General features: G+C 73.0%; 56 protein-coding genes and 1 pseudogene (1 of these 57 running past the window's edge). 34 read left to right on the top strand and 23 right to left on the bottom strand.

Annotated elements, in window-relative coordinates; genetic code table 11:
* Positions 1-89: 89 nt before the first annotated feature.
* From hisD to hisF, 8 genes are read left to right on the top strand one after another with little or no spacing between them, the layout of a single operon-like run.
* Positions 90-1,430 carry a histidinol dehydrogenase gene (gene hisD / locus ACZ6JS_RS26255; protein WP_469301452.1) on the top strand — a complete coding sequence of 447 codons (1,341 nt, stop codon included), beginning with the start codon at positions 90-92 and terminating at the stop codon, positions 1,428-1,430.
* On the top strand, positions 1,427-2,536 hold the full coding sequence (locus tag ACZ6JS_RS26250) for a histidinol-phosphate transaminase (protein ID WP_469301451.1): 1,110 nt from the start codon (positions 1,427-1,429) through the stop codon (positions 2,534-2,536). The genes hisD and ACZ6JS_RS26250 overlap by 4 nt, the downstream gene beginning before the upstream one ends.
* Positions 2,533-3,126: an imidazoleglycerol-phosphate dehydratase HisB gene (gene hisB, locus ACZ6JS_RS26245; RefSeq protein WP_030665603.1), complete on the top strand. Its 594-nt coding sequence runs from the start codon at positions 2,533-2,535 to the stop codon at positions 3,124-3,126. The genes ACZ6JS_RS26250 and hisB overlap by 4 nt, the downstream gene beginning before the upstream one ends.
* A 2-nt stretch (positions 3,127-3,128) precedes the next feature.
* A complete protein-coding gene (locus tag ACZ6JS_RS26240; RefSeq protein WP_030855494.1) occupies positions 3,129-3,296 on the top strand; it encodes a hypothetical protein in 168 nt (55 codons plus the stop codon).
* A complete protein-coding gene (gene hisH / locus ACZ6JS_RS26235; protein ID WP_469301450.1) occupies positions 3,293-3,943 on the top strand; it encodes an imidazole glycerol phosphate synthase subunit HisH in 651 nt (216 codons plus the stop codon). Before ACZ6JS_RS26240 ends, hisH begins: the two co-directional genes overlap by 4 nt.
* Positions 3,943-4,671, top strand: a complete 729-nt coding sequence (gene priA / locus ACZ6JS_RS26230) for a bifunctional 1-(5-phosphoribosyl)-5-((5-phosphoribosylamino)methylideneamino)imidazole-4-carboxamide isomerase/phosphoribosylanthranilate isomerase PriA (RefSeq protein WP_469301448.1) — start codon at positions 3,943-3,945, stop codon at positions 4,669-4,671. The genes hisH and priA overlap by 1 nt, the downstream gene beginning before the upstream one ends.
* Positions 4,668-5,066 (top strand): RidA family protein, encoded by a 399-nt coding sequence (locus tag ACZ6JS_RS26225; RefSeq protein ID WP_469301447.1) that lies wholly within the window; start codon positions 4,668-4,670, stop codon positions 5,064-5,066. Before priA ends, ACZ6JS_RS26225 begins: the two co-directional genes overlap by 4 nt.
* Positions 5,063-5,818: an imidazole glycerol phosphate synthase subunit HisF gene (gene hisF, locus ACZ6JS_RS26220; RefSeq protein WP_469301446.1), complete on the top strand. Its 756-nt coding sequence runs from the start codon at positions 5,063-5,065 to the stop codon at positions 5,816-5,818. Before ACZ6JS_RS26225 ends, hisF begins: the two co-directional genes overlap by 4 nt.
* A gap of 733 nt (positions 5,819-6,551) precedes the next feature.
* On the opposite strand, the gene ACZ6JS_RS26215 is transcribed toward hisF, so the two are convergent.
* The gene (locus tag ACZ6JS_RS26215) at positions 6,552-7,184 is read right to left on the bottom strand and encodes a TIGR03085 family metal-binding protein (protein WP_469301444.1); all 633 of its coding nucleotides are present in this window, start codon (positions 7,182-7,184) and stop codon (positions 6,552-6,554) included.
* A 91-nt stretch (positions 7,185-7,275) separates the two neighbouring features.
* On the opposite strand from ACZ6JS_RS26215, the gene hisI reads away from it, so the two are divergent.
* From hisI to lgt, 11 genes are all read left to right on the top strand, one after another.
* On the top strand, positions 7,276-7,644 hold the full coding sequence (gene hisI, locus ACZ6JS_RS26210; RefSeq protein WP_030850960.1) for a phosphoribosyl-AMP cyclohydrolase: 369 nt from the start codon (positions 7,276-7,278) through the stop codon (positions 7,642-7,644).
* A 17-nt stretch (positions 7,645-7,661) separates the two neighbouring features.
* Complete coding sequence (locus ACZ6JS_RS26205) at positions 7,662-9,152, top strand: anthranilate synthase component I (RefSeq protein WP_469301443.1); 1,491 nt, start codon at positions 7,662-7,664, stop codon at positions 9,150-9,152.
* A gap of 14 nt (positions 9,153-9,166) precedes the next feature.
* Positions 9,167-9,841 (top strand): TIGR02234 family membrane protein, encoded by a 675-nt coding sequence (locus ACZ6JS_RS26200; RefSeq protein WP_469301442.1) that lies wholly within the window; start codon positions 9,167-9,169, stop codon positions 9,839-9,841.
* Positions 9,842-9,963: 122 nt separating this feature from the next.
* On the top strand, positions 9,964-10,215 hold the full coding sequence (locus ACZ6JS_RS26195) for an HGxxPAAW family protein (RefSeq protein WP_469301440.1): 252 nt from the start codon (positions 9,964-9,966) through the stop codon (positions 10,213-10,215).
* Positions 10,216-10,304: 89 nt separating this feature from the next.
* On the top strand, positions 10,305-10,784 hold the full coding sequence (locus ACZ6JS_RS26190; RefSeq protein WP_469301439.1) for a DUF2752 domain-containing protein: 480 nt from the start codon (positions 10,305-10,307) through the stop codon (positions 10,782-10,784).
* A gap of 172 nt (positions 10,785-10,956) precedes the next feature.
* The gene (gene trpC / locus ACZ6JS_RS26185; protein ID WP_030850944.1) at positions 10,957-11,766 is read left to right on the top strand and encodes an indole-3-glycerol phosphate synthase TrpC; all 810 of its coding nucleotides are present in this window, start codon (positions 10,957-10,959) and stop codon (positions 11,764-11,766) included.
* An 8-nt stretch (positions 11,767-11,774) separates the two neighbouring features.
* Positions 11,775-11,966, top strand: coding sequence for a tryptophan biosynthesis modulator TrpM (gene trpM / locus ACZ6JS_RS26180; RefSeq protein WP_469301437.1), 192 nt, complete (start codon positions 11,775-11,777; stop codon positions 11,964-11,966).
* A 202-nt stretch (positions 11,967-12,168) separates the two neighbouring features.
* Positions 12,169-13,419: a tryptophan synthase subunit beta gene (gene trpB, locus ACZ6JS_RS26175; RefSeq protein ID WP_469301435.1), complete on the top strand. Its 1,251-nt coding sequence runs from the start codon at positions 12,169-12,171 to the stop codon at positions 13,417-13,419.
* A complete protein-coding gene (gene trpA, locus ACZ6JS_RS26170; RefSeq protein ID WP_469301434.1) occupies positions 13,416-14,231 on the top strand; it encodes a tryptophan synthase subunit alpha in 816 nt (271 codons plus the stop codon). Before trpB ends, trpA begins: the two co-directional genes overlap by 4 nt.
* Before the next feature lie 95 nt (positions 14,232-14,326).
* Positions 14,327-15,298 (top strand): DsbA family protein, encoded by a 972-nt coding sequence (locus ACZ6JS_RS26165; protein ID WP_469301432.1) that lies wholly within the window; start codon positions 14,327-14,329, stop codon positions 15,296-15,298.
* Between the two features lie 88 nt (positions 15,299-15,386).
* Positions 15,387-16,421 carry a prolipoprotein diacylglyceryl transferase gene (gene lgt, locus ACZ6JS_RS26160; RefSeq protein WP_469301430.1) on the top strand — a complete coding sequence of 345 codons (1,035 nt, stop codon included), beginning with the start codon at positions 15,387-15,389 and terminating at the stop codon, positions 16,419-16,421.
* A gap of 367 nt (positions 16,422-16,788) precedes the next feature.
* Here the strand turns inward: lgt and ACZ6JS_RS26155 are convergent, their stop codons facing one another.
* The 7 genes and pseudogenes from ACZ6JS_RS26155 to ACZ6JS_RS26125 form a co-directional block, all read right to left on the bottom strand.
* Positions 16,789-17,604 (bottom strand): HpcH/HpaI aldolase/citrate lyase family protein, encoded by an 816-nt coding sequence (locus tag ACZ6JS_RS26155; RefSeq protein WP_469301429.1) that lies wholly within the window; start codon positions 17,602-17,604, stop codon positions 16,789-16,791.
* Positions 17,601-18,803 (bottom strand): CaiB/BaiF CoA transferase family protein, encoded by a 1,203-nt coding sequence (locus ACZ6JS_RS26150; protein WP_469301427.1) that lies wholly within the window; start codon positions 18,801-18,803, stop codon positions 17,601-17,603. Before ACZ6JS_RS26150 ends, ACZ6JS_RS26155 begins: the two co-directional genes overlap by 4 nt.
* 614 nt (positions 18,804-19,417) lie before the next feature.
* A pseudogene (gene rbsK / locus ACZ6JS_RS26145) lies at positions 19,418-20,296 on the bottom strand (ribokinase); the annotation flags it as partial.
* On the bottom strand, positions 20,293-21,594 hold the full coding sequence (locus tag ACZ6JS_RS26140) for an ADP-ribosylglycohydrolase family protein (protein WP_469301601.1): 1,302 nt from the start codon (positions 21,592-21,594) through the stop codon (positions 20,293-20,295). The pseudogene rbsK and the gene ACZ6JS_RS26140, both read right to left, overlap by 4 nt.
* 929 nt (positions 21,595-22,523) lie before the next feature.
* Positions 22,524-23,666 carry an ADP-ribosylglycohydrolase family protein gene (locus ACZ6JS_RS26135; RefSeq protein ID WP_469301426.1) on the bottom strand — a complete coding sequence of 381 codons (1,143 nt, stop codon included), beginning with the start codon at positions 23,664-23,666 and terminating at the stop codon, positions 22,524-22,526.
* A gap of 7 nt (positions 23,667-23,673) precedes the next feature.
* Positions 23,674-24,945, bottom strand: a complete 1,272-nt coding sequence (locus tag ACZ6JS_RS26130) for an ADP-ribosylglycohydrolase family protein (RefSeq protein ID WP_469301425.1) — start codon at positions 24,943-24,945, stop codon at positions 23,674-23,676.
* Positions 24,946-25,535: 590 nt separating this feature from the next.
* A complete protein-coding gene (locus tag ACZ6JS_RS26125) occupies positions 25,536-26,531 on the bottom strand; it encodes an ADP-ribosylglycohydrolase family protein (protein ID WP_469301423.1) in 996 nt (331 codons plus the stop codon).
* Between the two features lie 251 nt (positions 26,532-26,782).
* Here ACZ6JS_RS26125 and ACZ6JS_RS26120 point away from each other — a divergent pair, with 251 nt between their 5' ends.
* From ACZ6JS_RS26120 to ACZ6JS_RS26100, 5 genes are all read left to right on the top strand, one after another.
* Positions 26,783-27,514, top strand: coding sequence for a VIT1/CCC1 transporter family protein (locus ACZ6JS_RS26120; protein ID WP_469301421.1), 732 nt, complete (start codon positions 26,783-26,785; stop codon positions 27,512-27,514).
* A gap of 422 nt (positions 27,515-27,936) precedes the next feature.
* Positions 27,937-32,475, top strand: coding sequence for a glutamate synthase large subunit (gltB, locus tag ACZ6JS_RS26115; RefSeq protein WP_469301599.1), 4,539 nt, complete (start codon positions 27,937-27,939; stop codon positions 32,473-32,475).
* The gene (locus ACZ6JS_RS26110) at positions 32,468-33,928 is read left to right on the top strand and encodes a glutamate synthase subunit beta (protein ID WP_469301420.1); all 1,461 of its coding nucleotides are present in this window, start codon (positions 32,468-32,470) and stop codon (positions 33,926-33,928) included. Before gltB ends, ACZ6JS_RS26110 begins: the two co-directional genes overlap by 8 nt.
* A gap of 217 nt (positions 33,929-34,145) precedes the next feature.
* Complete coding sequence (locus ACZ6JS_RS26105; RefSeq protein ID WP_469301419.1) at positions 34,146-34,985, top strand: helix-turn-helix domain-containing protein; 840 nt, start codon at positions 34,146-34,148, stop codon at positions 34,983-34,985.
* Positions 34,970-35,170, top strand: coding sequence for a DUF397 domain-containing protein (locus ACZ6JS_RS26100; RefSeq protein ID WP_469301417.1), 201 nt, complete (start codon positions 34,970-34,972; stop codon positions 35,168-35,170). The genes ACZ6JS_RS26105 and ACZ6JS_RS26100 overlap by 16 nt, the downstream gene beginning before the upstream one ends.
* A 41-nt stretch (positions 35,171-35,211) precedes the next feature.
* On the opposite strand, the gene ACZ6JS_RS26095 is transcribed toward ACZ6JS_RS26100, so the two are convergent.
* From ACZ6JS_RS26095 to ACZ6JS_RS26075, 5 genes are all read right to left on the bottom strand, one after another.
* Positions 35,212-35,628 carry a hypothetical protein gene (locus ACZ6JS_RS26095; RefSeq protein ID WP_469301415.1) on the bottom strand — a complete coding sequence of 139 codons (417 nt, stop codon included), beginning with the start codon at positions 35,626-35,628 and terminating at the stop codon, positions 35,212-35,214.
* A 111-nt stretch (positions 35,629-35,739) separates the two neighbouring features.
* The gene (locus ACZ6JS_RS26090) at positions 35,740-36,423 is read right to left on the bottom strand and encodes a DUF4232 domain-containing protein (protein WP_469301413.1); all 684 of its coding nucleotides are present in this window, start codon (positions 36,421-36,423) and stop codon (positions 35,740-35,742) included.
* Positions 36,424-36,581: 158 nt separating this feature from the next.
* Complete coding sequence (locus tag ACZ6JS_RS26085; RefSeq protein ID WP_469301411.1) at positions 36,582-37,100, bottom strand: pyridoxamine 5'-phosphate oxidase family protein; 519 nt, start codon at positions 37,098-37,100, stop codon at positions 36,582-36,584.
* A gap of 35 nt (positions 37,101-37,135) precedes the next feature.
* Positions 37,136-37,864 carry a VWA domain-containing protein gene (locus ACZ6JS_RS26080; RefSeq protein WP_469301409.1) on the bottom strand — a complete coding sequence of 243 codons (729 nt, stop codon included), beginning with the start codon at positions 37,862-37,864 and terminating at the stop codon, positions 37,136-37,138.
* Positions 37,865-37,899: 35 nt separating this feature from the next.
* Positions 37,900-39,303: a hypothetical protein gene (locus ACZ6JS_RS26075; RefSeq protein ID WP_469301407.1), complete on the bottom strand. Its 1,404-nt coding sequence runs from the start codon at positions 39,301-39,303 to the stop codon at positions 37,900-37,902.
* Positions 39,304-39,479: 176 nt separating this feature from the next.
* On the opposite strand from ACZ6JS_RS26075, the gene ACZ6JS_RS26070 reads away from it, so the two are divergent.
* Positions 39,480-39,677 carry a hypothetical protein gene (locus tag ACZ6JS_RS26070; protein WP_469301405.1) on the top strand — a complete coding sequence of 66 codons (198 nt, stop codon included), beginning with the start codon at positions 39,480-39,482 and terminating at the stop codon, positions 39,675-39,677.
* 94 nt (positions 39,678-39,771) lie between these two features.
* On the opposite strand, the gene ACZ6JS_RS26065 is transcribed toward ACZ6JS_RS26070, so the two are convergent.
* Entirely contained in the window at positions 39,772-39,951 is a 180-nt protein-coding gene (locus ACZ6JS_RS26065; RefSeq protein WP_469301404.1) for a hypothetical protein, read from the bottom strand.
* An 81-nt stretch (positions 39,952-40,032) separates the two neighbouring features.
* Here ACZ6JS_RS26065 and ACZ6JS_RS26060 point away from each other — a divergent pair, with 81 nt between their 5' ends.
* The gene (locus ACZ6JS_RS26060) at positions 40,033-40,584 is read left to right on the top strand and encodes a hypothetical protein (protein ID WP_469301402.1); all 552 of its coding nucleotides are present in this window, start codon (positions 40,033-40,035) and stop codon (positions 40,582-40,584) included.
* Positions 40,585-40,627: 43 nt separating this feature from the next.
* Here ACZ6JS_RS26060 and ACZ6JS_RS26055 read toward each other — a convergent pair whose 3' ends face one another.
* Positions 40,628-41,098, bottom strand: a complete 471-nt coding sequence (locus ACZ6JS_RS26055; RefSeq protein WP_469301401.1) for a hypothetical protein — start codon at positions 41,096-41,098, stop codon at positions 40,628-40,630.
* 68 nt (positions 41,099-41,166) lie between these two features.
* Between ACZ6JS_RS26055 and ACZ6JS_RS26050 the strand changes: the two genes are divergently transcribed.
* Complete coding sequence (locus ACZ6JS_RS26050) at positions 41,167-41,895, top strand: class I SAM-dependent methyltransferase (protein WP_469301399.1); 729 nt, start codon at positions 41,167-41,169, stop codon at positions 41,893-41,895.
* Here the strand turns inward: ACZ6JS_RS26050 and ACZ6JS_RS26045 are convergent.
* Positions 41,882-42,877 carry an acyl-CoA dehydrogenase family protein gene (locus tag ACZ6JS_RS26045; protein ID WP_469301398.1) on the bottom strand — a complete coding sequence of 332 codons (996 nt, stop codon included), beginning with the start codon at positions 42,875-42,877 and terminating at the stop codon, positions 41,882-41,884. The genes ACZ6JS_RS26050 and ACZ6JS_RS26045 overlap by 14 nt on opposite strands.
* Complete coding sequence (locus tag ACZ6JS_RS26040; RefSeq protein WP_469301397.1) at positions 42,877-44,022, bottom strand: acyl-CoA dehydrogenase family protein; 1,146 nt, start codon at positions 44,020-44,022, stop codon at positions 42,877-42,879. Before ACZ6JS_RS26040 ends, ACZ6JS_RS26045 begins: the two co-directional genes overlap by 1 nt.
* Positions 44,023-44,108: 86 nt before the next feature.
* Between ACZ6JS_RS26040 and ACZ6JS_RS26035 the strand changes: the two genes are divergently transcribed.
* The 5 genes from ACZ6JS_RS26035 (at position 44,109) to ACZ6JS_RS26015 (ending at position 49,143) form a co-directional block, all read left to right on the top strand.
* Positions 44,109-44,891, top strand: a complete 783-nt coding sequence (locus ACZ6JS_RS26035) for an SDR family oxidoreductase (protein ID WP_469301395.1) — start codon at positions 44,109-44,111, stop codon at positions 44,889-44,891.
* Positions 44,892-45,011: 120 nt separating this feature from the next.
* The gene (locus tag ACZ6JS_RS26030; protein ID WP_469301597.1) at positions 45,012-45,602 is read left to right on the top strand and encodes a TetR/AcrR family transcriptional regulator; all 591 of its coding nucleotides are present in this window, start codon (positions 45,012-45,014) and stop codon (positions 45,600-45,602) included.
* Between the two features lie 24 nt (positions 45,603-45,626).
* Entirely contained in the window at positions 45,627-46,784 is a 1,158-nt protein-coding gene (locus ACZ6JS_RS26025; RefSeq protein ID WP_469301394.1) for an acetyl-CoA C-acetyltransferase, read from the top strand.
* Between the two features lie 356 nt (positions 46,785-47,140).
* Positions 47,141-47,344, top strand: a complete 204-nt coding sequence (locus tag ACZ6JS_RS26020) for a cold-shock protein (protein ID WP_008743912.1) — start codon at positions 47,141-47,143, stop codon at positions 47,342-47,344.
* A 101-nt stretch (positions 47,345-47,445) separates the two neighbouring features.
* Complete coding sequence (locus ACZ6JS_RS26015) at positions 47,446-49,143, top strand: DEAD/DEAH box helicase (protein ID WP_469301392.1); 1,698 nt, start codon at positions 47,446-47,448, stop codon at positions 49,141-49,143.
* 61 nt (positions 49,144-49,204) lie between these two features.
* Here the strand turns inward: ACZ6JS_RS26015 and ACZ6JS_RS26010 are convergent, their stop codons facing one another.
* The 6 genes from ACZ6JS_RS26010 to ACZ6JS_RS25985 are packed head-to-tail and all read right to left on the bottom strand — an operon-like array spanning position 49,205 to position 53,582.
* On the bottom strand, positions 49,205-49,672 hold the full coding sequence (locus ACZ6JS_RS26010) for a tyrosine-protein phosphatase (RefSeq protein ID WP_469301391.1): 468 nt from the start codon (positions 49,670-49,672) through the stop codon (positions 49,205-49,207).
* A 41-nt stretch (positions 49,673-49,713) separates the two neighbouring features.
* Positions 49,714-50,127: a tyrosine-protein phosphatase gene (locus tag ACZ6JS_RS26005; RefSeq protein ID WP_469301390.1), complete on the bottom strand. Its 414-nt coding sequence runs from the start codon at positions 50,125-50,127 to the stop codon at positions 49,714-49,716.
* 30 nt (positions 50,128-50,157) lie between these two features.
* Positions 50,158-51,249, bottom strand: coding sequence for an NAD(P)H-dependent flavin oxidoreductase (locus ACZ6JS_RS26000; RefSeq protein WP_469301388.1), 1,092 nt, complete (start codon positions 51,247-51,249; stop codon positions 50,158-50,160).
* A gap of 4 nt (positions 51,250-51,253) precedes the next feature.
* Entirely contained in the window at positions 51,254-51,988 is a 735-nt protein-coding gene (locus tag ACZ6JS_RS25995; RefSeq protein ID WP_469301387.1) for a CoA-transferase subunit beta, read from the bottom strand.
* Positions 51,985-52,836 carry a CoA transferase subunit A gene (locus tag ACZ6JS_RS25990; RefSeq protein ID WP_469301386.1) on the bottom strand — a complete coding sequence of 284 codons (852 nt, stop codon included), beginning with the start codon at positions 52,834-52,836 and terminating at the stop codon, positions 51,985-51,987. Before ACZ6JS_RS25990 ends, ACZ6JS_RS25995 begins: the two co-directional genes overlap by 4 nt.
* Positions 52,833-53,582: an enoyl-CoA hydratase family protein gene (locus ACZ6JS_RS25985; RefSeq protein WP_469301384.1), complete on the bottom strand. Its 750-nt coding sequence runs from the start codon at positions 53,580-53,582 to the stop codon at positions 52,833-52,835. The genes ACZ6JS_RS25990 and ACZ6JS_RS25985 overlap by 4 nt, the downstream gene beginning before the upstream one ends.
* Before the next feature lie 56 nt (positions 53,583-53,638).
* Between ACZ6JS_RS25985 and ACZ6JS_RS25980 the strand changes: the two genes are divergently transcribed.
* Entirely contained in the window at positions 53,639-54,403 is a 765-nt protein-coding gene (locus ACZ6JS_RS25980; protein WP_469301382.1) for an SDR family oxidoreductase, read from the top strand.
* 1 nt (position 54,404) lies between these two features.
* Positions 54,405-54,918 carry the 5' portion of an SDR family oxidoreductase gene (locus tag ACZ6JS_RS25975; RefSeq protein ID WP_469301381.1) on the top strand. It continues 404 nt past the right edge of the window, so the window shows 514 of its 918 coding nt (coding positions 1-514); the start codon lies at positions 54,405-54,407; the stop codon falls past the right edge of the window.

Raw genomic sequence — 54,918 nt, 5'->3', positions numbered from 1 at the left:
ACGCTAACGGCCGCCTGTGACGTCCGGGGCGTGTATCAGCCAGTGATACGGGCGGACGGGGGCGCCAGGCGGTCTGAGAGAATTGTGGGGTGATCTCTCGTATCGACCTGCGCGGTGACGCCCTCCCCGAGGGCGGCGCCCTGCGCGACCTGCTGCCCCGTGCCGAGTTCGACGTAGAAGCTGCCCTGGAGAAGGTGCGGCCCATCTGCGAGGACGTCCATCATCGTGGCACGGCGGCGCTGATCGAGTACGCGCAGAAGTTCGACGGAGTGACGCTCGAGCAGGTCAGGGTGCCCGTGGAGGCCCTCAAGACCGCCCTCGCCGAGCTCGACCCGGCCGTCCGCGCAGCCCTCGAGGAGTCGATCCGGCGCGCCCGGACCGTGCACCGCGAACAGCGCCGCACCGAACACACCACCCAGGTGGTCCCCGGCGGCACGGTGACCGAGAAGTGGGTTCCCGTGGAGCGCGTGGGCCTGTACGCCCCGGGCGGCCGCTCGGTGTACCCGTCCTCCGTCGTCATGAACGTGGTGCCGGCCCAGGAGGCGGGCGTCGAGTCGATCGCGCTCGCGTCCCCGCCGCAGAAGCCCGCTTTCGAAGGTGACCCAGCCGGCGGCCTGCCGCACCCGACGATCCTCGCCGCTTGCGCCCTGCTCGGCGTGGACGAGGTGTACGCGGTCGGCGGAGCCCAGGCTGTCGCGATGTTCGCGTACGGGACCGAGGACTGCCTTCCCGCGAACATGGTCACCGGCCCCGGCAACATCTGGGTCGCCGCCGCCAAGCGCTACTTCACCGGCCGCATCGGCATCGACACCGAGGCCGGCCCGACCGAGATCGCCGTCCTTGCCGACTCCACGGCCGACCCGGTCCACGTCGCAGCCGACCTGATCAGCCAGGCCGAGCACGACCCCCTGGCCGCGGCCGTCCTCGTCACCGACTCCGCCGAGCTCGCGGACGCCGTCGAGAAGGAGCTGGAGCCGCAGGTCGCCGCGACCAAGCACGTCGAGGACCGGATCAGGCCGGCCCTCGCCGGCAAGCAGTCGGCGATCGTGCTCGTCGACAGCCTGGAGGACGGCCTCAAGGTCGTGGACGCCTACGGTGCCGAGCACCTGGAGATCCAGACCGCCGACGCCGCCGCCTGGGCCGCCCGGGTCCGCAACGCCGGCGCGATCTTCGTCGGCCCGTGGGCCCCGGTCTCCCTCGGCGACTACTGCGCCGGCTCCAACCACGTGCTGCCCACCGGCGGCTGCGCCTGCCACTCCTCGGGCCTGTCCGTGCAGTCCTTCCTGCGCGGCATCCACATCGTCGACTACACCCGCGACGCCCTCGCCGAGGTCACCCACCACGTGGTCACCCTGGCCGAGGCCGAGGACCTGCCCGCCCACGGCGCCGCGCTCAAGGCTCGCTTCGGATGGAAGGTCCCCACCCCGTGAGCATCGGAATCGACGACCTCCCCATCCGGGACGAACTGCGCGGCAAGAGCCCGTACGGCGCCCCGCAGCTCGAGGTGCCCGTCCAGCTGAACACCAACGAGAACCCCTACGAGCTGCCCGCGGAACTCGTCGCGCGCATCGCCGAGCGCGTCGCCGACGCCGCCCGCACCCTCAACCGCTACCCGGACCGGGACGCGGTCGAGCTGCGCACCGAGCTGGCCGCCTACCTCACCCGTACCGGCAAGCACCCGGTCGCACGGGAGAACGTATGGGCCGCCAACGGCTCCAACGAGGTCATCCAGCAACTGCTGCAGGCCTTCGGGGGGCCCGGCCGCACCGCGATCGGCTTCGAGCCCTCCTACTCCATGCACGCGCTGATCTGCCGCGGCACCGGCACGGGCTGGATCTCCGGCCCGCGCCGCGAGGATTTCACCATCGACGTGGAGGCCGCCGAGCGGGCGATCGCCGAGCACACCCCCGACGTCGTCTTCATCACCTCGCCCAACAACCCCACGGGCACCGCCGTCGAGGCGGAGACCGTCCTGGCCCTCTACGAGGCGGCCCAGGCGGCCAAGCCCTCCCTCGTCATCGTCGACGAGGCCTACGTGGAGTTCAGCCACCGGGACTCGCTGCTGCCCCTCATCGAGGGCCGGCCGAACATGGTGATCTCCCGGACCATGTCCAAGGCCTTCGGCGCCGCCGGCCTGCGCCTGGGCTACCTGGCCGCACACCCCGCCGTCGTCGACGCCGTGCAGCTGGTGCGCCTGCCGTACCACCTGTCCGCCGTCACCCAGGCGACGGCCCTGGCCGCCCTGGAGCACACCGACACCCTGCTGGGCTACGTCGAGCAGCTCAAGTCCGAGCGGGACCGACTCGTCACCGAGCTGCGGGCCATCGGCTACGAGGTCACCGAGTCCGACGCGAACTTCATCCAGTTCGGGAAGTTCGAGGACTCGCACACCGCCTGGCAGAAGATCCTCGACCACGGGGTCCTGGTCCGGGACAACGGCGTACCCGGCCGGCTGCGGGTCACCGCCGGCACCCCGGCAGAGAACGACGCGTTCCTGGAAGCGGTTCGCGCACTGAAGAAGGAGCAGCACGCATGAGCCGCATCGGACGGGTCGAACGGACCACCAAGGAGACCTCCGTCGTCGTCGAGATAAACCTCGACGGAACCGGCCGGGTCGACGTCTCGACGGGCGTGGGCTTCTACGACCACATGCTCGACCAGCTCGGCCGCCACGGCCTCTTCGACCTCACCGTCAAGACCGACGGCGACCTGCACATCGACTCACACCACACCATCGAGGACACCGCCCTCGCGCTCGGCGCCGCCTTCAAGCAGGCCCTCGGCGACAAGGTGGGCATCTACCGCTTCGGCAACTGCACCGTGCCGCTCGACGAGTCCCTCGCCCAGGTCACCGTCGACCTGTCCGGCCGCCCCTACCTCGTGCACACCGAGCCCGAGAACATGGCGCCGATGATCGGCTCCTACGACACGACGATGACCCGGCACATCCTGGAGTCCTTCGTCGCCCAGGCCCAGATCGCCCTGCACGTCCACGTCCCGTACGGACGCAACGCCCACCACATCGTGGAGTGCCAGTTCAAGGCCCTCGCCCGCGCGCTGCGCTACGCCGCCGAGTTCGACCCGCGCGCCGCCGGCATCCTGCCCTCCACGAAGGGCGCCCTCTAGCAGTGAACGGGCTGAACACCATCCTGATCGTCCTCGGCCTCTTCCTGGCCGGGGGCGTCTACTCCTTCCAGAAGCAGCAGATGCCCAAGTCGGTCATCATCCTGCTCGCCCTCGCCTCCGCGATGTGTCTGGCAGCCGGAGTCCTGCGAATCCAAGGAATCTGGGAATGAGCACAGCACGCCCCACCAAGAAGGTCGTCGTCTTCGACTACGGCTTCGGCAACGTCCGCTCCGCCGAGCGCGCCCTCGCCCGCGTCGGCGCGGACGTCGAGATCACCCGCGACTACGACAAGGCCATGGACGCCGACGGACTCCTCGTCCCAGGCGTCGGCGCCTTCTCCGCATGCATGCAGGGCCTCAAGGACGTCCGCGGCGACTGGATCATCGGCCGCCGGCTCTCCGGCGGCCGCCCGGTCATGGGCATCTGCGTCGGCATGCAGATCCTCTTCGAGCGCGGCATCGAGCACGGCGTGGAGACTTCAGGTCTCGACGAGTGGCCGGGCACGGTCGGCCCGCTCAAGGCCCCGATCGTCCCCCACATGGGCTGGAACACCGTCGAGGCTCCGGCCGACAGCCAGGCCTTCGCCGGCCTGGACGCCGACGCCCGGTTCTACTTCGTGCACTCCTACGCGGCGCGCGACTGGACCCTCGAGACCACCAACCCGCTGATCCGCGCACCCAAGGTCACCTGGGCCACCCACGGCGAACGCTTCGTCGCGGCGGTGGAGAACGGGGCCCTGTGGGCCACCCAGTTCCACCCCGAGAAGTCCGGCGACGCCGGCGCCCAGCTCCTCACCAACTGGATCGAGACCCTCTGATGCCGAACACGCTCGAACTCCTTCCCGCGGTCGACGTCCGCGACGGCCAGGCCGTCCGCCTCGTCCACGGCGTCTCCGGCAGCGAGACCTCCTACGGCTCCCCGCTGCAGGCGGCCCTCGCCTGGCAGGCCGCCGGCGCCGAGTGGCTCCACCTGGTCGACCTGGACGCCGCCTTCGGCACCGGCGACAACCGAGCCCTGGTCGCCGAGATCACCCGCGCCATGGACATCAAGGTCGAGCTGTCCGGCGGCATCCGCGACGACGCCTCGCTCGCCGCGGCCCTCGCCACCGGCTGCACCCGCGTCAACCTCGGCACCGCCGCCCTGGAGACCCCCGAGTGGGCCGCCAAGGCCATCGCAGAGCACGGCGACAGGATCGCCATCGGCCTCGACGTACGCGGCACGACCCTCAAGGGCCGCGGCTGGACCAGCGAGGGCGGCGACCTCTACGAGACCCTCGCCCGCCTCGACTCCGAGGGCTGCGCCCGCTACGTCGTCACCGACATCGGCAAGGACGGCACGCTCACCGGTCCCAACCTGGAGCTGCTGAAGAACGTCTGCGCCGCCACCGACCGGCCCGTCGTCGCCTCCGGCGGCGTCTCCTCCCTGGACGACCTGCGGGCCCTGTCCGAGCTGGTGCCCCTGGGCGTCGAGGGCGCGATCGTCGGCAAGGCCCTGTACGCCAAGGCCTTCACCCTGGAAGAAGCCCTGAAGGTGGTCTCCGCATGAGCAGCTCCCCCGACGCCGGCGCCGTGCGCCGCATCTCCTCCGGCGGCCCCTACGAGGACGTCATCGCCTACTCCCGCGCCGTGCAGCTGCCGAACGGCCTCGTCCTGGTCTCCGGCTGCACCGCGGCCGACGCGGGCGGCCCGTACGACCAGACCATCGCCGCGTTCGGCGTCGCCTTCAAGGCCCTCGCCCAGGCCGGCCTCGGCCCCGAGGACGTCGTCCGCACCCGCATGTACCTCACGCACGCCCGCGACGTGGACGACGTGGGCCGCGCCCACAAGGAGCTCTTCGACGCGGTCCGCCCGGCCGCGACGATGCTCATCGTCTCCGGCTTCGTCGACCCGTCGATGGTCGTCGAGGTGGAGGTCGAGGCGTACAAGGCGGTGCCCGCATGAGCCTCGCCGTACGAGTGATCCCCTGCCTGGACGTGGACAACGGCCGCGTCGTCAAGGGCGTCAACTTCCAGAACCTGCGCGACGCGGGCGACCCGGTGGAGATGGCCAAGCTGTACGACGCCGAAGGCGCCGACGAGCTGACCTTCCTCGACATCACCGCGTCCTCCGGGAACCGCGAGACCACCTACGACGTGGTGCGCCGCACCGCCGAGCAGGTCTTCATCCCGCTGACCGTGGGCGGCGGCGTCCGCACGGCCGACGACGTCGACAAACTGCTGCGCGCGGGGGCGGACAAGGTGGGCGTGAACACGGCCGCCATCGCCCGCCCCGAGCTGATCCAGGAGATCGCGGAGCGGTTCGGCCGGCAGGTCCTCGTCCTGTCGGTCGACGCCCGCCGCACCGAGTCGGGCACGTTCGAGGTCACCACGCACGGCGGCCGCCGGGGCACAGGCATCGACGCCGTCGAGTGGGCCCACCGGGCCGCGGAGCTGGGTGCCGGGGAGATCCTGCTGAACTCGATGGACGCCGACGGCACCAAGGACGGCTACGACACGGAGATGATCGCGGCGGTACGCAAGCACGTCACCGTGCCGGTGATCGCCTCGGGCGGCGCGGGCCGCCTCGCGGACTTCGCCCCGGCGATCGCCGCGGGAGCGGACGCGGTGCTCGCGGCGTCGGTCTTCCACTTCGGCGACCTCCGCATCTCCGAGGTCAAAGCGGCCCTCCGCGAAGCGGGCCACCCCGTCCGCTGATCGCCCCCGGCCCGGCCGGGCGGTACGGGTCCCCCGTCTGCGGGCCGGTGGCCGCGCCCCAAATCGCCGGCGGGGCTGCGTCTCGCCGGCCGGGGCCGGTGGTGGTGCCCGGGGCTGTGCCGGGTGGGGGTGTGGGGACGGTGGGGGTGTCCCCGCAGGACGAGCGCGCACCGCCGGGTACGGCCGTGACTTCCGGTGACCGCGCGAGCCGAGGGGACACCCCCCGGCGGCACCGCGCCCCCACCACTCCCAGCCCCGCCGGCGCTTGAGGCGCGGCCACCGGCCCGCAGCCGGGAAACTCACCGCACCAGGGCAAGGACGGCCACCGGCCCGCAGCCGAGGCGCCGCCCGGCCAGGGCAAGGACGGCCCACCGGCCCGCAGCCGGGTAAACGCCCCCGCACCGCCCGGCCAGGGCAAGGACGGCCACCGGCCCGCAGCCGAGGCGCCGCCCGGCCAGGGCAAAGACGGCCCACCGGCCCGCAGCCGGGTAAACGCCCCCGCACCGCCCGGCCAGGGCAAGGACGGCCACCGGCCCGCAGCCCAGGCACCGCCCGGCCAGGGCAAGGACGGCCCACCGGCCCGCAGCCGGGTAAACGCACCCGCACCGCCCGGCCAGGGCAAGGACGGCCACCGGCCCGCAGCCGGGAAACTCACCGCACCGCCCGGCCAGGGCAAGGACGGCCACCGGCCCGCAGCCGGGAAACTCACCGCACCGCCCGGCCAGGGCAAGGGCTAGAGGCCCAGCTCCGCCACCGTCAGCTTGGCGACGGCCTCCTTCTCGCCGTCCAGCGTCACCGCGGCAGCCGCCTGCCGGCCGAAGCAGAACAGCGTCAGTTCCCCCGGCTCGCCGGTCACCGTCACCACCGGCGCACCCTTGTGCGCCACCGCCGTCTGCCCGTTCGGGCGCCTCAGCACCAGGCCCACCGGCGAGCGGCGCCCCGTCAGCCGGGCCATCCTCTCCAGGCGGGACCACAGCGCGTCCGAGAACACCCGGTCCAGCTCCCGCGGGGACCAGTCCGGCTGCGCACGGCGGACGTCCTCGGCGTGGACGTAGAACTCCACGGCGTTCGCAGCCTCGTCGATCTGCTTCAGCGCGTACGGCGACAACCGCGGCGGCCCCGTCCGGATCAGCTGGATGAGCTCCTCGTACGGCTTGGCCGCGTACTCGGCCATCGCTGCGTCCAGCCGCCCCTTCAGCACGTTCAGCAGCAGGCCGCCCGCCGCGTCCGGCCGCCGCTCCCGCACCACCACGTGCGCGGCCAGGTCGCGGCACCTCCAGCCGGTGCACAGCGTGGGGGCCTCGGGACCGGCCGCCTCCAACAGGTCCGCCAGCAGCAGGCGTTCACGCTTCGCATGGGTAGACATGCGAGCCAGCCTACGGCCGGATCGCGCCGTACGCCCGCCCATCAGACGGACATGGATCACCACCCCCACCCGGGCCCGGCACAATGGCTCCATGAGTACGACCCCCCGCCCCGGCAACCTCGACCCCGCCATCGCCGCGCGCCTCAAGCGCTCCGCCGACGGCCTGGTACCGGCCATCGCCCAGCAGTACGACACCGGTGAGGTGCTCATGCTCGGGTGGATGGACGACGAGGCACTGCACCGCACCCTGACCACCGGCCGCTGCACGTACTGGTCCCGCAGCCGCCAGGAGTACTGGGTGAAGGGGGATACGTCCGGCCACTTCCAGCACGTCAAGTCCGTCGCCCTCGACTGCGACGCCGACACCGTGCTCGTCCGGGTCGACCAGGTCGGAGCCGCCTGCCACACCGGATCCCGCACCTGCTTCGACGACGACGTCCTCCTCCGCGCAGCCGACTAGGTAGGGGTCCCCACGCAATGGATCTTGAGACGTTCCGCAAGCTCGCGGCCGACCGCCGCGTCATCCCCGTGAGCCGCAAGCTGCTCGCCGACGGGGACACGCCCGTCGGGCTCTACCGCAAGCTGGCCGCCGAACGCCCCGGCACCTTCCTCCTGGAGTCCGCGGAGAACGGCCGGTCCTGGTCCCGGTACTCCTTCGTCGGGGTCCGCAGTGACGCGACCCTCACCGTCCGGGACGGCCGCGCGCACTGGATCGGCACCCCGCCCGTGGGCGTACCCACCGACGGCGACCCCCTCGACGCCCTGCGCGCGACCGTCGAGGCCCTGCACACCCCCCGCGACCTCGCGGGCGGCATGCCCCCCTTCACCGGCGGCATGGTCGGCTACCTCGGCTACGACATCGTGCGCCGCCTGGAGCGCATCGGCGAGCACGGCAGCGACGACCTGGAGCTGCCCGAGCTGACGATGCTGCTCACCTCCGACCTCGCGGTGCTGGACCACTGGGACGGCACCGTCCAGCTCATCGCCAACGCCATCAACCACAACGACCTCGACTCCGGGGTCGACGAGGCCCACGCGGACGCCGTGGCCCGCCTCGACGCCATGGAGGCGGACCTGGCCCGGCCCGCGCCCTACGTCCCGGCCCCGCTGCCCGCCTCCGAGCTGCCCGAGTTCTCCGCCCTGTGGGGCGGCGAGAAGTACCGGGCGGCCGTCGAGGACATCAAGGAGCGCATCCGGGCCGGCGAGGCCTTCCAGGTGGTGCCCTCGCAGCGGTTCGAGACCTCCTGCAAGGCCTCGGCGCTGGACGTCTACCGCGTGCTGCGCGCCACCAACCCGTCCCCGTACATGTACCTCTTCCGCTTCGAGAACGGCTTCGACGTGGTCGGGTCGAGCCCTGAGGCGCTGGTCAAGGTCGAGGACGGCCGGGCCATGGTCCACCCCATCGCCGGCACCCGCCACCGGGGCGCGACCCCGCAGGAGGACAACGACCTCGCCGAGGAGCTGCTGGCCGACCCCAAGGAGCGCGCCGAGCACCTGATGCTCGTCGACCTGGGCCGCAACGACCTCGGCCGGGTGTGCGAGCCGGGATCGGTGGAGGTCGTCGACTTCATGTCGATCGAGCGGTACTCCCACGTCATGCACATCGTCTCCACCGTGACGGGGCGCGTGGCCGAGGGGAAGACCGCCTTCGACGTGCTCACCGCCTGCTTCCCGGCCGGCACCCTCTCCGGGGCGCCCAAGCCGCGGGCCATGCAGATCATCGAGGAGCTGGAGCCCTCCCGCCGCGGCCTCTACGGCGGCTGCGTGGGCTACCTGGACTTCGCCGGCGACTCCGACACCGCCATCGCCATCCGTACGGCGCTGCTGCGCGACGGCACGGCGTACGTGCAGGCCGGCGCAGGCGTCGTCGCCGACTCGGTGCCCGAGCTGGAGGACAACGAGTGCCGCAACAAGGCCGCCGCCGTGCTGCGCGCGGTGGCAGCGGCGAACCGCCTGAGCGGCTCCTGAGGGCGTAGGGGATAGTGGGGTACGTGAGTGCCGTACCCCCGCCCCGTTCCGATGCCTCCGCCGAGCCCGAGGCCCCCGACAGCCGCAGCAGCCGCCGCAGCGTGGCCGCGGCGCTGCTGCTCGGCGCGCTCGGTTCCACCGTCGTCCTGCTCGCCTCCGGCCGGGTCTGGGCCCGGGGCACGGCCGCCATCGGCAGCGACTCGCTCCAGCTGAGCGCCGACGGGCGGGCCGTGACCGGGCTCCCGGCGGCCCTGGCCATCGTGGGCCTGGCCGCGCTGGTCGCCGTCTTCGCCGTACGCGGCAAGGGCCGGCTCCTGGTGTCGGGCCTGCTGGCGCTCAGCGGCCTCGGGGCGGCGCTGTCGGCCCTCTTCGGCTCCGACGGCCGCAGCGTCCTGGACGCGCAGGCCGTCCGTACCACCGCGGACAGCGCGGCGCAGGTGGCCGGCCTGACGCACACCACGTGGCCGTACGTCACGGCCGCCGGGGCGGTCCTGATCCTGGCCGCCGGCCTGCTGGCGCTGCGCTTCGGCCGTGGCTGGCCCTCGATGGGCGGCCGCTACGAGCGTGACGGCGGCCCCCGTCCGCGGGCCGCCGCGGCGGTGGACCCGGACCGGCCGGAGGATCTGTGGAAGGCTCTGGACCGCGGCGAGGACCCGACCACGGGACCGAGCGGCGACCGGACCCGCTGACCGGCACCCGAGCACACCCCCCTGGACGGCGAAGCCGCCCCGTGCGGGACAATGTCACCGAGCGTCCGACACAGACCGCACGTTCGACACAGCAGCGCGACAGAGCAACGAGGAGCAAACTCATGGCGGGCACTAGCCACGGACACACCCCGGCCGCCTGGACCGGTGTCATCATCGCCTTCATCGGTTTCTGCATCTCCGGCGCCTTCATGGTGCTCGCCAACCCCCTCGGCTTCTGGGCCGGCATGGTCGTCGTCGCGCTCGGCGGTGTCGTCGGCCTGGCGATGCGGGCCGCGGGCATGGGCGCGCCGAAGGCGGCCCACAAGGACCTCGCCGACGTCATCGCCGCGAACAAGGTCCCCGCCAAGGTCTGAGCGCACCACCTGCGCCGGTCCTGGAAGAGAGCCGAAAGGCGCGGCCCCGCCGGGCTGCGCCTTTTGTCGTGAGCGGAGAGAATCAGCAGGTGGACGCCTCCAGCACCCCCGACGCCGGGCCCGGTCCGCAGGCCGGGCCCGCCGCACCCGCGGTGCCCGCCGAGCGGACGTCCCGGGCCAGGCGGCTCGCCGCACCGGCTCTGTACCTGGCCGCCGCCGGCGCTGCGTTCGCGTACGTCGGCGCCGTGGACCCCAACGAGCCGGGCCACTACCCGGTCTGCCCGCTGCTGCGCCTGACGGGCGTCCTGTGCCCCGGCTGCGGCGGGCTGCGCAGCGCGCACGCGTTCGCGCACGGGGATCTGGCCGCTGCTTTCGGGTCGAATGCCCTCGCGGTCGTCGGCTACTTCGTCTTCGCGGGGTTCATGGCCCTGTGGCTGGTTCGCGCCTTGCGCGGCGGGCCGACTCCGAGGATCGTGCTGCGTCCCGCCCAGTCGTGGGCGGTGGGCGCGGTGGTACTGGTTTTCGCCGTTGTCCGAAATCTCTCTTTCGGGTCGGCACTGGCGCCCTGAGCCCCGCGCACAGCGGGGATGAAGGGCGTATTCCGAATGTCCAGTTACTGGGACGCCGTCAACCGAGTGCGGAGGGCGACGCCTCCGCCGGATACCATTTGATTGCCGACCTTGCAGTGGTACGTGTCTGCAGGGCGGCCGACCGTCATCGACCCGGAAGGGGGCCGCTCGCGTGAGTGTGCTCGACGAGATCATCGAAGGGGTCCGCGAAGACCTTGCCGAACGGCAGGCCCGCGTGAGCCTCGACGAGCTCAAGGAGCGTGCCGCCAAGGCGCCCCAGGCCAAGGACGGCGTCGCGGCTCTGCGCGGCGACGGCGTCAAGGTGATCTGCGAGGTCAAGCGCTCCAGCCCCTCCAAGGGCGCGCTGGCCGCGATCGCGGATCCGGCCGGGCTCGCCGCGGACTACGAGGCGGGTGGTGCGGCAGTCATCTCCGTCCTCACCGAGCAGCGCCGGTTCGGCGGCTCGCTGGCCGACCTGGAGGCCGTCCGTGCCCGCGTGGACATCCCGATCCTGCGCAAGGACTTCATCGTCACGGCGTACCAGCTCTGGGAGGCCCGGGCCTACGGCGCCGACCTCGCGCTGCTGATCGTCGCGGCCCTGGAGCAGGAGGCCCTCGTCTCCCTCATCGAGCGGGCCGAGTCCATCGGCCTCACCCCGCTCGTCGAGGTCCACGACGAGGAGGAGGTGGAGCGGGCGGTGGCCGCCGGCGCCAAGATCATCGGCGTCAATGCCCGCAACCTCAAGGACCTCAAGGTCGACCGCTCCACCTTCGAGCGCGTCGTCGGCGAGATCCCGGCCCACATCGTCAAGGTCGCCGAGTCCGGCATCCGCGGACCGCACGACCTGATCGCCTACGCGAACGAGGGCGCCGACGCCGTCCTCGTCGGAGAGTCCCTGGTCACCGGCCGCGACCCGAAGGCGGCCGTGGCCGACCTCGTCGCCGCCGGGGCCCACCCGGCCCTGCGCCACGGACGGAGCTGACCCGTTCCATGACCCCTGACCGCCCCTCCGTCCGCACGCGCCGCGTGCCGACGGCGTACGCGCCCCTGGCGCGCGGCTGCCGCCCCCGCGGCTGCCGCGCCCCGGCCCGGCGCGTCCACGGGCGGCGGGTCCGGTACGTGATCGGCTCCGAGCCCGGCCAGGTCAACGGCATGCGATGGCGCCGCGGAGACGCGCCGTAACGAGGGCTGCCGCGGCCCGGTACGCGAGACGTACCGCGCCGCCCGGCGGTCCCGTACGGCCTGCTGCCCGGGCCGACCGGCTCCGGGAGCGGGCCGCTCCGCGCCGTAGGCCACATCCCCCAGCGGGGTGTGCGCGGCACGGGCGGGCGGCGCAATACGGTGAAACCACCCGCCGCATCTCGCACCCGTAGGAGCACTGGACATGTCCAGCGAGTTCTTCATCCCGGACCCGGAGGGTCACGTTCCCAACGCCGAGGGCTACTTCGGCGATTTCGGCGGCAAGTTCATCCCGGAGGCGCTCGTCGCCGCCGTGGACGAGGTCGCCGTCGAGTACGAGAAGGCCAAGGGCGATCCGTCCTTCGTGGCCGAGCTGGGCGACCTCATGGTCAACTACACCGGCCGCCCCAGCGCCCTCACCGAGGTGCCCCGCTTCGCCGAGCACGCCGGCGGCGCGCGGATCTTCCTCAAGCGCGAGGACCTCAACCACACCGGCTCGCACAAGATCAACAACGTGCTGGGCCAGGCGCTGCTCACCAAGCGCATGGGCAAGACCCGCGTGATCGCCGAGACCGGTGCCGGCCAGCACGGCGTGGCCACGGCCACCGCCTGCGCCCTCTTCGGCCTCGAGTGCGTCATCTACATGGGCGAGATCGACACCCAGCGCCAGGCGCTGAACGTCGCCCGCATGCGGATGCTGGGCGCCGAGGTCATCGCGGTGAAGTCCGGCTCGCGGACGCTGAAGGACGCGATCAACGAGGCGTTCCGGGACTGGGTCGCCAACGTGGACCGCACCCACTACCTCTTCGGCACGGTCGCCGGTCCGCACCCCTTCCCGGCGATGGTCCGCGACTTCCACCGGGTCATCGGCGTCGAGGCCCGCCGCCAGGTCCTGGAGCGCGCCGGCCGGCTGCCCGATGCCGTGGCGGCCTGCGTCGGTGGCGGCTCCAACGCCATCGGCCTCTTCCACGCCTTCATCCCGGACGCCGGCGTCCGCCTGGTCGGCTTCGAGCCCGCCGGGCACGGTGTCGAGACCGGCGAGCACGCGGCCACACTGACCGCCGGCGAGCCCGGCATCCTGCACGGCTCCCGCTCCTACGTCCTGCAGGACGAGGAGGGCCAGATCACCGAGCCGTACTCCATCTCGGCCGGGCTGGACTACCCGGGCATCGGCCCGGAGCACTCCTACCTCAAGGACGTCGGCCGCGGTGAGTACCGCGCGGTCACCGACGACGCCGCGATGCAGGCCCTGCGCCTGCTCTCCCGCACGGAGGGCATCATCCCGGCGATCGAGTCGGCGCACGCCCTCGCGGGAGCCCTGGAGCTGGGCAGCGAGCTGGGCAGGGACGGCCTGCTGGTCGTCAACCTGTCCGGCCGCGGCGACAAGGACATGGACACGGCGGCCCGATACTTCGGGCTGTACGACGGCGGGACGGCCGAGGGGGAGTCGAAGTGAGCAACGGCAACATCCAGCTGCTGAGCGACACGCTCGCCAAGGCGAAGTCCGAGGACCGCGCCGCCCTCGTCGCCTACCTGCCGGCGGGCTTCCCGACCGTCGACGGTGCCATCGACGCCGTCAAGGCGGTCATCGCGGGCGGCGCGGACATCGTCGAGATCGGCCTCCCGCACAGCGACCCGGTCCTCGACGGCGCCATCATCCAGACCGCCGACGACATCGCCCTGCGCGGCGGGGTCAAGATCGCCGACGTGCTCCGCACCGTGCGCGAGGCCCACGAGGCCACCGGCGCGCCCATCCTGGTGATGACGTACTGGAACCCGATCGACCGCTACGGCGTCGAGCGGTTCACGGCCGAGCTGGCGGCGGCTGGCGGCGCCGGGTGCATCCTGCCCGACCTGCCGGTCCAGGAGTCCGCGCTGTGGCGCGAGCACGCCGAGAAGCACGGTCTGGCGACCGTCTTCGTCGTGGCGCCGAGCAGCAAGGACGAGCGCCTGGCCACCATCACGGCGGCCGGCTCCGGCTTCGTCTACGCCGCCTCGCTGATGGGCGTCACCGGCACCCGCGAATCGGTCGGCAACCAGGCCCAGGACCTGGTCCGGCGCACCCGCGCCACGACCGAGCTCCCCGTCTGCGTCGGCCTCGGCGTCTCCAACGCCGCCCAGGCCGAGGTGGTGGCCGGCTTCGCCGACGGGGTGATCGTCGGCTCGGCCTTCGTGAAGCTGCTGCTGGACGCGCCTGACCTGCCGGCCGGGCTGGACGCCGTACGGGCGCTCGCGGCCGAGCTTGCGGCAGGCGTACGCAGAAGCTGAGACAAAGCGGACACCTGATCGGGTTCTGTAGTCCGATCGGGTGGAATGGCGAGCAGGGAGGCACGCGAGTGCCTCCCTGCTTCGTTTGGCGGAGCGTGAGCGACAAGAACGACGGTGCCAACCGCGATGCGACGAAACGATCGGCCCGGGAGCGACTCCAAGCGGAGCGCGAGCGGCAGAAGACCCGGGACAAGCGCCGGCGGACCCTGATCGTGGCGGCGGCGGTGGTCGGCGTCCTGGGGCTGGCGACGGTCGTGGGCGTGATCGCGGCCAACGCCGGCAAGGACACCAGCGCCAAGGGCGGCCCGGTCGTCGCCCCCAGCGGCGCCACCGGGAAGGACGCTCTCGCCATCCAGACGGGCAAGCCCGAGGCGAAGGCCACCCTCACCGTCTGGGAGGACTTCCGCTGCCCGGCCTGCAAGACCTTCGAGGACAACTACCGGGACACCATCCACGAGCTGGAGGCCAAGGGCCTGCTCAAGGTGGACTACCACCTGGTCACGCTCATCGACGGGAACATGGGCGGCAGCGGCTCCCTGAAGGGGGCGAACGCGGCGGCCTGCGCGCAGGACGCCGGCAAGTTCTCGGAGTACCACGACGTCCTCTTCCAGAACCAGCCGCAGGAGGTCGACGACGCCTACGGCAAGAACGCCAAGCTGCTGGAGCTGGCGGGCAAGGTCGACGGGCTGGTCACCCCCGAGTTCACGGCGTGCGTCGAGGAAGGTACGCACAACAGCTGGGTGGCCAAGTCGCACGAGGCCTTCGCCGCCGGGAACTTCCGCGGCACGCCGACCGTGCTGCTCGACGGCAAGGACATCTTCTCCGACCAGGCCAACCCGCTGACCCCGCAGAAGCTGAAGGAGAAGGTGGAAGCGGGCGCCCAGGGCTCCGGCGGGGCCGGTGCCAGGGGTGCCGGGAAGGAGACCGGCAAGGCGTCGGACAAGGACACCGGGAAGGGCCGGGCGAAGGCCTCACCGTCGGCATCGAGGACGGCGTCGAGGAATCCCGCGAACGGCTCCGGGAACGGCACGGGGATCGGGTCCGGGAACGGGCCCTCGGGGGACTGACTTCCGCCGATCCATGTCTGGATTTGGTTTCGACCCTGCCGGGCGGGTTGCGGTACGCACCGTCCGGCAGGGTAGCGTCAGGTCTGCCATGGACATTGCTTACATCCCCAGTCCGTCGACCGGCGTGATCCATCTCGGACCGATCCCGCTCCGCGGCTACGCGTTCTGCATCATCATCGGCGTCTTCGTCGCCGTCTGGCTCGGCAACAAGCGCTGGATCGCGCGCGGCGGAAAGCCGGGTACGGTCGCGGACATCGCCGTGTGGGCGGTGCCGTTCGGGCTGGTCGGCGGTCGCCTCTACCACGTGATCACCGACTACCAGCTCTACTTCGGCGAGGGTCGCAACTGGGTCGACGCCTTCAAGATCTGGGAGGGCGGCCTCGGCATCTGGGGTGCGATCGCGCTGGGCGCGGTCGGCGCCTGGATCGGCTGCCGGCTGCGCGGCATCCCGCTGCCGGCCTGGGCCGACGCCCTGGCCCCCGGCATCGCGCTGGCCCAGGCGTGCGGCCGCTGGGGCAACTGGTTCAACCAGGAGCTCTACGGCCGGGCCACCGACCTGCCCTGGGCGGTGGAGATCAGCGCCGGCCCGAACCGGGACGCCGGGACCTACCACCCGACCTTCCTGTACGAGTCGCTGTGGTGCATCGGCGTCGCCTTCCTGGTGATCTGGGCCGACCGCCGCTTCAAGCTCGGCCACGGACGGGCCTTCGCCCTGTACGTCGCCGCGTACTGCGTCGGCCGCGGCTGGATCGAGTACATGCGCGTCGACGAGGCGCACCACATCCTGGGCGTGCGGCTGAACGTCTGGACCTCCATCGTCGTCTTCGTCCTCGCGGTGGTCTACTTCGTCCTCTCGGCGAAGCTGCGGCCGGGCCGCGAGGAGGTCGTCGAGCCCGACCGCCCCGGCGGCGGGGACGGCAAGGACAAGGCCGAGGCTGACGCCAAGGACAAGGCCGCGGCCGAGGACAAGGCTGCTGCGGTCGATGCGGCCGGCGCCGGGCCGAAGGACTCCGCGCCGAGCCTCGCCCAGCGCACCGACGCCACGGTGGCGCAGGCAGCGGTCAAGACCGACCTGAGCAAGCGGGCCGTGGACGCCGAGGCCCCGGAGGCCGACAAGTCCTGACCGCGCAGCGGTCGAGCAGGGGGGTGCCGCGCACGACGCGGCGCCCCCTTCTTCGCGTCCCCACCCGGCACCGACGCGCACGGTTCACCGGACTCGTGCCCGCAGCGGATCGACCCTCGCACCGTGAGCGCAGGGCGGTGCGCGGATGCCGGGGCCGGTGTGAGGGGGTCGGTCCCCGGCAGCCGGAATGCCGGAATCCGCGCGGGGGGCGCAGACGCGGTCCGGACGCCCGTGGCCGGGCGGCGGGGTCGTCGTCGTAGGTGCCGGGCCGGGCCGGGCGGGTTCGCACACGCCCCGCGGGGCGTGTGCCCGAGCCGGGTGCGCCGGGCCGCGCTCCGGCCGGTGACCGCGCGGTGAACGCAAGGGTTCAGTGGACCGGTACCCGCGCGGCCAGCGCAAGGGTGCGGTGCGCCGACGCCACCACGGCCGGATCCACGAACCTGCCGTCGGGCAGCGCCAGCGCGCCCGGCGCGGCCCGCGCCGCGCTGAGCACCTCCGCCGCGGCGCTCACTTCCTCGGGCGTCGGGAGATAGGCCCGCTCGATCACCGGCAGCTGTCGCGGGTGGATCGCCGCCCGGCCGAGGAATCCGAGGGACCGGCCGCGGGCGCAGGAGACCGCCAGCGCCTCCAGGTCCCGGATGTCGGGAAAAACCGACTGCGACGGGGGCGCCAGTCCGGCCGCGCGCGCCGCGACCACCACCCGGGAACGGCACCAGTCCAGGCCCTCCACCGCGCTGACGGCCAGGTCCGCCCGCAGGTCCGCCTCCCCGAGGGACAGCCCGCGCAGGGCCGGGTGCGCGCGGGCGATCTCGTACGCGCGCTCCACGCCCAGCGCCGACTCCAACAGCGCGTACAGGCCCGTCCCGCCCGTGCGGTCGGCGGCCGCGGCGATCTGCTCCGGCGCGCAGATCTTGGGCAGCCGCAGCCCCGCGAGGCCGGGCAGACCGGCGAGGGCGGTGAGGTCGGCGCTGCCCCAGGGGGAGTCGAGGGCGTTGACGCGGACGTGCACGGGGACCGGCGGCCGCTCGGCGAGCAGCTCGACGGTGGCGGCGCGGGCGTACTCCTTGCGGGAGGCCGCCACCGCGTCCTCCAGGTCGACGATGACGGCGTCCGCCCCGCAGCCCAGCGCCTTGCCGACCACGGCCGGGCGGTCGCCCGGCGCGTACAGCCAGGTCAGAATCACAGGGCCCCCTCGGTGCGCAGCGCGGAGATCTCGGCCCCGGTCAGTCCGAGTTCGGCCAGCACCTCGTTCGTGTCCGCGCCGTGCGGGCGGCCCGCCCAGCGGATCCCACCGGGGGTCTCGGACAGCCGGAAGAGGATGTTCTGCATCCGCAGGGGTCCCAGTTCCGGATCCTCGACCTCCGTCACCGTGTCGAGGGCCGCGAACTGTGGATCGGCCATCACGTCGCGGACGTCGTAGACGAGCGCGACGGCCGCCTCGGCTTCCTCGAAGGCGCACACGACCTCCTCCGCCTTGCGGACGGCGATCCAGCCTCCGACCGCGTCGTCGAGGACGTCGGCGTGCCGGGCCCGGCCCGCACCGGTGGCGAACCAGGGCTCGGTGATCAGCTCCGGCCGACCGACCAGCCGCATCACCCGCTCGGCGATCGACTGGGCGGAGGCGGAGACCGCCAGCCAGCGGCCGTCGGCGCTGCGGTAGGTGTTGCGGGGCGCGTTGTTGGCGGAGCGGTTCCCCGTCCGCGGCTGGACGTGGCCCAGCTGGTCGTACCAGAGCGGCTGCGGGCCGAGCACGGTGAGGATCGGCTCGATGATGGCGAGGTCCACGACTTGTCCGTGTCCGGTGCGCTCCCGTCCGGCGAGCGCCGTCATCACCGCGTACGCGCAGGTCAGCGCGGCGATCGAGTCGGCCAGCCCGAAGGGTGGCAGGGTCGGCGGCCCGTCCGGCTCCCCCGTGACCGCGGCGAAGCCGCTCATCGCCTCGGCGAGGGTGCCGAAGCCCGGGCGGTGGGCGTACGGCCCCTGCTGGCCGAAGGCGGTCACGCGGGCCAGGACCAGGCGCGGGTTGGCGGCGGACAGCTCGGGCCAGCCCAGGCCCCACTTCTCCAGAGTGCCGGGGCGGAAGTTCTCGACGATCACGTCGGCGGTGGCGGCGAGCCGCAGCAGGGTGTCCCGGCCGCCGGCGGTGGACAGGTCGAGGGTCATGGTCCGCTTGTTCCGGCCGAGCAGCTTCCACCACAGGCCGATGCCGTCCTTGGCGGGGCCGTGGCCGCGCGACGGGTCGGGGACGGCAGGGTGCTCGACCTTGACGACGTCGGCGCCGAAGTCCCCGAGCAGGGTCGCGGCGAGGGGCCCGGCGAAGAGCGTGGCGAGATCGAGCACCCGCAGCCCGCGCAGGGGCCCTTGCCCCGGCCGGGCGTGCACGGGTGACGGCTTGGCTTGCGGGCGGACGTCGCAGGCCCCCGCCGGCACCTCGGACCCGGGCCCGTGTCCTGGCCCTGGTGGGGAGGTGGTGGGTGTGGGTCCGGTTCGCGGGGTGGCTGTGGGGGACCCGGGGGCGGGGGCGTGTCCTGGCCCTGGCGGGCGGCCGACGGGCGACGGCCGTGCCCCCGGGTGGGCACCCGGGGGCACGGACCCCGCCCGGTGGGGGAGCGGGCGCGCCGCGGCCCCGGTGGGGCCGGGCGCGCGCCGGAGCGTCTCCTCGGGTCCCGTAGGCGACCCGGGGCCGGCCGGAGCGGCGGCGCTGCGTTCGGAGCCCTGCGGCGACCGCCCCGCCACCCTCCCGTCCCCCGCGGAGTACCTCGGCTCGGCGCCGGTGTCCCACGGGGCCCGGGGCTCCTCGGGGGTCACGAGGCGGCCCCGGTCCCGGTCCCGGCCTCGCCGGAGCCGGTGGAACGGCGATCGTCGGCACGGTCCGGTGTCCGGCCCGGGGGGAGGTGGCCGCCCCCGTCCGCACCGGGGGTCGCGGTCGCGGTGGCGGTGTCGGCGGCACCCCGGCCCGCCGTCCCGTGCTCCGCCTCCCACCCCGCCAGGGCGAAGGCGTCGGTCTCGGAGCGGGTCGGCATCGAGTCCTGGGCGCCGTGGCGCTGCACCGAGAGCGCGGCCGCCGCCGAGGCCCAGCGCAGTGCCTGCGGCATCGGCCGGCCCTCGCCCAGTGCCACGGCCAGGGCCCCGACGAAGGTGTCCCCGGCCGCGGTGGTGTCCACCGCCCGGACCCGGGGCGCGGGCACGCTGAGCGGGTCCCGGCCGCGCGCCGCGTAGAGGACTCCGGCGGCGCCGAGGGTGATGACCACCTCGGGCACGGTGGCCAGCAGTGCCTCGGCGGCTTGCCGGGGGTCGGTCAGCCCGGTCAGGGCGGCCGCCTCGTGCTCGTTGGGCACCAGCAGGTCGGTCGCGGCGAGGAGCTCGGCGGGCAGGGGCTGGGCGGGGGCCGGGGTGAGCACCGTACGCACGCCGTGCGCGCGGGCCGCGCGGGCCCCGGCGAGCACGGCGGGCAGGGGCAGTTCCAGCTGGAGGAGGAGGGCGCCGGCGGCGGCGATCCGGGCCTCGTCCCCCGCCTCCAGGCCGGTGACGCCGCCGTTCGCCCCCGGGATGACCACGATGCGGTTGCCGCCCTCGTCGTCCACGGTGATGTGCGCGGTGCCGCTGGCGCCCTCGACGGTTCGAAGGCCCGCCGTCTCGACGCCGGCGGCGGTGAGCGCGGAGCGCAGCCGTACGCCGAACTCGTCGGCGCCGACCGCGCCGATCATCACGACCTTCCCGCCGGAGCGGGCGGCGGCGACGGCCTGGTTGGCGCCCTTGCCGCCGGGGACGGTCCGGAAGGCGCGGCCGGTCACCGTCTCCCCCGGGAGGGGGGCCTTGGGGACGTAGGCGACGAGGTCCATGTTGGTGCTGCCGAGCACGGCGATGGCCGTCATGAGCGTGCTGCCTCCTGTGCGGTGAGGTGGGCGAGGGCGTCGAAACCGATACCGTCGAAGCCGGGGACGCTGGTGGCCAGGCGGTTCTTGAGGGGGGCGGTCCAGCGGTGCGGGATCCGGTCCGGGGAGCCGGTGAGCAGCCCGGCGAGGGCGCCGGCCGTGGCCCCGTTGGAGTCGGTGTCCCAGCCGCCGGACACGGCACGGCAGACGGAGCGGGTGAAGTCCCCGTCGGCGTGGGTGAGGGCGGCGGCGATCAGGGCGGTGTTCGGGACGGCGTGCACCCAGTGGTAGTGGCCGTAGCGGGCGTGCAGCCGGTCGACGACGAAGTCGAAGTCCGCCTCGTCGGCGGCCGTGCGGATCCCGAACCGAATCGCCTCGGCGAGGCGGGAGCGGGGTGGTACGGCGGCCAGCCCGGTCCGCAGCGCGGTGTGGACGTCCGCGCGGCCGGTGGCGGCCTCGGCGGTGGCGGCGGCGACGAAGAGGGCGGCGTAGACGCCGTTGCCGGTGTGGGTCAGGGCGGCGTCCCGGTACGCCTGGGCCGCGGCTGCGGCCGGATCGCCGGGATTGGTCCAGCCGTGCACGTCGGCGCGGATGAGAGCGCCGATCCACTCGCGGAAGGGGTTGCGGTGGGTGGCGGTGGCGGGGGGCTCCAGGCCGAGCAGGAGGTTGCGGTACGCGACGCGCTCGGCGGTGAAAGTGCGCCCGGCCGGCAGCTCGTCGAGCCACAGACGGGCGACGTCGGCGGTGGTGAAGGCCTTGCCGTGGCGCTGGAGCAGAAGGAGGCCGAGGAGGGGGTAGTTGAGGTCGTCGTCCTCGGGCATGCCGTCGATGTTCTCGGCGAGGGAGGTAGGGGCGGAGCGGCGGTTCCACGGGTGGGCGGCGAGGAGCTCCGGGGGCACTCCGCGGGCGGTGAACCAGTCGTCGAGCGGCCAGTTCCCGGTGGCGCGGGCCAATGCCCGGATCCCCTCCAGGGGCAGCTTCTCGACGGGCTTCCCGAGCAGACACCCGACGGCCCGCCCGACCCAGGCGGCCTCGAGCCGGCTCCGCAATCCGCCCCCGCCGGGCCGCCCGGGCCCCGCCCCGGAGCCGGCCCGCGGCGGGCGCGCCGTCCCGTCTCCCGCGGCGGCGCCCGGGCGGACGGGCACGCCCCGGCCGGAGGCCGCGCGACCGGGCCCGGCTCCCGGAACCGGGCCGGAGGGGTCCGGGCCCGTACGGGCGCGCTCCCGGGTGGTCCGCCGAACGGCGGCGGTGTCGGGGCGGGGCGCCGGTTCGGGCGCGGTTGCGGGGGGCGGGCCCACGGCCCCCCGGCTGGTCGGGCCGTGGGCCCGAGCGGCGTGCGGGCCGGGGCCGGGTTCGGGTGGCTGTTCCCCGGACGGGTCCCGGGGGCCGGGGCCGGCGGCCGGGTGCGGGGCCCCGGCGGGTCCGGCCCCGGTGGCCGGCGGTTCGGGGCCGGGTCCCGCGGCCGCGGGCCCGGGGCGGGCGTTCTGCGGTCGGGCAGGCCGGGCTGCCGCAGAAACGGGGGAGTCGGCCGGCGAACGGGCGGCGACGATGGCCGCCCAGGCAGTGGGCTCGTCGGCGGCCCAGGGGGAGGGGAGGCGGGCGAGCTCGTCCAGCAGGCGGGCCGCCAACTCACGCAGGTGCGGGGGCGCCGGGGTGGGGGAGGCTCCGGCGCGCTCGGGTGCCGGGTTGCCGCCGGCGGCGGCCCAGACCCGCAGGGCGGGACCGGGGTCCCGGCCGTCCTCGGCGGCCTGACGCAGCTCGTGTCCGACGAGGTCCTCGGGCTGCGCCCAGGTCAGGCGCACGCTGTCGGCCGCGGCACCGTCCGCGGACCCGGGCACCGGCGGCCTCGGCCGGCCGCTCCCCGCCGGGTCGGGACAGGGCCCACCAGGCCGTTCGCCGCCAAGGCCGGAACTCGCGGTGGCGGCACCCGACCCGGTGCCGACCGCTGCGCGGAACACGGGTGGCGGCGGTGCCGATGCGGTGCCGGGTCGCGGGCGGGCGGTTGTCGGCCCCGTGGCCGAGGGGTGGCCGACGGCTGTGCCGGGGCGTTCGCGGGGGTCGGCGGACGGCGCCGGGGCGGCGTCGCCATCGGGTTGTGTCGTCCACGGCGGTACGAGGGCCGGGGCGTTCGGGCGGGCGGCGCCCGAGCCCCCGGTCGGGTGCCGGCCGGCGGACGCAGGGGGCACCGCCGGTGCGGGCCGATGGGGGTCGCAGGGAGGCGGGGGCATCAGCGGGTCGCGATCGCGGCGAAGGCCGATTCGTGGGCGCGGCGGCGGGCCCGGTCGCGGGTGAAGATCTCCCGGGCCACGGCGGCCAGCGCGACCGCCGGGGCGTGCAGGTCCAGGCGGCTGGCCTCGGCGACCTGCTTCGCCCAGGCCGCCGGGACCACGGCCTCGCCGCCCAGGGCCCCGGCCACCGCCCCCGCCATGGTGGCGATGGAATCGCAGTCCCGCCCGTAGTTGACCGCCCCGAGCACGGCCGTCTCGAACCGGCCGTCCGCGACGAGCAGCATCCCCAGCGCGATCGGGAGCTCCTCGATGGCATGGAGGCGGGACGGGCGGCGGGCGTCGAGCGACGGGTGGCGGTAGTCCGGGCCGACCGAGTCGTACGGGGCCACCGCCGCCCGCAGCGGCGCGAGCGCCGACTCGAAGTCCCGATGGCCGACGGCCACTTCGCAGACGGCCGAGATCGCCGCGCGCGTGCCGTCCTTGGCCAGGGACAGGGCCGTCTCCACCACGGAGGCGGCCGTCGCCCCCGGCACGCACGCCGCCGCCACCGCCGCCGCGAACACGCCCGCCGCCTCCCGCCCGTACGAGGACTGGTGCGCACCCGCGATGTCGAGGGCCTCGGCGTAGGCGCCCGCCGGGTTGCCCGCGTTGGTGATGCCCACTGGGGCCATGTACATGGCGGCGCCGCAGTTGACGATGTTGCCGGTGCCTGCCTCGCGCGGGTCCGCGTGCGCGTAGTGCAGGCGGGTCACCATCCACTTCTCCGCGAGGAAGAGCCGCTGCAACGGCAGCGCCTCGGCCTCCAGTTCGGGGATCCAGCGAGGGGTGGACATCAGATCGGAGACCAGGTGCTCGGCGACGGCGTACGCGTCGAGGTGGTCCCGTACCGCCTCGTAGACCCGTACCAGCGCGTGCGTCATCAAGGTGTCGTCCGTGACGTGTCCGTCGCCCTTGTGGTACGGGGCGATGGGGCGGGCCGTGCGCCAGTTCTCGTGCCACGGGCCGACGATGCCGTGGACGCGGCCGCCGTGCCGTTCGACGATCTGGTCCGGGGTCCAGCCCTCCACCGGGCCGCCGAGCGCGTCGCCGACGGCGGCGCCGACGAGAGCCCCGCGGGCCCGGTCCTCCAACGTGAGCGTCATGTCCGAATCATCCTTTGGGTGAGGTGAGTTCCGTGTGCGCGAGGAGCGCGGCGAGCTCCACGAGGTCGGTGCCGGCGAGGCGGGGGAGCGCGCAGCCGGAGAGGGTGCGGCAGGCCTCGCGCCAGGCACCGGGGATCGAGTCGCCGCCGCCGACGGCGCCGGTGAGCGCGCCGGCCAGGGCGGGGGCGGAGTCCGCGACGCGGGACAGGCAGGCGGCGGCCGGTACGGCCTCGGTCGCCCTGCCGCGGGCGGCGGTCGCGAGGGCGAGGGCCACGGGGACGGTTTCGGCGGCGGCGATGCCGTAGCTGTACACGTGGTCCACGATCTCGTGCTCGAGGGTCGGCACGATGGCGAACGCGCCGCCGTCCGCGTGGGCGCGGGCCAGTCCGACGGCGTGTCGGGCGTTGCGGCCGATTTCGGTGGCCCCGGGAAGCTGGGCGAGGGCGGCGTCCACGGCCGCGTCGATGTCCGCGGTGGTGAGGGCGGTGGCGACGGCGGCGGCCATGGCGCGGGCGCCGTGCACGCCGTCGCCGTCCTGGGTGTAGCGGGCGTCGAACTCGGCGAGGTCGGCGGCGGCCAGGGCGTCGCCGGGGTGGACGACGGCGAGCACGCAGGCGCGGACGCAGGCGGCGTCGTCGAAGTAGTGCGGGTTGTCGTGACCGGTGGCCGGCGGGCGCAGGCCGGTGGCGAGGTTGCCGAGGCCGGCGCGGACGGAGATGCGGGCGCGGAGGGGGAGCACGGCGGACTCCACCTCGGGTGCGCGTTCCGCGGCCGCGGCGACCTCCGAGGCGAGGGCGTTCCAGGCGAGGTCGATGGCGGCGCGCATGCGGCGGGAACGGGAGAGGTCGCTGAGGAGGACGCCGGCGGCGGTGAGCACGGACTCGGCGACGAAGGCGGCCCATTCGGCGTCGTCGGACGGGCCGAGTCGCAACGGCTCCGGAGGCTGGTTGAGGGCGATGGGGACGGGGAGGGTGGTGGTGGCGTTCTGCTCGGCGAAGGTGTCGAGCTCGCGGGTGAGGCGGCGCGTCCACTCGGGCATCCGGCTGGCGCGGTGGCGGGCCGCTGGCCAGCCGGCCGCGTCGCCTGCGGCCAGCCCCAGGAGGAGGCCTTCGATGGGGCGGCGGTCCGCAGCCGGGTGGCCGGGCCGGGCGTTTGAGGGGTGCGGCGCCGGTGCGGACAGGATCACGGCCCGCAGCGGCGCGGCCACCCCCGTCGCGGCCACGTCGGGGGCGTCCGCCACCGCCGGCAGCCGCGCGGCCGCCCCGGCCCCCGCAGCCACCGGCACGGGCCCTGCCGATGCCGCCCGTGGCAGAGCCGGCGGCCTCCGGCCCGAGCCGCCGTCGGTCCCGGCCGGTACGGGCCGGGGCAGGGTCGCCGGCTCGAGGCTCGGCGGGTCCGCCGGTGCGTGCCACTGGTCGGCGTCCCTTTTCCGGGTCGGCCCCGGGGCGAGGGCGGGTGGGGCCGTCGGGTCGGCCTGCGGGTGCGCGCCCGGTGCCGGTGCGGGGGCGGGTGGGTCCGGGAGCGCGGTCGCCACCGGCTGCGCCCCGCCCCCGGGGTGTGCCGCCAGGCCGGCCGGTACGGGCCGCGGCCGGGCGCCGGCGGTCGTGTCCTCGCCTGCGTCGGCCCCGTCCGGGCACCGTGCCGAGGCGTCCCCCGGTGCGGTCCAGGGCCGGGCCTGAGCCCCCCGGCCCGGGCCGTCGCCGGGCCTCGGATCGGCGAGTGCCGCCGCTCGGTCGGCGGGCAGGGGCTGCGGCAGGGCCGGCGGGGCCGTCCGGAGGTTCGACGGTACGGCCTGCGGCCGCCCGGGCGGCCCGTGTTCCGCCGGGGCCGCCGGCTGCGGCCGGGCTGGGTCGTTCAGGGGGGTCGGGGTCATCGGGCGGCCTCGTATTCAGGGGTGAGGAGGTCCGCGATGTCCAGGACGTGGTAGCCCCGCATCGACGGTAGGCAGCTGCCGCGCACCGGGCCGATGGCCGAGCCCCACGCGGTGGGGATCGCCGCGGCCCCCGACATCGCACCGGCCAGGGCGCCCGCCACCGCGGCCGTGGTGTCCGCGTCGCGGCCCATGTTCACGGCGGTGAGAACCGAGGACGGGAAGTCGCCGCGGCAGGCGGCGAAGGCGCCGAAGGCCAGGCCGACCGCCTCCGGCGCCAGGTCGGTCCACGGATAGCCGCCGATGACCACCGCCGAGCGGACCGCCCGTTCCCCGCGCGGGGCGGCGGTGACCGCCCGGCGCAGGGAACGGGCCGTCCACGAGTCCGAGGGGATGACCGAGAGGGCGGCCGAGACGACCGACGCCGGGCTGCCGCCCGCCATGGCCGCCGCGACGCCCGCCGCCACCGCCTGGCCGCCGTAGATGCCCTCGCCGTCGTGGCTGACCGTGCCGTCGATGGCGACCAGCCGCGCCGCCTCGGCGGGCCGTCCCGCCGCGAAGACGCCGAACGGCGCCGCCCGCATGGCCAGTCCGTCCGACCACGCGTGCCGGTGCTGCGCGGAGATGGGTGCAGCCAGGCCCCGGCGGAGGTTCTCCAGGGTGCCGCGCTCGGAGAACCCCGCACCCCGGAAGGGGCCTTCGTCGAGGTCCGCGATCCAGTGGTGCCACGCCCGTTCGACATGGGAGACGGTGAGCGCCGAGCCGTGGCGGGCCAGGAGCAGCCCCGAGAAGATCGCGTACTCGGTGTCGTCCGTCCCCGCCGGGTCGTCCGACACGAAGCCCTCGATGCGGCCCCATTTCGCGCGGATCTCCGAGGGCTTCATGTTCTCCGCGGGGGCGCCGAGCGCGTCGCCCACCGCGAGACCCAGAAGAGCGCCCCTGGCCCGTTCGAGGAGGACCTGCGGATTGCATGCAATCTGCTTCACCGGCTCCATTGGCGCGCCTCTCCCACGTGGATGGGGCCCATCATGGGCCCTTGGGGGATTTGTGCCATGACATACGGTTTGTCGCGCGCCGCGAAACACCCCGCGAACACCGGCGTCACCCGGTCGCCGACCCGTAAAACTGCAGGTAAGTACGGCCTTCCTTGCTGGCGGGCCATGAAAATCGTGCGTAGTTTCGAGGTGTTCAGGGGGAGCAGGGCGCGTCATGGCGTCCGTGGAGACAATTGGGGAGACACCACCGCATGTCCATCATCGACATCGAAGCACCGCTGCACACCGCCCACCGCGACAACCACACCCACCGCGACGTCAACGGTGGATGGCTGCGGCCGGCCGTCTTCGGTGCGATGGACGGGCTCGTCTCCAACCTCGCCCTCATGACCGGCGTGGCCGGCGGAGCCGTCGCCCCGCAGGCCGTCGTGATCACCGGCCTCGCCGGCCTCGCCGCCGGAGCCTTCTCGATGGCCGCCGGCGAGTACACCTCCGTGGCCTCGCAGCGCGAGCTGGTCCTCGCCGAGCTCGACATCGAGCGGCAGCAGCTGCGCAAGCACCCCGTCGACGAGATGGAGGAGCTGGCCGAGCTCTACGTCTCCCGCGGTGTCGAGCCGGCGCTCGCCCGCGAGGTCGCCATGCAGCTCTCCCGCGACCCCGAGCAGGCCCTGGAGATCCACGCCCGCGAGGAGCTCGGCATCGACCCCGACGACCTGCCGTCACCGCTCGTCGCCGCCGTCTCGTCCTTCGGCTCCTTCGCGCTGGGCGCGCTGCTCCCCGTACTGCCGTACCTGCTCGGCGCCACGGCCCTGTGGCCGGCGGTGCTGCTCGCGCTGGCCGGACTCTTCGCCTGCGGCGCGGTCGTCGCCCGGGTCACCGCCCGGTCGTGGTGGTACAGCGGCCTGCGCCAGCTGCTGCTCGGCGGTGCTGCCGCAGGTGTGACGTACGTCCTGGGAACCTGGATCGGCGCAGCCATAGGCTGACCGCCGTCGGAGTGAGACACTATGCAGTACGCAACATAAGTAGTCCGTTACTCGGCGGTTTCGATCCCGTGTCCGCCGGGCATTACTCCAGGACTCCGGGCGGGCAACGATGCCCGCCCTGTACCGGGACCTTCGCCCCACGCGCTACGCCGGGATGCGCGGGAACACGCCGGGACTGCCCTGCCCCGCGATCCGCCCGTAGAGCGCCGCGAGAGTCCCCTCTTTCTGCCTCGCGCAGTGTCCGCATGCTGGAATGGCATATCCGCTTCTCGGGATTGTCGTCATCATGTAATCTGCACGAAATTTCGCAGAGGGCCAACGTCGTCCCTCGGCTATGCACATATGCCACGACGACGACGGGAGAGCCGATGCGTTCCGCATCCACGCACTCCGCGACCGGCCTGAACACCGCCTGGTCGCCCATGGACGGTCGCCCCGCCCAGCAGGGCATGTACGACCCGCGCAACGAGAAGGACGCCTGCGGCGTCGGATTCGTGGCGAACCTCACCGGCGAGGCCACCCACACCCTCGTTGAGCAGGCCCTGACCGTCCTGCGGAACCTCGAGCACCGTGGCGCCACCGGCTCCGAACCGGACTCCGGCGACGGCGCGGGAATCCTGTCCCAGGTGCCGGACGCCTTCCTGCGCGAGGTCGCCGGATTCGAGCTCCCCGAGGCCGGCGCGTACGCCGTCGGCATCGCCTTCCTCCCCGCCGACGGCACCGCACAGGCCGTCGCCGCGGAGCAGATCGAGGCCATCGCCGCGCAGGAGGACCTCACGGTCCTCGGCTGGCGCGAGGTCCCGGTCACCCCGGACCTGCTCGGCAACGGCGCCCGCGCCACCATGCCCGCCTTCCGCCAGCTGTTCGTCAGCAACGGCACCACGGGCATCGAGCTGGACCGCAAGGCGTTCGTGCTGCGCAAGCGCGCCGAGCGCGAGGCCGGCGTGTACTTCCCGTCGCTCTCCGCCCGCACCATCGTCTACAAGGGCATGCTGACCACCGGCCAGCTGGAGCCCTTCTTCCCCGACCTCTCCGACCGCCGCTTCGCCTCGGCGCTCGCCCTGGTCCACTCGCGCTTCTCCACGAACACCTTCCCCTCCTGGCCGCTCGCCCACCCCTACCGCTTCGTCGCGCACAACGGCGAGATCAACACGGTCAAGGGCAACCGGAACTGGATGAAGGCCCGCGAGTCCCAGCTCGCGTCGACCGCCTTCGGCGAGGGGGCGCTCGACCGCATCTTCCCGATCTGCACCCCGGACGCCTCCGACTCCGCCTCCTTCGACGAGGTCCTGGAGCTGCTCCACCTCGGTGGCCGGTCGCTGCCGCACAGCGTGCTGATGATGATCCCGGAGGCGTGGGAGAACCACACCTCCATGGACCCGGCCCGCCGTGCCTTCTACCAGTACCACTCCACGCTGATGGAGCCCTGGGACGGCCCGGCCTGCGTGACCTTCACCGACGGCACCCAGGTCGGCGCGGTCCTCGACCGCAACGGCCTGCGCCCCGGCCGCTACTGGGTCACCGACGACGGCCTCGTCGTCCTCGGCTCCGAGGTCGGCGTCCTCGACATCGACCCGGCCAAGGTCGTCCGCAAGGGCCGCCTGCAGCCCGGCAAGATGTTCCTGGTCGACACCGCCCAGAAGCGGATCGTCGAGGACGACGAGATCAAGAACGAGCTCGCCTCCGCCGCCCCCTACGCCGAATGGCTGGAGACCGGCGAGATCGAGCTGACGGACCTGCCCGAGCGCGAGCACATCGTGCACACGCACGCCTCGGTCACCCGCCGCCAGCAGACCTTCGGCTACACCGAGGAAGAGCTGCGCGTCATCCTCGCGCCGATGGCCCGTACCGGCGGCGAGCCGCTCGGCTCCATGGGCACGGACTCCCCGATCGCGGCCCTGTCCGAGCGCCCCCGGCTGCTCTTCGACTACTTCACCCAGCTGTTCGCGCAGGTCACCAACCCGCCGCTGGACGCCATCCGCGAGGAGCTCGTCACCTCGCTGCTGTCCTCGATCGGCCCGCAGTCCAACCTGCTGGAGCCGACCGCCGCGTCCTGCCGCAGCGTCACCCTGCCTTTCCCGGTGATCGACAACGACGAGCTGGCCAAGCTCATCCACATCAACGCCGACGGCGACATGCCCGGCATGAAGGCCGCCACGCTCTCGGGCCTCTACCGGGTCTCCGGCGGCGGCGAGGCACTCGCCGCCCGGATCGAGGAGATCCGTGCCGAGGCCGACGCGGCGATCGCCAACGGCGCCCGCCTGATCGTCCTCTCGGACCGCCACTCGGACGCCGAGCACGCGCCGATCCCGTCGCTGCTGCTCACCGCCGCCGTGCACCACCACCTCATCGCCACCAAGCAGCGCACCCAGGTGGGCCTGCTCGTCGAGGCCGGCGACGTCCGCGAGGTCCACCACGTCGCCCTGCTCATCGGCTACGGCGCCGCCGCGGTCAACCCGTACCTCGCCATGGAGTCCGTCGAGGACCTGCTGCGCGCCGGTACCTTCCTGTCCGGCCTGGAGCCGGAGCAGGCCATCAAGAACCTGATCTACGCGCTCGGCAAGGGCGTCCTGAAGGTCATGTCCAAGATGGGCATCTCCACCGTCGCCTCCTACCGCGGCGCCCAGGTCTTCGAGGCCGTCGGCCTCAACGACGAGTTCGTCGAGACCTACTTCAACGGCACCGCCACCAAGATCGGCGGCGCCGGCCTGGACGTCATCGCCAAGGAGGTGGCCGCCCGCCACGCCAAGGCGTACCCGGTCTCCGGCGTCGCGGCCACGCACCGCGCCCTGGACATCGGCGGCGAGTACCAGTGGCGCCGCGAGGGCGAGCCGCACCTGTTCGACCCGGAGACGGTCTTCCGCCTCCAGCACGCCACCCGCAACCGCCGGTACGACATCTTCCGGCAGTACACGGACCGCGTGAACGAGCAGTCCGAGCGCCTGATGACGCTCCGCGGCCTGTTCGGCTTCAGGTCCGACCGCCCGTCGATCTCCATTGACGAGGTCGAGCCGGTCTCCGAGATCGTCAAGCGCTTCTCCACCGGCGCCATGTCGTACGGCTCCATCTCCAAGGAGGCGCACGAGACCCTCGCCATCGCCATGAACCAGCTGGGCGCCAAGTCCAACACCGGTGAGGGCGGCGAGGACCCGGAGCGCCTGTACGACCCGGCGCGCCGCTCCTCCATCAAGCAGGTCGCCTCCGGCCGCTTCGGTGTGACGAGCGAGTACCTGGTCAACGCGGACGACATCCAGATCAAGATGGCGCAGGGCGCCAAGCCCGGCGAGGGCGGCCAGCTGCCCGGCCACAAGGTCTACCCGTGGGTCGCCAAGACCCGGCACTCCACCCCGGGTGTCGGCCTGATCTCCCCGCCGCCGCACCACGACATCTACTCCATCGAGGACCTGGCCCAGCTGATCCACGACCTCAAGAACGCCAACCCGGCCGCCCGCATCCACGTGAAGCTGGTCTCCGAAGTCGGCGTCGGCACGGTCGCGGCGGGTGTCTCCAAGGCCCACGCGGACGTCGTCCTGATCTCCGGCCACGACGGCGGTACGGGCGCCTCCCCGCTCACCTCGCTCAAGCACGCGGGCGGCCCCTGGGAGCTCGGCCTCGCCGAGACCCAGCAGACCCTGCTGCTCAACGGCCTGCGCGACCGCATCGTCGTCCAGACCGACGGCCAGCTCAAGACCGGCCGCGACGTGGTCATCGCCGCGCTGCTCGGCGCCGAGGAGTTCGGTTTCGCGACCGCGCCGCTCGTCGTCTCCGGCTGCGTCATGATGCGCGTCTGCCACCTGGACACCTGCCCGGTCGGCATCGCCACCCAGAACCCGGTCCTGCGGGACCGCTTCTCCGGCAAGCCCGAATTCGTGGTGAACTTCTTCGAGTTCATCGCCGAGGAGGTCCGCGAGATCCTCGCCGAGCTGGGCTTCCGCACGATCGAGGAGGCCGTCGGCCACGCCGAGCTCCTCGACACCACCAAGGCCGTCACGCACTGGAAGGCGCAGGGCCTCGACCTGGAGCCGCTCTTCTACGTGCCCGAACTGCCCGAGGGTGCGGTCCGCCACGCCCTGATCGAGCAGGACCACGGCCTGGAGAAGGCCCTCGACAACGAGCTGATCGAGCTGGCGGCCGACGCGCTGAACGCCGAGAGCGCCGAGGCGGCCCTGCCGGTCCGCGCCCAGGTCTCGATCCGGAACATCAACCGGACCGTCGGCACGATGCTCGGACACCACGTCACCAAGAAGTTCGGCGGTGCGGGCCTGCCCGACAACACCATCGACCTGACCTTCACGGGCAGCGCCGGCCAGTCCTTCGGCGCCTTCGTCCCGAAGGGCATCACCCTCCGCCTGGAAGGCGATGCCAACGACTACGTCGGCAAGGGCCTCTCCGGCGGCCGGATCGTGGTCCGCCCGGACCGCGGCGCCGACCACCTCGCCGAGTACTCCACCATCGCCGGAAACACCATCGGCTACGGAGCCACCGGCGGCGAGATGTTCCTGCGCGGCCGCACCGGCGAGCGCTTCTGCGTCCGCAACTCCGGTGCCCTGGTCGTCTCGGAGGGCGTGGGCGACCACGGCTGCGAGTACATGACCGGCGGCACGGCGGTCGTCCTGGGCGAGACGGGCCGCAACTTCGCGGCCGGCATGTCGGGCGGCGTCGCGTACGTCATCGACCTCGACCCGAACAACGTCAACGTCGGCAACGCGGGCGCGGTCGAGGCCCTGTCCGACACCGACAAGCAGTGGCTGCACGATGTGGTGCGCCGCCACGAGGAGGAGACCGGCTCGACCGTGGCCGCGAAGCTCCTGGCTGACTGGTCCGTCGCGGTGGACCGCTTCAGCAAGATCATCCCGACCACGTACAAGGCAGTGCTCGCCGCCAAGGACGCCGCTGAGCTCGCCGGACTCTCGGAATCCGAGACCACGGAGAAGATGATGGAGGCGGCGACCAATGGCTGACCCGAAGGGCTTCCTCACCACCACGCGCGAGACCGCCTGCTCCCGTCCCGTCGCCGACCGGCTGAAGGACTGGAACGAGGTCTACGTCCCGGGCTCGCTGCTGCCGATCATCAGCAAGCAGGCCGGCCGCTGCATGGACTGCGGCATCCCGTTCTGCCACAACGGCTGCCCGCTCGGGAACCTGATCCCCGAGTGGAACGACTTCGCGTACCGCGACGACTGGGCGGCGGCGTCGGAGCGGCTGCACGCGACGAACAACTTCCCGGAGTTCACGGGCCGCCTGTGCCCGGCGCCGTGCGAGTCCGCGTGCGTGCTCGGCATCAACCAGCCGGCCGTCACCATCAAGAACGTCGAGGTCTCGATCATCGACAAGGCGTGGGACAACGGGGACGTCACCCCGCAGCCCCCGGAGCGCCTGTCCGGCAAGACCGTCGCCGTGATCGGTTCGGGCCCGGCCGGCCTGGCCGCCGCCCAGCAGCTGACCCGGGCCGGCCACACCGTGGTCGTGTACGAGCGCGCCGACCGCATCGGCGGCCTGCTGCGCTACGGCATCCCCGAGTTCAAGATGGAGAAGGTGCACATCAACCGCCGCATCGAGCAGATGCGCGCGGAGGGCACCAAGTTCCGCACCGGCATCGAGGTCGGCCGTGACATCACGGCCACCGACCTGCGCAAGCGGTTCGACGCGGTCGTCGTCGCGGCCGGTGCCACCGTCTCGCGCGACCTGCCGGTCCCCGGGCGCGACCTCAAGGGCATCCACTTCGCGATGGAGTACCTGCCGCTCGCGAACAAGGTCCAGGAGGGCGACTTCCTGGCCCCGCCGATCACGGCCGAGGGCAAGCACGTGGTCGTCATCGGCGGCGGCGACACCGGCGCGGACTGCGTGGGCACCGCCCACCGCCAGGGCGCGGCCTCGGTCACGCAGCTGGAGATCATGCCGAAGCCGGGCGAGGAGCGGAACGCCAACCAGCCGTGGCCGACGTTCCCGATGCTCTACAAGGTCACCTCGGCCCACGAGGAGGGCGGCGAGCGGGTCTACTCCGTCTCCACCACCCACTTCGAGGGCGACGAGGACGGCAACGTCCAGGCGCTGCACCTGGTCGAGGTCGAGTTCGTCGACGGCAAGCTCGTCCAGAAGCCCGGCACCGAGCGCGTCCTCCCCGCGCAGCTGGTGACCCTGGCGATGGGCTTCACGGGCACCGACCAGGCGAACGGCCTGGTCCAGCAGTTCGGCGTGGAGCTGGACGCCCGCGGCAACATCGACCGCGACGCCTCCTACGCGACCAACGTCGACGGCGTCTTCGTCGCCGGCGACGCGGGCCGCGGCCAGTCGCTCATCGTCTGGGCCATCGCGGAGGGCCGGTCGGCCGCCCGCGGCGTGGACCGCTTCCTGACCGGCAGCAGCACCCTCCCGTACCCGGTCAAGCCGACGGACCGCTCGCTGACGGTGTAGCCACCGAAGCACCCCCGCCCCGCGAAGGGCGGGACCCCTCATACGGTCCGTACAACGGCGTACGGAACACCCGACGCAGCGCCCGCCACGTCCCCGACCAGGGGTGGCGGGCGCTGTGGCGTTTCGCGGTCGTATGAATGCGATCCGCTGCCCCGGCGTCGTGGTGAGGACTACGCTGCTGCCCGCCAAGGGGACCGTAGGAGCGGGGAGTTGTCGCATGGCCAAGCCGAAGGGTGAGGGTGGCGCGGCGCAGACGCCGGAGGAGTTCGCCCGGGAGGAGCTGCGGCGCCATCGGGAGGCGGCGGGGATGACCCAGGCCGCGCTGGGCGAGCGGATCTTCGCCACCGGGTCCTACGTCGGGCAGATGGAGGGCGGTCAGCGCCGTCTGCGCCCCGAGATCGCGGTACTCATCGACCGCGAGCTGGGTACGGGGGACTACTTCTACCGGTTGGCGAAGGCGTTCAAGTCCAGGTACGTCGAGTACTTCGCTGCGGCGGCCGAACTGGAGACCCGGGCCACGGCGATGTACGAGTACGGATCCAGCCTGGTCCTGGGTCTCCTCCAGACGGAGGACTACGCGCGCGCGGTCATCCGTGGAGGCAATCCCACCGCGCCCGAGGAGTACGTCGAGTCCCTGGTTGCGTCCCGAATGGAGCGCCAGCGCCTCCTCGATGATCCGGTGACCCCCGAACTCTGGTTCGTCCTGCACGAGGCGGTTCTGCGGACGCAGGTGGGGGGGCCCGCTGTCATGGATGCCCAACTGCGGCACATCGCCGCCCGCGTCCGCGACAACAGGATCGTCGTGCAGGTGGTCCCGTTTTCCGTCGGAGCCCAGGGCACTCTGGGCTCGCTGGTCAGCATCATGCAGTTCGTCGACGCGCCCGACGTGGTCTACACAGAAGGCCCCCGGGTGGGGCACTTGATCGACTATCCGGCCCTGGTCCAGCGCCACTGGAAGCTCTACGATCTTGCAAGGGCCGCTGCGCTGGCACCGGCGGCCTCCTTGGCCTTGATCGATTCGGTGGCGGAGGAGTACGCGACATGCGCGCAGACCTGAACGGCCTGTCCTGGCGGACGTCCTCGTACTCCAACTCCGACGGCGCCAACTGCGTCGAGGTGTCCGACGACCTCCCCGGCGTCGTCCCCGTCCGCGACAGCAAGCTGGCCGACACCGGCCCGGTGATCGTTTTTGCCGCCGCCCCTTGGGTGTCGTTCATCCAAATCGTGCAGCACCGCCCCTGAAGCGCCCGCCGGGTGTGGCGGGCGCTTCGATCCCTGCCGGGTTACTCGGGCTGCGTGACCGTGGCGCCCCAGTGGGTGGTCGGGGTCGAGGCGGTCACCCAGGCGGTAAATCCGCCGTGGAGGCCGGTGCCGAGGGGGAGCGTGACCACCGTCGGGTCCGTGCCGGGGCAGTCGACGGTGAAGGGGGCCGGGTCGCGGTCGGGGTGCTCCTGGAGCTTGAACGACACCTCGATGGTGCCGCCTCCCGCGCATCCGAAGGTGATGAACGTGTCCAGGCTCGCGGAGAGGCCGCCGGAGACGAAGCCGCTGGAGCCGGCCTGGTCGGCGATCCAGATCAGGCCGTCAGGGCCCGGGTAGCCGATGATCTCGCCCGTCGGCGAGGCCTCGGCCGGGGCGGCCACCAGAGCCAGGGCGCATGCCGGTGCCAAGGCCGCCAGGGCTGCGAAGCGCTTCTTCATGTCGTCCCCCAGGGTTGTCGTGCCGTCCGTCCGTCGGACAGTCGCGACGCTACCCAGAGGTACTGACATTCGCCTGAGTACGCGTACTCAGGGGCCCGGCCCCGGCAGGGCTCAGCGGGTGAACAGCGGTGACGCCGCGCTCTCCGAGGTGCTCTGCCAGTACGTCACACGCGCCTCGTCATCCATGTGCACGCCCCCGGACGGCAGTTGGAGGAGCGTTCCCTCGCCCGTGTTCTCCTCGGGGCTCTGGCCGTGCGGGGCGAGCGCGAGGTCGGTCGTGAGCGTTCCGGCTGCCTTGCCGCCCTGCCGGGCGAGCAGGCCTGCGTAGGCCTCCTTGCCGGGTCCGAGGACCACCGGGGTCTGGGGCCTGGTGTTCTCGAAGACGGCCACCAGCCGCCCGTGCCCGTCTTTGATCCGGAGCACCGGGTGGGAGGTCAGCAGGCAGGTCCTGGGGCCCGTGTTGACCACGGTGAGCAGGAGCTTCGAGTCGTCCTTGGTCGGCGGCACGGCCCACTCCACGGACACCTGGGCGTACTCGTCGGAGCAGTTGTTGTTCTTGCCCACAGGTTCGCCCTCCGCCTCACCCGGCCGGGGCACGGCGGAGGTGGCCGAGGGGGAGGGGGTACCGGAGGCGGCTCCCGGCGTGGGCGCGGAGGGCTTCGGAGTCGCCGTGGTGCCCGACTTGTCGTCGGCTGCAGGCCCGCAGGCCGTGGTCGTCGCGAGGAGCGCGGCGGCCGTCAGGCTCAGGAACGCGAGCGTTCGGGTACGTCCGGCTGTGTTCGGGCAGGTGTGCATCGTGATCCCCCGTGGCGGCTCTCTGGATGACTGGCCGGGCGGCCGGCCGGCCGGCTGACATGGGTTCAGCTCGGTGCGGTCAGAATGCCCCGCGTGGCATCGGATTCACGCCACGCGGGGGATCGTTACAGGTCGCGCATATGAATGCCACGCTCCGGTCATCCGGCCGCCGGCGCAGGGTCCTCACGCGGCGGTTCGTCGTCGTTGCCCCGGCGCTGCGTGCGCAGGCCGTGCTCCGGGAGCCAGGTCCGCATCACCAGGTCGTCGCCCTCGATGCCGATGTGGACGACCTCCGTGAGGTCGGCGTAGAAGAGGTGGAAGGGGTGCGGGGTCTCCGTCTCCTCCGCGTACCGGTGGAGTTCGGGCGGATCGACGAGTTCCACCGCGCGCCCGGAGATCCGTACGTCCCCGTCCGGCATGGTCTCGCCCTCGCCCGGATTGGTGTGCAGGGCGAAGCGGGGGTCGCGCTGGAGGTCCCTGGCCTTCATCGAGCCCGCCATCATCCCGAGCCACAGCTCACCGCCCCGGATGTCGACGTTCAGGCCGGTAACCCGCGGGGAGCCGTCCTTGCGCAGGGTGGCCAGGACGTGGTGCGGGTACTGCGCGAAGCGGGCCTGCACGGCCGCCGCGAAGTCCGGTTCCGCCTTCTCGAAGACTGCCCAACTGGTATGCGTCATACGTCCATCAAAGCGCGGGCGGCGGCGGGGCCGGGTCAGGCGCGCACGATCCCCGCACCGCGTGCCGCCGCCAGCCAGGCCGGGTACTCCCCGACGAGCCGGTCGTACAGTTCGCCGTCCGACACGGCGCGGGGGTCCTGCCCGGCGTGGAAGTAGCCCGCGTTGTCCACCGGCCGCTTCGCGGGCACGGGCAGCTCGTCCAGCCGGCGCAGGAAGTCGAACTGCGTGCTGCGGGTGTTGCCGAAGCCGACGAACTGCCAGAAGAGCGGCAGCCGGGCCGCCTTGCACAGGTACTTCTCGGCGGCGAGCTTGTTGATCGGCCCGCCGTCGGTCTGGAAGACGACGAGGGCGGGTCTCGTGGAGCCCGAGTCGAGATAGTGGTCGATCACCGCGTCCATCGCCGCGTGGTAGGCGGTCTTGCCCATGTGGCCCAGGCGGGAGGCGATCTCGTTGACCCGGCCCTCGTGTCCGGGAAGGGAGATCTCCTCCACCGCGTCGACCTCCGTGGAGAAGAACACCACCGGCACACGGGCGTCGTCGTCCAGGTGCGCCGACAGTCCCAGCACCCGGTCCGCGAGGGCCTGCACGCTGCCGTCCTGGTAGTACGGGCGCATCGACCCGGAGTAGTCCAGGACCAGGTAGACGGCGGCGCGTCCGCCCTCCATGCCGTGCTTGCGCAGGGATATCCCGGCCGTCTTGTAGAGGTTCACGAGGGCCGGAGCCGACTCCTCGACCTTGCGGAGGCTGATGGCGCTGCTGGTCATGGGGCGAGGGTACGGGGAGGGCCGGTGGCGCGTGGTCACTTCGGGCGCCGGGCCTGGGCCTCCCTGAGGAGCTGCGGGTACGGCGTCTGGATCAGCGAACCGCGCACGAAGGCCAGACCGTAGCGGTCGACAGCCTGCCTGTGCTCCGTGGGGTCCTTGAGGCTGAAGACCCGCTTGTCATCGGGGCTCGCGACATGGACGTAGACGACGGGAAGAGGACGGTACAGCCACCAGACGGTCACGCGCTCCCGACCGCGTGTCAAATTCAGGAGTTCACTGCTCTGGGAGATGGGGGCCTGGTATCGAAAATACTCCTTGCCGTCCTTCGTCGGGCTCGGAGGGTCGTTCTCTTTTCCCTCCTCCTCGAGCTTGCCCCGCCATTTGCCGGACCGCTCGTAATCGACATCCAATCTCATCCTGTCCTGCCTGAAAGCGTAGGCCTCCACCTGGGCCGTGACCGCTTCGTAGTCGGCGTCCATCGGCTTTTCGATCTCGGCGACCACGTCCTCCGAGATCTCCTCGCCGGGGCTCAGCTCCTGCCCTGGTGGCTTGACCAGCTCGCCGGGTTCGAGCAGCCTGTACTTCTCTTTCGGATCGCTCGCGAGCCGGGTGTGGATCCAGTAGATGCTGCCGAGGACGTGGACCGGAACCTCGCCGGAGTTCTTGAGGTGCAGGCGCACCGGCAGGAACATTTTCGTCCCCGCTTTGTTCAGGCTCGGCTTCCCGATTTCGGCCGTGCCCTGCACCAGCGTGCGGGATATGGAGGGGAGGTAGATCTGTGTGTAAGCCAAGTTGGTGATGACGAGGACGGTGGAGACGATCGCCCCGACCGCGATGCGGCCGGGATAGCGGAGCGCCTTCCACACCCGGCGGCGGTAGAGCATCCAAAGGGACCATGAAGCGCAGATGATGAGGCCTGCCCAGAGCAGCAGGCACAGGGCGTAAGCGGGCCTGCCCTTGCTGGCGAAGAACATCACGAGCAGCACCACGCCGACGAAGAGTTCCACCAGCGCTCCGAAGAGGAGGGCCGGGCCCGAGTGCTGCAGCTTGCGCTTGCGCCAGTAGTCGAAACAGGCCGCGAAGGCGACCAACTCCACGGCGGCCATGAACAGGAAGACGAATCCTGTCACCCGGCCGGCGAAGGTGAGGGCGTCAACGGAGTCCTTCATTCCAATCCAGGCGCACATGCCTGCGGTCGCCAGGAAGCCGGCTGCCATGACCGCGCCGGTCAGGCGGCGCCCCCAAGAGTGCGCCGGCCATACGGTGCAGTTTCCGCCGCGCCAATCGATAGGGGCCTCAGGTGGGACGCCGGCGCGATGCAGCACCTTCTGCAGTTCGTGGTGGCTCCACACCTTGCCCTTGCTCTTGCCGTCGATCACGACTTTCCGCAAGCCGTCGTCATCCGGTGGTCCTACGACCACAGAGGGTTTGGTATCCATGCCGTCAGCCTGCGCCCGCACTCGGGTGAACGCCGCTGGAACACGCCTCCCGGGCACGCCTACCCGTGCAATGACGGGGCCCCGGCCATCACTCGAATGGAGTAACAGGGTGGGTGCCTGGAGGCGCTGCGGGCGAGGCTGGTGACGACCGTGTCGCCCATCCTGTGGAGGTTCCGATGCGTGCACGACTTCTCGGGCTCATCGCCGCTGCGATCTTGGCCGCTCTTGCCGCCATGGCTCCGGCTGCGCAGGCCGCAGCGCCCGCGATCGACGGGCAGATGTGCACGGAGAATGGCGGAAGCGTGGAGTACGAGTCCACCAAGGGCTCGTGGGTCTGCGTCGGCGGCACCCACGACGGCAAGCCGATCGACTGACCCGGGCAGCGCCGGCCGGCTACGCCGGCCCGTCTCCCCGCGCCTCGATGTCGTCGAGCATGGCGGCCGCCGGGCCGCGCTCCGAAGCGTAGTACTACCGCTCGGCCCACTGGAGGGTCACCGCCGGTAGGCCCAGGCCGGGTCGGGCTGGGCGCATCCGCTCCGGCTCCGGCAGGCGGCCCGGCCACATCCGCTGCACCGGCCCGTGCTGGAGTACGGGCCGGTCGGGCGGGTCGGCCGGGGCCTGGCGGGCCCACTCCCGTACGGCTCCCATGAGGACTGCCTGACGACCGTCCTGAGGACCGCCTGGCGGTCGGGGCGGCCCCGGCCCTCCGGGCCCGGGCATGATGTGTCCATGGCTGACCTGACGCGGAGAGCTGTGGGAGCGGTCCTGCGCAACTGCCTCCTCCTGGCGGTGGAGTTCGGTGCGATCTGGATGCTGCGCGGGCCGGAGGGCCCCTGGATCCCGGTCCTGCTGGCCGTCTTCGTCGTCGGCGCGGCCGTACCGCACGGCACCGACGCCGAGATCGTGGCCCGCACCGCCGTGGCGCTCACCGCCGTCGGGATCGTGCTGCTCGGCGGGATCACCTGGGACCGGCACGTCCTGCACGACCGGGGCCGGGAGGAGGCGGCGGTGGTCGTGCAGCGGACGATGGTGGAGGACGGCGCCGCGATGTCCCCCTCGCTGCGCCTGAGCACCGAGGCGGGCCGCGACCTGGCCGGCCCCGTGGCGATGGACCTCGCGGTCGGCGCACGGCTGACGGTGACAGTGGACCCCGACGGGCCGGCCTGGGCCGTCGGCGGCCGTCCCGGACGGCCGCTGTGGCAGGCGGTCGGCACCGGAGCCCTCCTGCTGCTCCAGACCGGCGTCCTCGTCCGGATCTCCCTGCGCCGCTCCCGGATCTGACCCGGGACGACAGGCGGCGCAGGGGCCCGCACGAGTCCGCCGGCTACTGCTTGATCGTGTAGGAGCACCCCTTCACGCTCGTGACGCCGTCGCTCTCCGCGACCACCTTGCCGTCGACCTTGATGGTGCAGGGGGCCTGCTGGAGCTTGCCGTCGGCGCCCGTGATCGTGCCCGGGACCACGCTCACCAGGTAGCCCACCTTCTGCTCCGCGGCGGTCAGTTCGGCCGTCCCCGACTTCGTCCACGGCAGGGTCTGCTGCTCGAAGCCGCTGCCGATGCCGCTGTACATGACGGCCGTCCTGCCCGTGCCGCCGACCTCCAGGGTCACCTCGTGCTTCGCACCGCCGCCGGCGGCCGGAGCCGACGAGGGGCTGCGGTCCTGCTGCTGCGATGCCGCGGGCTGCGGCTGCTGCTTGCCCCCTTCCGGAGCCGGCTTCGGCTCCGCGCTCCCGCAGCCGGTGAGCAGCAGAGCCGCCGCGGCGCCCAGCGCCATGGCGGAGATGGTCCTGCGCATGTCCTGATACCTCGATCTTGTCGCCTGGTACGTGTGATCGAATACGTGTGATCGAAAACAATGGACGCATGACGACACGCGCCCGTTCCTTCGATGCGGCAGCCGCTTCCTACGCCGCCCACCGCCCCGGATACCCGCCGGCCCTCCTCGACGCCGTAGAGGAGCTCGCCGGGCGCCCGCTCGCCGGGGCACACGTGGCCGACGTGGGGGCGGGAACCGGCATCGCCACCGCCCTGCTGCACGAGCGCGGTGCCGAGGTGCTGGCCGTGGAGCCCGGGGACGGGATGGCCGCGCAGCTGCGCCGCGCCCACCCGGGGATCCCGGTCGTGCGCGGCGACGGTGACCGGCTGCCGCTGGCCACCGGCTCGTTCGACCTCCTCACCTACGCCCAGGCCTGGCACTGGACCGACCCCGCCCGCTCCGTCCCCGAGGCCCGCCGCGTGCTGCGCCCCGGCGGAGCGCTCGCCATCTGGTGGAACGACGCGGACCTCACCGTCCCCTGGATCGCCGAGCAGGAGGCGCGACTGGCGGAGTTCTTCGGGGCGGCCGAGGGGGACGGCTTCCGTACGCTGCCCCGCGGGCTCGGCGGGTTCACCACCCGCTCCGTGCGCTGGTCCCGGCGCATCCCGCTGGACGCGCACCTCGCCAACCTCGCCAGCCACTCCGCCTTCCTGACACTGGGCGAGGCCGGTACCCGCGCCTATTTCGCCGAGGAGCGCGAGCTGCTGGCTCCGCTCTTCCCCGACGGCACGGTCGAGGAGAGGTACGTCGTCAGCCTCAACGTCACCCGGGTGTGACCGGCCGCAGGACCTCCGCCCGGCACGCCGACGGCGTGCCCCAGGCATCCCGCAGCGGGCGTGCCTTGCGCAGCCACAACGACAGGTCCAGCTCCTCGGTGTAGCCGACCGCGCCGTGGAGCTGGAGCGCCGTCATGGCCGCCCGGTACGCCGCCTCGCCGCAGCGCAGCTTCGCTGCCGCCACGTCGCCCGGGGCCGGCGAGAGCGCCGCCGCCCACAGCAGCGGGCGGGCGAACTCCAGGGCCAGGAGGGTGTCCGCCAGTCGGTGCTTGACCGCCTGGAAGGAGCCGATCGGCGCCCCGAACTGGGTGCGCTGCTTGACGTATCCGACCGTCCGCTCCAACAGCGCCTCGCCCACGCCCAGGCACTGGGCCGCCGTCAGCAGCCGGGCCCAGCGCCCGGCCACGGCGGCCGCCCGCGCCACCGCCGGGCCCACCGCGAGGAGTTCACCCCCGACCGGCAAGGGCCGCGCCAGCCGCCGTGCGGGGTCCGTCGACCGCAATACCTCCCCGGGGGCGGCCAGCCGCAGCTCGCCCGCCGCCGACACGTCGAAGCAGTGCGCCGCCGCGTCCGCGTCCAGGGCGTACGGGCTCCCGCCGCTCCCGCCCGGCAGCGTCAGCGTGGCCCAGGCCCCGCCCGAGACCAGACCGGGCAGGAACCGCTTGGCGAGCGCCTCGTCCCCCAGCTCCGACAGCAGCACCGACACGGCGGCGCTCTCCACCACCGGCCCCGGCACCCCCGCCCGGCCCAGCTCCACGAAGCCCAGCGACAGCTCCAGCGGGAGCAGTCCGGCCCCCTCGTACGACTCCGGTGCGGCCAGCGCGAACAGGCCCGTCGCCGCGAGCCGGGACCGCAGCGCCAGCCCGGGCCCGTGCTCGCCGTCGGCCCAGGCCCGCACCACCGCCGGGACCTGCGCCGAGCCCAGCAGGGAGCGCAGCGTACGGGCGAAAGCCGACTGCTCGGCGGTCGGCAGGAAGCGCATCAGCGGCGGCCCTTCGGCAGGCCGAGCAGCCGCTCGGCGATGATGTCGCGCTGGATCTCGTTCGTCCCCGCGTAGATCGGACCGGCCAGCGAGAAGATCCACGGCTCGGCCCACTCCCCGTCTGCCAGCTCGGCGTCCGCCCCGAGCAGGTCGAGCGCCGTCTCGTGCAGGGCGACGTCGTACTCCGACCAGAAGACCTTGTTCAGGCTGGACTCGGCGCCGACGGCCCCGCCTGCGGCGAACCGGGAGGCGCCGGCCCAGGTGAACAGCTCGTAGGCGCGCGCCCCGACCACAGCGTCGGCCACCCGGTCGCGCAGTGCCGTGTCGGCCGGATCCCCCTGCGCGCGCCACAGCGCGGCCAGCCGGTCCGCCGCCGCCAGGAACCGGCCGGGGGAGCGCAGGGTCAGTCCGCGTTCGTTGCCGGTGGTCGACATCGCGATCCGCCAGCCCTGCCCGGGCTCCCCGATCACGTCCTCGTCCGGTACGAAGACCTCGTCCAGGAAGAGCTCCGCGAACGCCGGCTTGCCGTCGAGGCGGCCGATGGGCCGCACCGTGACCCCGGGCGCCCGCAGGTCGAACATCAGGTACGTCAGCCCCTGGTGCGGTTTCGGGGTGTCCGGGTCGGAGCGGAAGATGCCGAAGGCCCGGTCCGCGAACGCCGCCCGCGAGGACCAGGTCTTCTGCCCGGACAGCAGCCAGCCGCCCTCCGTCCGGACCGCCCGAGAGGTCAGCGAGGCCAGGTCGGAGCCCGCCTCCGGCTCGGACCAGGCCTGTGCCCAGATCACCTCGCCGCTCGCCATCGGCGGCAGCACGCGCGCCCGCTGCTCCGCCGTCGCGTGGTCGAAGAGCGTCGGCGCGAGGAGGCTGATGCCGTTCTGCGAGACCCGTCCGGGTGCGCCCGCCGCCCAGTACTCCTCCTCGAAGACCAGCCACTGCACGAGGCCGACGCCGCGGCCGCCGTACTCCTCGGGCCAGGACACCACCGACCAGCGGTCCGCGTGCAGCAGGGCCTCCCACTCCCGGTGCGCGGCGAAGCCCTCCCGCGTCTCCAGCGAGGGCAGCGGGGAGGCGGGCACGCGGTCGGCCAGCCAGGCGCGGGCTTCGGCCCGGAAGGCCTTCACCTCCGCCGTGTGGGTCAGGTCCATCGGGTGCCCGCCTCTCGACGCCGTCACTTCCCTAACAAGTGTTTGGTAGGTTAACGTACGGCCATGAGCAGCGTCGAGGAGTTCGCATGAACGAGCCCCGGTACACCCCCGGCCACCACCTGCTGCAGGACCGCACCGCCGTCATCACCGCCGCCGCCGGGGCCGGCATCGGCGGGGCCACCGCCCGCCGCTTCCTGGAGGAGGGGGCCCGTGTGGTCATCAGCGACGCCCACGCCCGCCGGCTCAAGGAGACCGAGGACGCGCTCACGGCCGAGTTCGGAGCCGGCCGCGTCAGCTCGCTGCCCTGCGACGTCACCGACGAGGACCAGGTCCGGGCCCTGTTCGCGCTCGCGGAACAGACCCACGGCCGACTCGACGTCGTCGTCAACAACGCCGGACTCGGCGGCACCGCCGCCCTCGTCGACATGACCGACGAACAGTGGACCCGCGTCCTCGACGTCACCCTGAACGGCACCTTCCGCTGCACCCGCGCGGCCCTGCGCTCCCTCAAGGCCTCCGGCGCGGGCGGAGTCGTCGTCAACAACGCCTCCGTCGTCGGCTGGCGCGCCCAGACCGGCCAGGCCCACTACGCCGCGGCCAAGGCCGGGGTCATGGCGCTCACCCGGTGCGCGGCCCTGGAAGCCGCGGAGTTCGGCGTGCGCGTCAACGCGGTCGCCCCGAGCCTGGCCATGCACCCGCACCTGGTGAAGGTCACCAGTGAGGAGCTCCTCGCCGAACTCACCGCCCGCGAGGCCTTCGGCCGGTACGCCGAGCCCTGGGAGATCGCCAACGTCATCGTCTTCCTGGCCAGCGGCTATTCGTCGTACATGACGGGCGAGACGGTGTCCGTCAGCAGTCAGCACCCGTAAGGGGTGTCCGACAATGGGCGCGTGCCAACGAACAAGCCGGACGCCGAGCCGGAAGCCCAGCGCGAAGCCCAGCCGACAGCCACGCCGCAGGCCGAGCCGGCGGCCAGGAAGAAGCCGCAGGTGACGCCCTCGCCCGAGCGGCGCCGTGAACTCCTCGACACCGCCGCCGAGGTGTTCGCCGCCCAGGGCTACAACGCCACCACCGTCCGCAAGATCGCCGACGCCGCCGGGATGCTCGCCGGCAGCCTCTACTACCACTTCGATTCCAAGGAATCGATGCTCGACGAGATCCTCTCCGCCTTCCTGACCGAGCTGTGGGACGGGTACGACGCCGTCCTCGCCGCCGGGCTCGGCCCCCGGGAGACGATCGAGGCCCTCGTCACCGAGTCCTTCCGCGAGATCGACCGGCACCGCGCCGCCGTCGCGATCTACCAGAAGGAGTCCCGCACCCTCTCCGCCCAGCCCCGCTTCCACTACCTGTCCGCCTCGCAGGTGAAGTTCGAGAAGGCCTGGCTGGGCACCCTGGAACGGGGAGTCGCCGCCAAGGCCTTCCGGGCCGACCTCGACATCCGCCTCACCTACCGCTTCGTGCGCGACACGGTGTGGGTGGCGGCCTCCTGGTACCGGCCCGGCGGGCAGCACAGCCCCGACGAGATCGCCCGCCAGTACCTGTCGATGGTCCTGGACGGGATCGCCCTGCGCCCCACCTGACCCCCGAGCCCCTGAGGAGTCCCGATGCCCGAGGCCTACATAGTCGACGCCGTGCGCACCCCCGTCGGGCGGCGCGGAGGCGGCCTGTCGGCCGTCCACCCGGCCGACCTCGGCGCACACGTCCTCAAGGCACTGGTCGAACGCTCCGGGGTGGACCCGGCCGCCGTGGAGGACGTCGTATTCGGCTGCCTCGACACCGTCGGCCCGCAGGCCGGGGACATCGCACGCACCGCATGGCTCGCCGCCGGCCTGCCCGAGGAGGTCCCCGGCGTCACCGTCGACCGCCAGTGCGGCTCCTCCCAGCAGGCGGTGCACTTCGCAGCGCAGGGCGTCCTCTCCGGCACCCAGGACCTCGTGGTCGCCGGCGGCACCCAGAACATGTCGATGATCCCCATCGCCTTCGCCTCCCGGCAGGCGGCCGAACCCCTCGGCCTCACCGAGGGCCCCTACGCGGGATCCGCCGGCTGGCGCGCCCGGTACGGTGACGCCCCGGTCAACCAGTTCCACGGCGCCCAGCTCATCGCGCAGAAGTGGGGGATCTCGCGCCGCGACATGGAGGAGTACGCGCTCCGTTCCCACCGGCGGGCCGTGCGGGCCGTCGACGAGGGCCGCTTCGACCGCGAGATCACGCCCTACGGCGACGTGGCCGCGGACGAGGGGCCGCGCCGGGACACCACCCTGGAGAAGATGGCGGCCCTCAAGCCCGTCGTCGAGGGCGGCACCATCACCGCCGCGGTCTCCTCCCAGGTCTCCGACGGCGCGGCCGCCATGCTGCTCGCCTCCGAGCGTGCGGTCCGCGAACACGGCCTGCGGCCGCGAGCCCGCGTCCACCACCTCTCCGTGCGCGGCGAGGACCCCATCCGCATGCTGTCCGCGCCCATCCCGGCGACGGCGTACGCGCTGAAGAAGACCGGCATGTCGCCGGCCGACATCGACCTGGTGGAGATCAACGAAGCCTTCGCCCCGGTGGTGCTGGCCTGGCTGAAGGAGACCGGCGCCGACCCGGACCGCGTCAACGTCAACGGCGGCGCCATCGCCCTGGGCCACCCGCTGGGCGCGACCGGGGTCAGGCTGATGACCACCCTCCTGCACGAGCTGGAGCGCACCGGCGGCCGGTTCGGCCTCCAGACCATGTGCGAGGGCGGCGGCCAGGCCAACGTGACGATCATCGAACGCCTGTAGGCGCGGTCTGCCGGCCCGCGCTGCGGGCCGCGCCCGATCACGGCCATTCCCGGGGGCACCGTGGCGATCGACGTGGAGTCCTCGTCAGACGTGCAGGGCCGCCGGGCCGGTGCCGCCGCGCGGGCGGCGCGGGTGCTGAGCCGCCGGGGCGTCGCGCGGCCCGCACCCGAACGGGCGCAGCTCACACCGGCCCGTCCGCACGTCGGGACCGGGGATGTGCTAGCTTAGGGGGCGTTGCAGTTGTGGTACCCATGAACTTTATGTGCGCCTGACGGGAATGTTCCTCAGGCGCTTTTATTGTTTTTTTGCCGGAATCTCCGGATGGGGCCCTTTGCCGCCTATTCAGGAGATTTAAAATGGCACTTGGCACCGTGAAGTGGTTCAACTCGGAAAAGGGCTTCGGCTTCATCGAGCAGGACGGTGGCGGTCCGGACGTGTTCGCCCACTACTCGAACATCGCCACCCAGGGCTTCCGTGAGCTCACCGAGGGCCAGCGCGTGTCCTTCGACGTGACGCAGGGCCAGAAGGGCCCCCAGGCGGAGAACATCCTCCCCGCCTAATTTTCTCAGCATGCCGGGGTCCGCACCGAGAGGTGCGGGCCCCGGCTTGTCTGCTGTCTCGACCTTTGTTTTACCTGCCGGTTTCAGGAGGGCTTTCTCGCATGACCAGCTCCAGCTCCGCACGTCCCAGCCGCCGCCCCACCCGGGGACGAGGAGCGGCCCAGGGGCGTCCGAAGACTGGTGCGGGACGGCAGAAGTCCGCCCCGCCCGCACCCCGGCCCCAGGAATTCACCATGCCCGAGCCGACCGTCCCGGCACTGCCGCCGGTCGCCGCGTTCGAGGACATGGACATGCCCGAGGCGCTGCTGAAGACCCTCGCGGCCCAGGGCGTCACCGAGCCGTTCCCCATCCAGGCCGCGACCCTGCCGAACTCCCTCGCCGGCCGCGACCTGCTCGGCCGCGGCCGCACCGGCTCCGGCAAGACGCTGGCCTTCGGCCTGGCGCTGCTGGCCCGTACCGCCGGCCGCCGTGCGGAGCCGAAGGCACCGCTCGCGATGGTCCTCGTACCGACCCGTGAGCTCGCGCAGCAGGTCACCGACTCCCTGGCTCCGTACGCCACGGCCGTCAACCTGCGCATCGCCACCGTCGTCGGCGGCATGTCGATCAACCGGCAGTCGGGCGCCCTGCGCCGCGGCGCCGAGGTGCTCGTCGCCACCCCCGGCCGCCTGAAGGACCTCATCGACCGCGGGGACGCGGACCTCTCGCAGGTCTCGATCACCGTCCTCGACGAGGCCGACCAGATGACCGACATGGGCTTCATGCCGCAGGTCACCGCGCTGCTCAAGCAGGTCGAGCCCGCGGGCCAGACCATGCTCTTCTCGGCGACCCTCGACAAGAACATCGACAAGCTCGTCAAGATGTTCCTCAGCGACCCGGTCGGTCACTCCGTCGACCCGTCGGCCGGTGCGGTCACCACCATGGAGCACCACGTCCTGTACGTCATGGACGAGACCGACAAGAAGGCCGTTGCGACGCGTATAGCCGCCCGCGACGGCCGGGTGATCATGTTCGTCGACACCAAGCGCGGCGTGGACCGCATGGTCAAGAAGCTCCTGGCGGACGGCGTGCGCGCCTCCGGCCTGCACGGCGGCCGCTCGCAGCCGCAGCGCAACCGCACCCTGGACTGGTTCAAGACGGGCGAGGTCACCGCGCTGATCGCCACCAACGTGGCGGCCCGCGGCATCCACATCGACGACCTCGACCTCGTCGTCAACGTGGACCCGCCCACCGACCACAAGGACTACCTGCACCGCGGCGGCCGCACCGCGCGCGCCGGCGAGTCCGGCAGCGTGGTCACCCTGGTGCTGCCCGACCAGAAGCGGGACATGACCCGGCTGATGTCGGACGCCGGGATCTCCCCGCGCACCGCACAGATCAAGTCCTCCGACGAGGAGCTGGCCCGGCTGACCGGCGCCAAGGAGCCCTCGGGCATCCCGGTGGTGCTGGAGGTTCCGCAGCAGCCCGCACCCAAGGCGCGCAACGGCTCCGGTTCGGGCTCCGGTTCGGGCTCCGGCTCGCGCCGCCGCTCGGGCGGTCCGCGTACCGGCGCCGCCACCGGCGGCGCCCCGGCGGCCGGCGGCCGCGGCCGCCGTTCCGGCAGCGGCTCCGGGCAGGCTCCGGCGGCCTCCGCCTCCGGCCAGACCCGTCGCGGCGGCCAGAGCGCCGGTCAAGGCGGCGCGGCCGGCGGCTCCGGCGAGCGCGGCCGACGCGGCGCGGGCGGCTCCGGCGGCGGCGCCGCTGCGGCCTCCGCGCGCAGCCGGGTGGGCACCGGCGGCCAGGGCCGCCGCCGCACCGGCTGACCCGGAACCTGCGACCTACGCCGACGGGCAGTGCTTCGCGCACTGCCCGTCGGCGTATCCGCTACCGGACCAGCCGGGTCCGGAGCTTCGCCAGCGTCCGCAGGTCCAGGCCGAGGCCCTGTGTCAGGTAGCCGTAGAAGCTGCCGTAGTCCGCCTCCATCTGCGCCGTGGCCGAATCCAGGTAGTCCTGGCGGACCTCCTGGAGCGGGATCAGCAGGTCCGGGTTCTGCATCCGGCCCGACTGCTCGAGGGCCGCCCGCACCCTGGCGTCGTAGGCGGCGCGGAAGGTGTTCGACGCCAGGTAGTCGCGCTCGGCGGTGTCCTCGGGGACGGCGAGGGCGCGCAGCAGCACGTAACTCATCCAGCCGGTCCGGTCCTTGCCGGACGTGCAGTGGTACAGGACCGGGCCCTGCCGGCCGTCCGCGAGTTCCCGCAGCGTCGCCGCGAACTGCGCCCGGTTCTCGGGGCTGGTCACGAAGGTTCGGTAGATGTCGCGCATGTAGGCCTCGGCGCGGCCGCCGCCGAGCATCTGCTCCTGGGTGACGGGGTCGCCGCTGCCGATGGCCCCGATCAGCGTCCCGTAGAGGCCGAGGTCGCTGACCGGGCGGGCGGTCGCGGAGAGACCGGCCGGCAGCCTGTCGGCGCCGTCGTAGCCTCCACCGGGATGCGGAAGTCGATGACCTTCGTGAGGCCGAGACCGGAGACGGTGGTGACGTCGGCTTCGGTCAGCCTGCTCAGTGCGTCGGAGCGGTAGACCAGACCCTGGCGGACGTGGCCGCCGGTCCAGGTGCGGTACCCGCCGAGGTCGCGGACGTTGACGGCGCCCTGGAGGGCGATCCGGCGAATCGTCTCGGCCTGCTGCCGGTGGTGCCGGGCACCGGTCTCGGCGGCGGGCGCCGCCGCGTACGCGGCGGCCGGCAGGGCGGCGAGGGTCAAGGCGGCGACGGCCGCCGCGGCCCCTGCGCGGATGCTGACACGGCTCATGGGAGCGACTCCTGTGACGGAGAAGGGGGATCACCCTGCTGGTGGCAGGGCGTCGAGCGAGTGCGGTCCGTGCGACCCGTGGAGACGGCCCAGGACGGAGTGGGCCTCGGCCATGACGCGCGAGACGAGCTCCGCGCAGGACGGAAGGTCGTCGATCACCCCTGCGACCTGGCCCGATGCCATGACGCCGAGGTCCGTACGGCCCTCGACCATGGACGCCTTGAGGAGCATGGGAGTGTTCGCGGCGAGCAGGACCTGGCTCCAGGACAGGTCCTTGCCGTGCTTCATCGCCAGGCCGTCGCGGACCATCTGCGGCCAGCTCAGACCGGACAGCTTCCGGAAGTCGGCCGCGTGCCGGACCGCCCGGACCAGCGCCCGGGCCCGCCCGGCCCGCTCCAGGGACGCGACCAGCTCCGTACGGAGCATGCGGTGCGGGAGCCCGTCGACAGCCGTGGTGACCGTGACGTCACGGACCGTCGCCTTCAGGTACTCGGCCTTCACCGCGTCCGGGACGGTCGAGTCCGAGGTCAGCAGGAACCGGGTGCCCATCGCGATGCCCGCCGCCCCGTACGCCAGGGCCGCGACCAGGCCGCGGCCGTCGCCGAAGCCGCCCGCCGCGACCACCGGCACGTCCACGGCGTCCACGACCTGCGGCAGCAGCACCGTGGTGGCCACGTCCCCGGTGTGCCCGCCGCCCTCGCCCCCCTGCACGATCACCGCATCGGCGCCCCAGGCCGCCACCTTCTCGGCGTGCCGCCGGGCCCCGACCGACGGGATGACGACGACGCCCGCGTCCTTCAGCCGGCCGATCAGCTCCCTGGAGGGCGCGAGCGCGAAGGAGGCGACCCGTACGCCCTCGTCGATGATGAGCCGGACGCGCTCGGGCGCGTCCCCTGCGTCCGCGCGCAGGTTCACGCCGAAGGGGGTCCCCTCCGGGACGCGGGAGCGGACCTCGCGGACCGCCGACCGCAGCTGCTGCGTGGTCATCGTCGCCGAGGCCAGGATGCCCAGGGCACCGGCGTTCGCCGCCGCCGACACCAGTCGCGGGCCGGCGACCCAGCCCATGCCCGTCTGTACGAGGGGGTGCTCGACCCCGACCAGCTTCGTGAACGCCGTCTCCACCGGATCAGCCCCGCACTTCCCGGTCGCGCAGACCCTGCGGATCGATCACCTCGCGGATCAGCCGCAGTTCGGGCCCGGTCGGCTCCCGCGTGCACGGGACCTCGTCGGGCAGCGCCAGCTCGAAGCCGGTCGCCGACCGGACCTGCTCGACGGTGACCCCGGGGTGCAGGGAGGCCAGCCGCATCGTGCGGCCGGGACCGGCGAAGTCGAAGACGCCCAGGTCGCTGACCACCCGCGGCAGCCGGTGGAACCGGGTCACCCCGGCCTCGGCGGCCCGGTCGTGGCCGACGCCGCTGACCATGTCCACGCGCTCGACGAAGACCCGCCTCGAATGCTTCGGGACCCAGTAACTCACCGGATGGTTGAGGGTGTTCACGGGAGCGCCGCGCACCCCGAGCAGTTGGCGCGCCGGCCGCTCCCAGTCCCCGATGCAGGAGATGTTCTGGTTGCCGAACCGGTCGATCTGGCTCGCGCCCATCATCACGTGCCGCCGCCCGCCGGTGACCATGGTCAGGTGGCGCCGGTACGGGAGCCACCCCTCGACCGTGCCGTCGAGCCCGACGAGCATGGCCTCCCCGTCCGTCAGCAGCAGGTCGGGGGAGAAGGTCCGCTTGGCCAGCCGGGCCCCGAAGGAGGGGATCAGGCCCATCGGGCTGGCGAGCACCTCGCCGTCGCCCCGCCAGGCCTCGGCGCACGCGATCACGCAGTATTCGGCGCGGGTGGCGGTCGTCGTGGTCACTGCTGCTCCTCGTGCCAGGCCCGGACGGCCAGCTGGTAGTCGTGCTCGGTCGCCCCGGACAGGAAGCGGGCCGAGAACTCGGGCCAGGGGGTGGTCGCGTAGAGCTTCTGGAAGGCCTCGTCGCGGCCGTAGTCGGGGGCGCAGGAGGTGAAGTGCGCGCCGTTCGGGGTCTCCACCACCCCGGTGACGGAGTGCCGGCTGACGAGGAGGGACTGGGGCGGGCCGGCCTTGGCGAGCTCGGCGGTCTCGACGAGCTGCTCGCAGGAGACGTAGGCGGCGTCGGCCGCCTCGCAGAACAGGTCGTCGAAGTAGGGGTCCGGGCCCAGGTACTGGGCGTTGCCGAGGCGGTCGGCCCGGTTGAGGTGGACCAGGGCGGCGTCGAGGCGCAGGGCGGGGACGGCGACGAGCTCCTCGCCGTCGCCGTAGGGCGAGGTCACCGTGCGCAGCTCGGGGTTGACCCGCATCACGTCGGAGCCGAGGCCGGCGCGGACCGGCAGGAAGGGCAGCCGGTTGGCGGCGGCGTGCAGGCCCCACATGAACATGGCCTCGTCGTACTCGGTGAGTGCGAAGGCGCCCCGTTCGCGGGCGGCCCGGAAGTGTGGCTCCAGCGCGATGGAGTCGAGGGTGGCGAAAGGGGCGACGAGCCGGCGGATGCGGCCCGCGGCCGCCAGCAGGCCGACGTCCGGGCCGCCGTACGAGACCACGGTGAGGTCGGTGATCCCGGACCTGAGCAGGGCTCTGACCAGGGCCATGGGCTTGCGCCGGGACCCCCAGCCGCCGATCCCGAGGGTCATCCCGCTGCGCAGCTGCCCGACCGCCTCTACGACGGTCATGGACTTGTCACTCATGGGCGCTCTTCCTTCCCGAAGGTGCCGCGGACCCGGTCGGCCACCCCGCTGAGGTTGGCCTCGAAGGTGAAGCCCTGCTCGAACCGGTAGCTGCGGCGCACGTCCACGGGGTCGATGCCGTTGATGGCCGCCTTCGCCAGCCGGATCAGGTAGCCGTCCTTCTCCGCGATCTCGGCGGCCAGTCCCAGGGCGGCGCCGCGCACCGCTCCGGGCGGGACCACTTTCCAGACCGAGCCGTGGGCGTGCAGCTCGGCGGCGGTCGCGGTGCGGGAGGTGTAGTAGAGGGCGCGCATCAGGTGCTGGGGGACCAGCCGGGCCAGGTGCGTGGCGGCGCCGAGCGCGCCCCGGTCGAGCTCGGGCAGGCCGAAGACGGCGTCGTCGGAGGCGACGATCGCGTCGGCGTTGCCGGCCAGGCCGATCCCGCCGCCCAGGCAGAAGCCGTTCACGGCCGCGACGACCGGCACCTCGCACTCGTAGACGGCCGCGAACGCCTCGTAGCAGCCCCTGTTGGCGCCGATGAGAGCCGCGTGGCCGGTGTCGCGCTGCATCTCCTTGATGTCGACGCCCGCGTTGAAGCCGCGGCCGTCGGCGGCCAGGACCACGCAGCGGACCCCGGGGTCGCGGCCCGCGGTCCGCAGGGCGTCGGCGAGGTCGTACCAGCCCTGCACGGGCAGTGCGTTGACGGGCGGGAAGTCCACGGTGACCAGTGCGACGCCCTTGTCCGGGCGGGAGGTGGAGACACCCATGAGAGGATCAGCTACCTTTCCACCAAACATTTGTTAGGTGAGGAAGGTAGCAGCCGATGGAGCTCGACGGGAGGGTTGTCGTCGTCACCGGCGGAACCAGGGGCGTCGGCGCCGGCATCGCCCGGTCGTTCCTCGCGGCCGGCGCGCAGGTCGCCGTCTGCGCGCGACGACCCCCGGACCAACCGGTGTCGGCGGACGGCCGCGAGGCCGCCTTCACCCCCCTCGACCTGCGCGACCAGTGTGCGGTGCGGGATTTCCTCGACGCGGTCGCCGACCGGTACGGGCGCCTCGACTGCCTGGTCAACAACGCGGGCGGAACCCCCTACCGCCTCCTCGGGGAGGGCGACGCCGAACGCCACGCACGCGTCGTCGCACTCAACCTGGTCGCCCCGATGACGGCCTCACTGGCGGCCCGCCCCTGGCTCGGACGGACCCGGGGCTCGGTGGTGATGATCGGCAGCGTCAGCGGGACCCGCCCCTCACCGGGGACGGCGGCGTACGGGGCGGCCAAGGCGGGCCTGGAGAACCTGGCCCGCTCGATGGCCGTCGAGTGGGCCCCCGAGGTACGGGTGAACACCCTGGTCCTCGGCATGGTACGGACCGAACTCGCCCACCTGCACTACGGGGACGAGGCCGGAATCGAAGCGGTCGGGGCGACCGTGCCGCTGGGGCGGCTCGCCGACCCGGCCGACGTGGGGGACGCGGCGGTCTTCCTCGCCTCCGACCGGGCGCGGTACGTGAGCGGCGCGAGCCTGCTCGTGCACGGCGGCGGGGAGCGCCCGGCGTTCCTCGATGCGGCAACTGTCAACAAGGAGAGCTGAGATGGCGGGACTGTGCGAGGGCCGGGTCGTGGTCGTGACGGGAGCGGGGCGGGGGCTGGGCCGGGCCCATGCGCTGGCCTTCGCCGCGGAAGGGGCGAAGGTCGTCGTCAACGACCTGGGCGTGGGGCTGGACGGGCTGCCCGGGCCCGAGGGCCCGGCGGCGCGGGTGGTCCGGGAGATCGGGGAACTGGGCGGCGAAGCGGTCGCGCACGGCGGGGACATCGCGACACGACAGGGCGCGGAATCCCTGGTGGAGGCCGCCCTCGACGCCTTCGGGCGGCTGGACACGCTCGTCAACAACGCCGGGTTCCTGCGGGACCGGATGCTGGTCAACCTGGACGAGGACGACTGGGACGCCGTCATGCGGGTCCACCTCAAGGGGCACTTCCTGCCGCTGCGGGCCGCCGCCGCATGGTGGCGGGCGGAGGCGAAGGCGGGCCGCCCGGCGGCTGCCCGCGTGGTCAACACCTCCTCCGGGGCGGGGCTGCTGGGCTCCGTCGGCCAGGGCAACTACA

Source organism: Streptomyces sp. NPDC046349 (genome assembly GCF_055587885.1).
The sequence above is the reverse complement of the archived record's forward strand: the minus strand, read 5'-3'. Positions and strand labels throughout refer to the sequence as shown.

Coding starts and splice junctions, on each gene's coding strand:
- ACZ6JS_RS26010 (WP_469301391.1), bottom strand. CDS start 49,672: ATGCTCGGCGGCGGCCGCGCCGAGGCCTACATGCGCGACATCTACCGA.
- priA (WP_469301448.1), top strand. CDS start 3,943: ATGCCGAACACGCTCGAACTCCTTCCCGCGGTCGACGTCCGCGACGGC.
- ACZ6JS_RS26095 (WP_469301415.1), bottom strand. CDS start 35,628: ATGAAGAAGCGCTTCGCAGCCCTGGCGGCCTTGGCACCGGCATGCGCC.
- ACZ6JS_RS26135 (WP_469301426.1), bottom strand. CDS start 23,666: ATGACGCTCACGTTGGAGGACCGGGCCCGCGGGGCTCTCGTCGGCGCC.
- ACZ6JS_RS26020 (WP_008743912.1), top strand. CDS start 47,141: ATGGCACTTGGCACCGTGAAGTGGTTCAACTCGGAAAAGGGCTTCGGC.
- ACZ6JS_RS26045 (WP_469301398.1), bottom strand. CDS start 42,877: ATGCGCTTCCTGCCGACCGCCGAGCAGTCGGCTTTCGCCCGTACGCTG.
- ACZ6JS_RS26075 (WP_469301407.1), bottom strand. CDS start 39,303: ATGGATACCAAACCCTCTGTGGTCGTAGGACCACCGGATGACGACGGC.
- hisB (WP_030665603.1), top strand. CDS start 2,533: ATGAGCCGCATCGGACGGGTCGAACGGACCACCAAGGAGACCTCCGTC.
- ACZ6JS_RS26120 (WP_469301421.1), top strand. CDS start 26,783: ATGTCCATCATCGACATCGAAGCACCGCTGCACACCGCCCACCGCGAC.
- ACZ6JS_RS26070 (WP_469301405.1), top strand. CDS start 39,480: ATGCGTGCACGACTTCTCGGGCTCATCGCCGCTGCGATCTTGGCCGCT.
- ACZ6JS_RS26125 (WP_469301423.1), bottom strand. CDS start 26,531: ATGGAGCCGGTGAAGCAGATTGCATGCAATCCGCAGGTCCTCCTCGAA.
- ACZ6JS_RS25985 (WP_469301384.1), bottom strand. CDS start 53,582: ATGGGTGTCTCCACCTCCCGCCCGGACAAGGGCGTCGCACTGGTCACC.
- ACZ6JS_RS26215 (WP_469301444.1), bottom strand. CDS start 7,184: ATGTCTACCCATGCGAAGCGTGAACGCCTGCTGCTGGCGGACCTGTTG.
- ACZ6JS_RS26080 (WP_469301409.1), bottom strand. CDS start 37,864: ATGACCAGCAGCGCCATCAGCCTCCGCAAGGTCGAGGAGTCGGCTCCG.
- ACZ6JS_RS25990 (WP_469301386.1), bottom strand. CDS start 52,836: ATGAGTGACAAGTCCATGACCGTCGTAGAGGCGGTCGGGCAGCTGCGC.
- ACZ6JS_RS26105 (WP_469301419.1), top strand. CDS start 34,146: ATGGCCAAGCCGAAGGGTGAGGGTGGCGCGGCGCAGACGCCGGAGGAG.
- trpM (WP_469301437.1), top strand. CDS start 11,775: ATGACCCCTGACCGCCCCTCCGTCCGCACGCGCCGCGTGCCGACGGCG.
- ACZ6JS_RS26065 (WP_469301404.1), bottom strand. CDS start 39,951: ATGGGAGCCGTACGGGAGTGGGCCCGCCAGGCCCCGGCCGACCCGCCC.
- hisI (WP_030850960.1), top strand. CDS start 7,276: ATGAGTACGACCCCCCGCCCCGGCAACCTCGACCCCGCCATCGCCGCG.
- ACZ6JS_RS26005 (WP_469301390.1), bottom strand. CDS start 50,127: ATGAGCCGTGTCAGCATCCGCGCAGGGGCCGCGGCGGCCGTCGCCGCC.
- ACZ6JS_RS26225 (WP_469301447.1), top strand. CDS start 4,668: ATGAGCAGCTCCCCCGACGCCGGCGCCGTGCGCCGCATCTCCTCCGGC.
- ACZ6JS_RS26040 (WP_469301397.1), bottom strand. CDS start 44,022: ATGGACCTGACCCACACGGCGGAGGTGAAGGCCTTCCGGGCCGAAGCC.
- ACZ6JS_RS26085 (WP_469301411.1), bottom strand. CDS start 37,100: ATGACGCATACCAGTTGGGCAGTCTTCGAGAAGGCGGAACCGGACTTC.
- ACZ6JS_RS26195 (WP_469301440.1), top strand. CDS start 9,964: ATGGCGGGCACTAGCCACGGACACACCCCGGCCGCCTGGACCGGTGTC.
- ACZ6JS_RS26060 (WP_469301402.1), top strand. CDS start 40,033: ATGGCTGACCTGACGCGGAGAGCTGTGGGAGCGGTCCTGCGCAACTGC.
- ACZ6JS_RS26050 (WP_469301399.1), top strand. CDS start 41,167: ATGACGACACGCGCCCGTTCCTTCGATGCGGCAGCCGCTTCCTACGCC.
- hisH (WP_469301450.1), top strand. CDS start 3,293: ATGAGCACAGCACGCCCCACCAAGAAGGTCGTCGTCTTCGACTACGGC.
- ACZ6JS_RS26025 (WP_469301394.1), top strand. CDS start 45,627: ATGCCCGAGGCCTACATAGTCGACGCCGTGCGCACCCCCGTCGGGCGG.
- ACZ6JS_RS26055 (WP_469301401.1), bottom strand. CDS start 41,098: ATGCGCAGGACCATCTCCGCCATGGCGCTGGGCGCCGCGGCGGCTCTG.
- ACZ6JS_RS26090 (WP_469301413.1), bottom strand. CDS start 36,423: ATGCACACCTGCCCGAACACAGCCGGACGTACCCGAACGCTCGCGTTC.
- hisF (WP_469301446.1), top strand. CDS start 5,063: ATGAGCCTCGCCGTACGAGTGATCCCCTGCCTGGACGTGGACAACGGC.
- ACZ6JS_RS26110 (WP_469301420.1), top strand. CDS start 32,468: ATGGCTGACCCGAAGGGCTTCCTCACCACCACGCGCGAGACCGCCTGC.
- ACZ6JS_RS26205 (WP_469301443.1), top strand. CDS start 7,662: ATGGATCTTGAGACGTTCCGCAAGCTCGCGGCCGACCGCCGCGTCATC.
- ACZ6JS_RS25980 (WP_469301382.1), top strand. CDS start 53,639: ATGGAGCTCGACGGGAGGGTTGTCGTCGTCACCGGCGGAACCAGGGGC.
- gltB (WP_469301599.1), top strand. CDS start 27,937: ATGGACGGTCGCCCCGCCCAGCAGGGCATGTACGACCCGCGCAACGAG.
- lgt (WP_469301430.1), top strand. CDS start 15,387: ATGGACATTGCTTACATCCCCAGTCCGTCGACCGGCGTGATCCATCTC.
- trpB (WP_469301435.1), top strand. CDS start 12,169: ATGTCCAGCGAGTTCTTCATCCCGGACCCGGAGGGTCACGTTCCCAAC.
- ACZ6JS_RS26035 (WP_469301395.1), top strand. CDS start 44,109: ATGAACGAGCCCCGGTACACCCCCGGCCACCACCTGCTGCAGGACCGC.
- ACZ6JS_RS26015 (WP_469301392.1), top strand. CDS start 47,446: ATGACCAGCTCCAGCTCCGCACGTCCCAGCCGCCGCCCCACCCGGGGA.
- ACZ6JS_RS26100 (WP_469301417.1), top strand. CDS start 34,970: ATGCGCGCAGACCTGAACGGCCTGTCCTGGCGGACGTCCTCGTACTCC.